This window comes from Methylocystis sp. H4A (assembly GCF_015709545.1).
In the GTDB taxonomy this organism is placed as follows: domain Bacteria; phylum Pseudomonadota; class Alphaproteobacteria; order Rhizobiales; family Beijerinckiaceae; genus Methylocystis; species Methylocystis silviterrae.
The window spans coordinates 57319-114989 of sequence record NZ_JADNQY010000015.1 but is presented as its reverse complement, the minus strand read 5'-3'; the positions used below and the strand labels follow the sequence as shown (position 1 = coordinate 114989).

At 61.0% G+C, this 57671-nt stretch carries 52 protein-coding genes and 3 pseudogenes (2 of these 55 only partly in view); 27 read left to right on the top strand and 28 right to left on the bottom strand.

Annotation, left to right across the window (positions count from 1 at the left end):
* On the bottom strand, positions 1 to 1030 hold the 5' portion of the coding sequence (locus IYW40_RS03075) for an IS5 family transposase (RefSeq protein ID WP_196399318.1). The gene continues 62 nt to the left of window position 1, outside the view; the window shows 1030 of its 1092 coding nt (coding positions 1-1030); it begins with the start codon at positions 1028 to 1030; its stop codon lies beyond the left edge, outside the window.
* A gap of 131 nt (positions 1031 to 1161) precedes the next feature.
* Positions 1162 to 1389 carry a hypothetical protein gene (locus IYW40_RS03070; RefSeq protein WP_196399317.1) on the bottom strand — a complete coding sequence of 76 codons (228 nt, stop codon included), beginning with the start codon at positions 1387 to 1389 and terminating at the stop codon, positions 1162 to 1164.
* Positions 1390 to 1454: 65 nt separating this feature from the next.
* On the opposite strand from IYW40_RS03070, the pseudogene IYW40_RS03065 reads away from it, so the two are divergent.
* Positions 1455 to 1913: pseudogene (locus tag IYW40_RS03065) on the top strand (IS21 family transposase); the annotation flags it as partial.
* A 49-nt stretch (positions 1914 to 1962) separates the two neighbouring features.
* A pseudogene (locus tag IYW40_RS03060) lies at positions 1963 to 2369 on the top strand (ATP-binding protein); the annotation flags it as partial.
* Between the two features lie 290 nt (positions 2370 to 2659).
* On the opposite strand, the gene IYW40_RS03055 reads toward IYW40_RS03060, so the two are convergent.
* The 4 genes from IYW40_RS03055 to IYW40_RS03040 form a co-directional block, all read right to left on the bottom strand.
* Positions 2660 to 3607, bottom strand: coding sequence for a 2Fe-2S iron-sulfur cluster binding domain-containing protein (locus IYW40_RS03055; RefSeq protein ID WP_196399316.1), 948 nt, complete (start codon positions 3605 to 3607; stop codon positions 2660 to 2662).
* A 4-nt stretch (positions 3608 to 3611) separates the two neighbouring features.
* A complete protein-coding gene (locus IYW40_RS03050) occupies positions 3612 to 3977 on the bottom strand; it encodes a group 1 truncated hemoglobin (protein WP_196399315.1) in 366 nt (121 codons plus the stop codon).
* A 217-nt stretch (positions 3978 to 4194) separates the two neighbouring features.
* Positions 4195 to 4440, bottom strand: coding sequence for a hypothetical protein (locus IYW40_RS03045; protein WP_196399314.1), 246 nt, complete (start codon positions 4438 to 4440; stop codon positions 4195 to 4197).
* A 2-nt stretch (positions 4441 to 4442) separates the two neighbouring features.
* Positions 4443 to 5159 carry an RNA polymerase sigma factor gene (locus IYW40_RS03040; RefSeq protein ID WP_246720597.1) on the bottom strand — a complete coding sequence of 239 codons (717 nt, stop codon included), beginning with the start codon at positions 5157 to 5159 and terminating at the stop codon, positions 4443 to 4445.
* A gap of 912 nt (positions 5160 to 6071) precedes the next feature.
* Here IYW40_RS03040 and IYW40_RS03035 point away from each other — a divergent pair.
* From IYW40_RS03035 to IYW40_RS03015, 5 genes are all read left to right on the top strand, one after another.
* Positions 6072 to 6548: a thermonuclease family protein gene (locus tag IYW40_RS03035; RefSeq protein ID WP_196399313.1), complete on the top strand. Its 477-nt coding sequence runs from the start codon at positions 6072 to 6074 to the stop codon at positions 6546 to 6548.
* A 49-nt stretch (positions 6549 to 6597) separates the two neighbouring features.
* The gene (locus IYW40_RS03030; RefSeq protein ID WP_196399312.1) at positions 6598 to 8367 is read left to right on the top strand and encodes a cation:proton antiporter; all 1770 of its coding nucleotides are present in this window, start codon (positions 6598 to 6600) and stop codon (positions 8365 to 8367) included.
* Between the two features lie 149 nt (positions 8368 to 8516).
* Positions 8517 to 9161 carry a DUF1538 domain-containing protein gene (locus IYW40_RS03025; protein WP_246720596.1) on the top strand — a complete coding sequence of 215 codons (645 nt, stop codon included), beginning with the start codon at positions 8517 to 8519 and terminating at the stop codon, positions 9159 to 9161.
* Positions 9158 to 9889, top strand: a complete 732-nt coding sequence (locus IYW40_RS03020; RefSeq protein WP_348644222.1) for a DUF1538 domain-containing protein — start codon at positions 9158 to 9160, stop codon at positions 9887 to 9889. Before IYW40_RS03025 ends, IYW40_RS03020 begins: the two co-directional genes overlap by 4 nt.
* Positions 9890 to 9894: 5 nt before the next feature.
* The gene (locus tag IYW40_RS03015) at positions 9895 to 10227 is read left to right on the top strand and encodes a P-II family nitrogen regulator (RefSeq protein ID WP_196399310.1); all 333 of its coding nucleotides are present in this window, start codon (positions 9895 to 9897) and stop codon (positions 10225 to 10227) included.
* 848 nt (positions 10228 to 11075) lie between these two features.
* Here IYW40_RS03015 and IYW40_RS03010 read toward each other — a convergent pair.
* On the bottom strand, positions 11076 to 11303 hold the full coding sequence (locus IYW40_RS03010) for a hypothetical protein (protein WP_196399309.1): 228 nt from the start codon (positions 11301 to 11303) through the stop codon (positions 11076 to 11078).
* A gap of 674 nt (positions 11304 to 11977) precedes the next feature.
* Here IYW40_RS03010 and IYW40_RS03005 point away from each other — a divergent pair.
* The 8 genes and pseudogenes from IYW40_RS03005 to IYW40_RS02970 form a co-directional block, all read left to right on the top strand.
* Entirely contained in the window at positions 11978 to 12166 is a 189-nt protein-coding gene (locus tag IYW40_RS03005) for a hypothetical protein (RefSeq protein WP_196399308.1), read from the top strand.
* A gap of 26 nt (positions 12167 to 12192) precedes the next feature.
* Entirely contained in the window at positions 12193 to 12351 is a 159-nt protein-coding gene (locus IYW40_RS03000) for a hypothetical protein (protein WP_196399307.1), read from the top strand.
* Positions 12352 to 12379: 28 nt separating this feature from the next.
* Complete coding sequence (locus IYW40_RS22195; RefSeq protein WP_348644221.1) at positions 12380 to 12700, top strand: type IV secretory system conjugative DNA transfer family protein; 321 nt, start codon at positions 12380 to 12382, stop codon at positions 12698 to 12700.
* 217 nt (positions 12701 to 12917) lie between these two features.
* Positions 12918 to 13394, top strand: coding sequence for a hypothetical protein (locus IYW40_RS02990; protein WP_196399328.1), 477 nt, complete (start codon positions 12918 to 12920; stop codon positions 13392 to 13394).
* Positions 13391 to 13603 carry a hypothetical protein gene (locus IYW40_RS02985; protein WP_196399306.1) on the top strand — a complete coding sequence of 71 codons (213 nt, stop codon included), beginning with the start codon at positions 13391 to 13393 and terminating at the stop codon, positions 13601 to 13603. The genes IYW40_RS02990 and IYW40_RS02985 overlap by 4 nt, the downstream gene beginning before the upstream one ends.
* A gap of 255 nt (positions 13604 to 13858) precedes the next feature.
* Entirely contained in the window at positions 13859 to 14149 is a 291-nt protein-coding gene (locus IYW40_RS02980) for a hypothetical protein (protein WP_210327167.1), read from the top strand.
* 299 nt (positions 14150 to 14448) lie between these two features.
* The gene (locus IYW40_RS02975; RefSeq protein WP_196399305.1) at positions 14449 to 14718 is read left to right on the top strand and encodes a hypothetical protein; all 270 of its coding nucleotides are present in this window, start codon (positions 14449 to 14451) and stop codon (positions 14716 to 14718) included.
* A gap of 407 nt (positions 14719 to 15125) precedes the next feature.
* Positions 15126 to 15308, top strand: a pseudogene (locus IYW40_RS02970) (IS21 family transposase); the annotation flags it as partial.
* A 35-nt stretch (positions 15309 to 15343) separates the two neighbouring features.
* Here the strand turns inward: IYW40_RS02970 and IYW40_RS02965 are convergent.
* Both IYW40_RS02965 and IYW40_RS22025 read right to left on the bottom strand, forming a co-directional pair.
* A complete protein-coding gene (locus IYW40_RS02965; RefSeq protein ID WP_196399303.1) occupies positions 15344 to 18319 on the bottom strand; it encodes a Tn3 family transposase in 2976 nt (991 codons plus the stop codon).
* Positions 18320 to 18708: 389 nt separating this feature from the next.
* On the bottom strand, positions 18709 to 18906 hold the full coding sequence (locus tag IYW40_RS22025) for a DUF1403 family protein (protein ID WP_196399325.1): 198 nt from the start codon (positions 18904 to 18906) through the stop codon (positions 18709 to 18711).
* A 381-nt stretch (positions 18907 to 19287) separates the two neighbouring features.
* Here IYW40_RS22025 and IYW40_RS02955 point away from each other — a divergent pair, with 381 nt between their 5' ends.
* Positions 19288 to 19464, top strand: coding sequence for a hypothetical protein (locus IYW40_RS02955; RefSeq protein WP_196399302.1), 177 nt, complete (start codon positions 19288 to 19290; stop codon positions 19462 to 19464).
* 948 nt (positions 19465 to 20412) lie between these two features.
* Here the strand turns inward: IYW40_RS02955 and IYW40_RS02950 are convergent.
* The 5 genes from IYW40_RS02950 to IYW40_RS02930 form a co-directional block, all read right to left on the bottom strand.
* Positions 20413 to 21621 carry a PAS domain S-box protein gene (locus tag IYW40_RS02950; protein ID WP_246720595.1) on the bottom strand — a complete coding sequence of 403 codons (1209 nt, stop codon included), beginning with the start codon at positions 21619 to 21621 and terminating at the stop codon, positions 20413 to 20415.
* 358 nt (positions 21622 to 21979) lie between these two features.
* On the bottom strand, positions 21980 to 23647 hold the full coding sequence (locus IYW40_RS21600) for a response regulator (protein WP_196399300.1): 1668 nt from the start codon (positions 23645 to 23647) through the stop codon (positions 21980 to 21982).
* A gap of 134 nt (positions 23648 to 23781) precedes the next feature.
* Positions 23782 to 25317, bottom strand: a complete 1536-nt coding sequence (locus tag IYW40_RS02940; protein WP_196399299.1) for an ATPase domain-containing protein — start codon at positions 25315 to 25317, stop codon at positions 23782 to 23784.
* A gap of 420 nt (positions 25318 to 25737) precedes the next feature.
* Positions 25738 to 26157 (bottom strand): hypothetical protein, encoded by a 420-nt coding sequence (locus tag IYW40_RS22190; RefSeq protein ID WP_348644220.1) that lies wholly within the window; start codon positions 26155 to 26157, stop codon positions 25738 to 25740.
* A gap of 372 nt (positions 26158 to 26529) precedes the next feature.
* Complete coding sequence (locus IYW40_RS02930) at positions 26530 to 26790, bottom strand: hypothetical protein (protein ID WP_196399298.1); 261 nt, start codon at positions 26788 to 26790, stop codon at positions 26530 to 26532.
* Positions 26791 to 26960: 170 nt separating this feature from the next.
* Between IYW40_RS02930 and IYW40_RS02925 the strand changes: the two genes are divergently transcribed.
* Positions 26961 to 27236: a hypothetical protein gene (locus IYW40_RS02925; protein ID WP_196399297.1), complete on the top strand. Its 276-nt coding sequence runs from the start codon at positions 26961 to 26963 to the stop codon at positions 27234 to 27236.
* A 256-nt stretch (positions 27237 to 27492) separates the two neighbouring features.
* Here the strand turns inward: IYW40_RS02925 and IYW40_RS02920 are convergent, their stop codons facing one another.
* Positions 27493 to 28191, bottom strand: coding sequence for an SMC-Scp complex subunit ScpB (locus tag IYW40_RS02920; RefSeq protein ID WP_196399296.1), 699 nt, complete (start codon positions 28189 to 28191; stop codon positions 27493 to 27495).
* Between the two features lie 123 nt (positions 28192 to 28314).
* Positions 28315 to 29493, bottom strand: coding sequence for a DUF1403 family protein (locus IYW40_RS02915; RefSeq protein ID WP_196399295.1), 1179 nt, complete (start codon positions 29491 to 29493; stop codon positions 28315 to 28317).
* Positions 29494 to 29745: 252 nt separating this feature from the next.
* On the opposite strand from IYW40_RS02915, the gene IYW40_RS21595 reads away from it, so the two are divergent.
* Positions 29746 to 30999 carry an integrase gene (locus tag IYW40_RS21595; RefSeq protein WP_232366159.1) on the top strand — a complete coding sequence of 418 codons (1254 nt, stop codon included), beginning with the start codon at positions 29746 to 29748 and terminating at the stop codon, positions 30997 to 30999.
* A 9-nt stretch (positions 31000 to 31008) separates the two neighbouring features.
* Here IYW40_RS21595 and IYW40_RS02900 read toward each other — a convergent pair whose 3' ends face one another.
* From IYW40_RS02900 to IYW40_RS02880, 5 genes are all read right to left on the bottom strand, one after another.
* Complete coding sequence (locus IYW40_RS02900) at positions 31009 to 31221, bottom strand: hypothetical protein (protein ID WP_175095534.1); 213 nt, start codon at positions 31219 to 31221, stop codon at positions 31009 to 31011.
* Positions 31222 to 31295: 74 nt separating this feature from the next.
* The gene (gene repC / locus IYW40_RS02895; RefSeq protein WP_175095533.1) at positions 31296 to 32663 is read right to left on the bottom strand and encodes a plasmid replication protein RepC; all 1368 of its coding nucleotides are present in this window, start codon (positions 32661 to 32663) and stop codon (positions 31296 to 31298) included.
* Between the two features lie 223 nt (positions 32664 to 32886).
* Positions 32887 to 33885, bottom strand: a complete 999-nt coding sequence (repB, locus tag IYW40_RS02890) for a plasmid partitioning protein RepB (protein WP_175095532.1) — start codon at positions 33883 to 33885, stop codon at positions 32887 to 32889.
* Between the two features lie 2 nt (positions 33886 to 33887).
* On the bottom strand, positions 33888 to 35096 hold the full coding sequence (gene repA, locus IYW40_RS02885; RefSeq protein ID WP_332310777.1) for a plasmid partitioning protein RepA: 1209 nt from the start codon (positions 35094 to 35096) through the stop codon (positions 33888 to 33890).
* Positions 35097 to 35277: 181 nt separating this feature from the next.
* Positions 35278 to 36216: a DUF2493 domain-containing protein gene (locus IYW40_RS02880; protein ID WP_175095531.1), complete on the bottom strand. Its 939-nt coding sequence runs from the start codon at positions 36214 to 36216 to the stop codon at positions 35278 to 35280.
* A gap of 565 nt (positions 36217 to 36781) precedes the next feature.
* On the opposite strand from IYW40_RS02880, the gene IYW40_RS02875 reads away from it, so the two are divergent.
* From IYW40_RS02875 to IYW40_RS02835, 9 genes are all read left to right on the top strand, one after another.
* Positions 36782 to 37837, top strand: a complete 1056-nt coding sequence (locus tag IYW40_RS02875) for a Fic family protein (RefSeq protein WP_175095530.1) — start codon at positions 36782 to 36784, stop codon at positions 37835 to 37837.
* An 85-nt stretch (positions 37838 to 37922) separates the two neighbouring features.
* On the top strand, positions 37923 to 39359 hold the full coding sequence (locus tag IYW40_RS02870; RefSeq protein WP_175095529.1) for a DUF6880 family protein: 1437 nt from the start codon (positions 37923 to 37925) through the stop codon (positions 39357 to 39359).
* Positions 39360 to 39982: 623 nt separating this feature from the next.
* Entirely contained in the window at positions 39983 to 40669 is a 687-nt protein-coding gene (locus tag IYW40_RS02865) for a hypothetical protein (protein WP_175095528.1), read from the top strand.
* Positions 40666 to 41337 carry a hypothetical protein gene (locus IYW40_RS02860; protein ID WP_175095527.1) on the top strand — a complete coding sequence of 224 codons (672 nt, stop codon included), beginning with the start codon at positions 40666 to 40668 and terminating at the stop codon, positions 41335 to 41337. The genes IYW40_RS02865 and IYW40_RS02860 overlap by 4 nt, the downstream gene beginning before the upstream one ends.
* Complete coding sequence (locus IYW40_RS02855) at positions 41334 to 44681, top strand: UvrD-helicase domain-containing protein (RefSeq protein ID WP_175095526.1); 3348 nt, start codon at positions 41334 to 41336, stop codon at positions 44679 to 44681. Before IYW40_RS02860 ends, IYW40_RS02855 begins: the two co-directional genes overlap by 4 nt.
* Positions 44682 to 44781: 100 nt before the next feature.
* Positions 44782 to 45270: a hypothetical protein gene (locus IYW40_RS02850; protein WP_175095525.1), complete on the top strand. Its 489-nt coding sequence runs from the start codon at positions 44782 to 44784 to the stop codon at positions 45268 to 45270.
* A 1-nt stretch (position 45271) separates the two neighbouring features.
* A complete protein-coding gene (locus tag IYW40_RS02845; RefSeq protein ID WP_175095524.1) occupies positions 45272 to 45760 on the top strand; it encodes a hypothetical protein in 489 nt (162 codons plus the stop codon).
* Positions 45753 to 46232 (top strand): Mov34/MPN/PAD-1 family protein, encoded by a 480-nt coding sequence (locus IYW40_RS02840; RefSeq protein ID WP_175095523.1) that lies wholly within the window; start codon positions 45753 to 45755, stop codon positions 46230 to 46232. The genes IYW40_RS02845 and IYW40_RS02840 overlap by 8 nt, the downstream gene beginning before the upstream one ends.
* A complete protein-coding gene (locus IYW40_RS02835) occupies positions 46232 to 47596 on the top strand; it encodes a thiamine biosynthesis protein ThiF (RefSeq protein ID WP_175095522.1) in 1365 nt (454 codons plus the stop codon). Before IYW40_RS02840 ends, IYW40_RS02835 begins: the two co-directional genes overlap by 1 nt.
* A gap of 99 nt (positions 47597 to 47695) precedes the next feature.
* On the opposite strand, the gene IYW40_RS02830 is transcribed toward IYW40_RS02835, so the two are convergent.
* From IYW40_RS02830 to IYW40_RS02800, 7 genes are all read right to left on the bottom strand, one after another.
* The gene (locus IYW40_RS02830) at positions 47696 to 48700 is read right to left on the bottom strand and encodes a toprim domain-containing protein (RefSeq protein ID WP_175095521.1); all 1005 of its coding nucleotides are present in this window, start codon (positions 48698 to 48700) and stop codon (positions 47696 to 47698) included.
* A 14-nt stretch (positions 48701 to 48714) separates the two neighbouring features.
* Positions 48715 to 53169, bottom strand: a complete 4455-nt coding sequence (locus IYW40_RS02825; RefSeq protein WP_175095520.1) for a strawberry notch-like NTP hydrolase domain-containing protein — start codon at positions 53167 to 53169, stop codon at positions 48715 to 48717.
* 143 nt (positions 53170 to 53312) lie between these two features.
* Complete coding sequence (locus IYW40_RS02820) at positions 53313 to 53720, bottom strand: hypothetical protein (protein ID WP_175095519.1); 408 nt, start codon at positions 53718 to 53720, stop codon at positions 53313 to 53315.
* Between the two features lie 179 nt (positions 53721 to 53899).
* A complete protein-coding gene (locus IYW40_RS02815; RefSeq protein ID WP_196399294.1) occupies positions 53900 to 55393 on the bottom strand; it encodes a DNA-binding protein in 1494 nt (497 codons plus the stop codon).
* Between the two features lie 105 nt (positions 55394 to 55498).
* Positions 55499 to 56503, bottom strand: coding sequence for a tyrosine-type recombinase/integrase (locus tag IYW40_RS02810; RefSeq protein ID WP_196399293.1), 1005 nt, complete (start codon positions 56501 to 56503; stop codon positions 55499 to 55501).
* Positions 56500 to 57417 carry a tyrosine-type recombinase/integrase gene (locus IYW40_RS02805; RefSeq protein WP_246720594.1) on the bottom strand — a complete coding sequence of 306 codons (918 nt, stop codon included), beginning with the start codon at positions 57415 to 57417 and terminating at the stop codon, positions 56500 to 56502. Before IYW40_RS02805 ends, IYW40_RS02810 begins: the two co-directional genes overlap by 4 nt.
* On the bottom strand, positions 57414 to 57671 hold the 3' end of the coding sequence (locus IYW40_RS02800; protein ID WP_196399292.1) for a tyrosine-type recombinase/integrase. It continues 312 nt past the right edge of the window; only the last 258 of its 570 coding nucleotides appear in the window; the start codon falls outside the window, past its right edge; it ends in the stop codon at positions 57414 to 57416. The genes IYW40_RS02805 and IYW40_RS02800 overlap by 4 nt, the downstream gene beginning before the upstream one ends.

Below are 57671 nucleotides of genomic sequence, written 5' to 3'. Positions count from 1 at the left end.
TGAAAGCCCATCCGACACGGTCTCTGCCTCTGAACCTGGTCTTCTCCTGTCCGGCGATAGTTTTGATCCAGCCGAAGCCTTCTTCGATCCTTTTGCGTATGCGCTGGCTGATCGCGTAGCCCGCATGTCGCGTCGTGCGCCCATCGATCGCCGAGGTGCGCCCGCTGGTGTTTTGCGCCACATGCGGCGTCACCTTCATCGCGCGCAGCTCATTGACGAAGTCTTCGGCGTCATAGGCCTTGTCGGCGCCCAGCGTGATCGCTCTGGGTTGATCCGCCCGTGGCTCAATCATATGAAGCGCCGCGATGCGTTCGGCGTGTCCATCCGCCGGGGTCAGGCAAGCGTCGACGAAGAGACCGTGCCGGTTCTCCATCAGCGCGTGCCCGATGAAGCAGAGCTTCGCCTCCTTGCCAACACCTTTGCGATAGAGCCGCGCTTCGGGATCGGTCGTCGAAGCATGCGTCTCGTTCGAGCGTTTCTCGCCGTGGAAGTCCGTTTCTTTGTTGCGTCCGCCGCCCTCGGCCGGCGGCTTATCCGCTCCATCCTTCGGCTTGAAGCTCTTCATCGACGCCCAGGCCTCGATCAACGTGCCGTCAACCGAGAAGTGCTCGGCGCTCAAAAGACGCTTCACGCGCGGCTGCGCCAGGACCGCGTTCAGGAACTTCGCGGCGATCTCGCCTTCGAGCAGACGATCGCGGTTCTTCGAGAACACGGAATGGTCCCAGACCGCATCGTCGATCCCAAGTCCCACGAACCAGCGGAACAGAAGGTCGAACTCCAGCCGCTCCATCAACTGGCGCTCCGAGCGGATCGAATAAAAGGCTTGCAGCAGCATTGCTCGCAGCAGCTTCTCCGCCGGGATCGACGGGCGGCCAATTGGCGCATAGAGCGCCGCGAACTCGCTCGCCAGCGCCGCCAAAGCCTCGTTCACAAGCAGCCGGATCGCCCGCAGCGGATGATCTTTCCCAACCCGCGCTTCAAGATCGACATAGCTGAATAGCGAGCCTGTCCGCCGATCTTCGCCCCGCATGATTCATCCTCGTTCAATCGAGGAAAATGAATCACATCGCGATTGACGCGACCAGAGACTTTTTCAACAGCCTGCTAGAAAACATAGTTTTTAACTATGAAATTATTCCCGGCGTCCAATCTCCTCGCGATTCATCCGAGGTCAATATTTCGTTGCTCAAAGCTGCCTTGTTGAAAAGCTACCGCCGACGTTACGGTGACGATATAAACGACTTCGATGAAATTATTTTGGAACTGAATTTCGGCAAATAGTGCTCCGTTATTGAAGAACGCTTCAGTCGAGTACGCTGGACCGCCATTGAGAAGATCGGCCTGTGAAGTTGCGTGGAATAAGAACCCCGCTTTGGGGATGATTTGCATCCAATCGGGCCCCCGGAGCTAAGGGTCCACACTGGCCTCCTGATGCAAGGGAGGCCGAGATTGGAATGCTTGTTGTGGAAACGATTGCGAAGATACGCCGCGCCTATTTTGTCCAGAAGAAGCCAATCAAAGAGATTTGCCGGGACCTGCATGTGTCGCGGAAGGTCGTGCGCAAGGTCATCCGTTCGGATGCGACGGAGTTCCGTTACGAACGCGAGACGCAGCCGCTTCCGAAGATCGGTCCCTGGCGCGAGCGGCTGGATTCTCTTTTGCTGTCAAACGAAGGAAAGGTTCCGCGAGAACAGCTGACGCTTATGAGGCTTTATGAAGAGCTGCGCGGCTTTGGTTATCAAGGCAGTTACGCGGCGGTTCGCCGTTATGCGATCGGCTGGCGCAAGGAGCGCGGCGCCGCGTTGGCGCAGGCCTATGTGCCGCTGAGCTTTGCGCCGGGCGAAGCCTATCAGTTTGACTGGAGCCACGAAGTCGTCGTGCTGAACGGCGCGACGGTGACGGTGAAGGTCGCGGTCCCTTTTGAATGAAAAACTGGGGTTCCGATTCAATGGCGTTTGACACACCTCGGCCGCCGCTCTCGTGCACGAACTCATGGAAGCGCGCGACGAGCGCCGCCTGCGGGCGCTCAAAGGCATCTCAACACCGTCAAATTGCTGATCGTCGATGAGCTGGGCTACGTGCCGTTCACGGCAATTGGTTCCGAACTGCTCTTCGAGGTCTTCAGCCAGCGCTATGAACGTGGCGCCACGCTGGTGACCAGCAATCTGCCATTCGAAGAATGGACGTCGGTGTTCGGTTCGGAACGGCTCACCGGCGCGCTGCTCGATCGGCTCACCCACCCTGTCCACATTCTGGAGATGAACGGCGACAGCTATCGTCTCGCGACAGCCAGGAAGGCGCAACGGCGCAATGCCGACGAGCCCAGCGTAAACCCAAGAACCAAGGGAGAAGCCGACGCAGACATTTAACCGCCGCCGCGCGCATTGCGTTTCGCTAAGCTCCGCGCGCCTCAATGCGCGCGACGATCCAACTCACAAGGGCTTCACGGCCCTTTTCTCTCAACCAGATCGATACACTTTTACGCCGCATCTGGCACAATTTGTCGCCGCCGTTGACAGAATGGCTCGCAGTCTCACATTGAAACCGAAATCGACACCGATGGCGGCACGGATCGAATATCCACTGTGCTAACCTGCGCGGGGTCACGGATACGTCAATCCTGAAGCTGCTGCTTCGCCCCATACCGATCCGCCAAACGTTAGCCCGACAGCGTGAACGCATCCGATCGAATGTTTTTCATGCTAACTCCGCGCATGAAGAAATCACGCTTCAACCGTTTCACCAGATTTTCGCCGCCACATAGAAAAATTGCGCTGTCCTTAACGTCCTGCTCGGCGTGCATCGCTGTCGCCGCAACGTCTCCTCCAGCCGGAGCATTTGGATCAAGTAGGCATGGTCGGTAGTCGACATGCGCCCGCGTCCGGCTCAGCGCTTTCAGCTCTTCATCAAGATAGAGACCATCCCGGCTGCGTGCGCCGTGGTAAAGACGGATTGGACCGAGATGGCCCCGCTTCAGAGCGTCTCGCAGCACGCCGTAGAGTGGCGCGAGACCCGTCCCGGCGCCGATCAGCAGCAGCCGCTGATCCTCGTGGACACCTTCGTAAAAGCATGTCCCGGACGGACCCGCGACATGCAAGCGGTCGCCCGGCTTGAATTCTCCAAGCCGTCGACTCATTCGGCCATTTTCATGCAGTCGGATATGCATCTCGAGAAATGGATCGTCCTCGGGATGGCTCGCGAGCGAGTAATGACGTCTTAAATCGCCATCCGCGACAAGTTCGAGGAACTGACCTGGCCGATACGCAAAATCATCCGCATCGACACGCAGTCGGATCACATCCGGCGCGAGCGGCTCAATCGCTCGAATGACGGCGTCCCGACGCGCGCCGACGTTGTCTGGTCGCGTAATCGTCAGCGGCGACGTCGGCAAACAGACACAGGGCAGAAAAAAGCCGAGCGCCTTCTGACCCTGTGTCAATCCAACTTGAGACTCTGGCGGAGGAACGCCTTCCACCGCGCGATGCAGACACGTCTGACAATTGCCGGACCGGCACGACGAAGGCGCGGCGATGCCGGCGCGCTCCAGCGCTTCAAGCACCGTTTCACCTAGCCTGAGTTCGACCGAACGATCCTCGAACTTCAGCATCGGATCAACGGTTCAAGACGTCATCACGAACGGAATTTGCAATCGCTGCGACTTCTTTAACCTCTTTTTCTGGCACGCCAAGGTCACGGAGCGTGTAGTTCAGATTTTCGATTACCGCGTCGACATGCGAATCATTGAGGCCCTTCGCGACGAGACGCTTATGCGCATTGCGCATGTCGACTCCCGTGTAATTATTTGGACCCCCAAACGCCATGGTCAGGAATGATTTCTGTTTGGCGATTTGCTGATCGATGTCGACGCCATCAAAAAACTGCGCGATGCGACCGTCCGCGAGAACCTTGCGATAAAAAAGCTCAACTGCGGCATTAACGGCGTTCTCGCCCCCGAGGCGCTCGTAGAGATTTGACATGCCTTGCGTTCTCCCTATTGCCGACCTTAGCGAGCCAACTTTTTCGGCTCGGACGTCTCTTAGATGCCGCGGCGTGGAGAATCTTACCTCGACCGGCAAGATTTTTTCGCTCGGAGAAATGCCTCCCGCGAGAAATTCAAATCATATAAGAAAAGCGGGACGAAATTCGTCTGTTGTCGCTGACTCGATCGATAAACCCCGGGACGATCGCGCCCGCTCACCCGCGAGCCGCCGCCTTTTCGGCGCGCACAAGCGCCAGCAATCCGAGATACACCTCTTCGCATTCAGGACATTGATGCATGTGGTGACGAACCTCGGGGAGGGTGGCGGCGGCGTCCAAGCCGGAGGCTTCCAACTCGGCGTAGCGCGGCAGACTATCGAAATAATCCGTACACGACATCTCTTCCCCGCTTTTGGCGGCGAAGATCGTATCGAGCAGGCGGGCAAATTCCTTTTGTTTCATTCCTAGCTTCCGGACTCAATCGTATTTGAGACGCTCTGAGACGGGAAAATCTTACCATCATCACTGAGATAAGTTTTGCGCTGGGATGAGTCGAACGTAGCTATGATATCCTGATGCGTAACGCCTTCGGAAAGTAGCGCGGCCTTGAGGCGTTTTCGTGCATCATGAATAAGCTTATATATGCTATTGCGATTGCCGCCGAGCCACTCGGCGACAAGATCAAGCGGCATGCCCTGAAAAGCGTGAACGACAAGCGCTTTTCGCTGAAGTGGCGTCAAAGAGTTCTCGATGAGGCGGACCAACAAAGTCCATGCTTGTCGCCGTTCCAGACTACGCTCGGGTTCTGGAGCATCAGTCGGCCAGACCGGCATATCTTCGCCAAGACGCACACGATTCACGACCGCCTTCCGCCAGCGCCGTCGTCGAAGCTCCCCAAGAGTGACGCGAACAGCGATCGAATAGGCCCATGTCGTAAATTTGCTCTCGCCACGAAATTGTTCGAGTTTCGACTGAATGAGGATCATGGCCTCCTGGGCGCAGTCCTCCGCCGTTTGATGCAAATCGTGGCCGAGCGATGAACCTCCGGGCGTTTCATTTCGCGAAAGAAATTTGATGATCGCACCGAGCACGAGCTCCCGCAGCTCAGCCAGCGCAATGGCCTGATTCTGGTCGCCTGCCCGTAGGGCCAATAACCACTCGGAGTTTGATCGTTGTCTCATTTCGCGATACGCGTGACAAAGGGGAAAACGGCTTGCGCGCAAAGGTTAGCATCAACATCGAAGCGAAGCTATCCATCGGGCCTCCGATGTTTGGAGGGCCCTCTCCGGTCGGAAGAGATCTGGATCGGTGCGAGACAAACGCGCACAACGGTTGACGTGGTCCAGCACACCGAGCGGATGAGCCCCGTCTGAACTCACGATCAAATCGGCAGGCCTCCCCCGGACCGACCCCGAGGCGCGCGTCAAAAAGCGGTCGGCTGCCGAGCATTCCCTCGTCGCGGCTAAACCCACAGCCGCTATAATCAGAGGGATAGCCACCATAAAATCCGAAGCCGCGTCCATTTCCGCTGTGGAGCTGCTCTTGACCAGTTCCCTGTATCTGATCGGCTGAAACTCCTTCCAGTGGCGCATCGCTTGGCTTTTCCAGCTTTCCAGATTCATGGCTACTCCGCTTTCGGAAATCGCCCACCGAAGAGGACGCACGTGCGTCGATTGTGAGTCAATTGTGCTCCTCTTGATCCCGCCGGGCGCTGGATGCAATCTCCTATCGGGACTGCGATACGCGCAAGGCTGTTATCATCGCGATCATGGGTCATCGCCCATTCTCGCATTCCACGAAGCGGCGGCTTGTAGCGGTTGCGGTTGTCGTGGCGGGCCAGGCTATTGTGCGCGTGACGGGCGCTGCGTTGGCTGGAGCGATGTTGGACGCAAATGCGGAAGTCCGACGACACCCGATGCGCGGCCGAAGGCCCGAATATAGGAGCCGAAGATGCCGCCAAGTTCGGTGTGAAGGCGATCAAAGCCAAATAGCCGAAGGAAAAAGACCGAAGCGAATGTCCTTCCAATCTGCTTTGCCGCGCTTGTCGCCTTGCGGTCGGCAGGCATGAATTCCTCGAAAATTACAAGGTGCGCATGAAGCGGATCATTATCGCCGTCGTAGCTTCGACCTTTTCAGTTGCTGCGTTCGCTGACATTGTGGGTCGCGCTTCCGTGGTCGACGCCGACACGATAGAAATACATGGCCAGCGGATCAGGCTTCACGGAATAGACGCGCCCGAGAAGGGACAGCCCTGCTTTGACGCCTCGGGCAAGTCCTATCGTTGTGGGCAAATCGCTGCGATGGCTCTCGATGAGTTCATTGGCGTGTCGCCTGTCCAATGCCGTGAGCGCGACGTCGACCGATATGGCCGAATGGTCGCGGATTGCAGTGTGAGAGGCGAAGACATCGAGCTTTGGCTTGTGAGAAACGGTCACGCCATGGCATATCGGAGATATTCGAGCGCCTATATAGCGGCGGAACAAGAGGCGAAGAACGCGAAGCGAGGGATTTGGGCAGGGCATACGCAAGCGCCATGGGAGTGGCGCAAAGATCGTCGAAGCGGGTCGTAGGCTAGCGCCGTGATCGAGCGAGCGCAATGAAGCGTGTATCGGAGGTAGTTTGGCTGCGACAATCAATATCCCCGTCTATAGCGATGCTCTTGTCGTTTTGGGGACAGCTGGCGTCGTCGTGCCGCTGGTGCGCTATCTCGGGTTGAATCCGGTGCTTGGTTACTTGGGAGCTGGCGCGTTGCTCGGCCCCCTCGGGCTGGGTTCATTCATCGACAAGCTGCCGTTTCTCTACTGGTTCACCGTCGTCGATGCAAAAAATGTTAGCGGCATCGCCGAACTCGGCGTCGTTTTTCTTTTGTTTCTTATTGGATTGGAGCTTTCCTACGATCGGTTGCTTTCGATGCGGCGGCTCGTTTTCGGGCTGGGCGGATTGCAGGTCGTCCTCACAGCGTCCTTGCTTTCCGTCATCATCGCAGGAACCGGACAAGCGGCGTCGGTCGCCGTCATCCTGGGAGCCTGCCTCGCGCTTTCCTCGACCGCCATCGTTCTTGAGATTCTTGCGGCCCATGGCGAACTGACGACAGGCGCGGGCAGAGCGAGCTTTTCAATCCTGCTGGCGCAGGACCTCGCCGTGATTCCGATACTGATATTCGTTTCGATCCTCGGCTCGAACATTGAAGGTTCGCTTGCGTCGAACATTGGCATAACGCTGGCTCATGCGGCAGCGGCGATCGCGCTCATTGTTGTGGTCGGAAGAATGGTGCTGCGACCCCTTTTCCGTCTTGTTGGATCAATTCACTCTCTTGAATTGCTAACGGCGGCGGTTCTGTTCGTCATCATTGGTACGGGCGTGCTCGCCGCTATCGAGGGCCTGTCCATGGCGCTTGGAGCGTTCGTCGCGGGCCTCCTTCTGGCCGAAACTGAATATCGTAAGGCGGTGGAAGCTATCGTCGAGCCGTTCAAGGGCCTGTTGCTGGGTATCTTCTTTTTCACGGTGGGGATGACCATTGACGTGAGGGAGATCGCACGCGATCCGCTCACCATCTTGTCGCTCGTATCCGGCCTCATCGCCTTCAAGGCGGCCATCATCATTGCGCTGTCGAAGGCATTCGGCCAATCGTGGCGCGTCGCCATCGAAACGGGTTTCCTGCTTGGCCCCGGCGGGGAGTTTGCCTTCGTCGCCATAGGACTGGCGAAAAGTCTGGGGCTTATCGATCCTGTACTGTCCTCATTCGTTCTTGCTGTCACGTCGCTTACGATGGTTCTCATTCCGGCATTGTCCGTTGCTGCACGACACATTAATTTTCGAATGGAACCGCCAAAGAAGATTGATGCGGCGCTGAAAGCGGCTCCCCGCGAACAGCATAAGCACGCAATCGTCGTCGGTCATGGGCGCGTCGGCAAGGTCGTCACGTCATTCCTGACGGAACATAAGGTTCCCTACATCGCCACCGATAGAGATGCAGACTTGGTGACAGAAGGCCGAAAGAACGGGTATGAAGTCTATTTCGGGGATGCGACACATGCTGCGTTTATGATAGCCTGCGGCATAATGGAAGCCGCCGCCGTCATTGTGACCATCGGTTCGGAATCGAGAGTGGACGCGATCGTTCTTGGCGTCCGGAAACTCAGACCTGATGTCCTGATCGTCGCGCGCGCGAGGGATACGGAACACGCCCGGCACCTCTATGCGATCGGCGTAACCGATGCCGTGCCCGAAACAGTCGAAGCGAGCCTTCAAATATCGGAGGCCGCGCTCGTGGGTTTAGGCATTCCAACGGGATTCGTTATCGCCTCGGTCCACGAAAAGCGCGATTTGTTTCGGGCCGAATTGCGCGACGCGGCACAAGGAGTTGTTCGGGAACAGAGCCAAGGGTAGGTCCGTCAACGTAGACATAGGCGGCAGCGCCCACCCGTTGATAGCGATGCCGCGAGAGAGCAAGCGTTGACAAGCGTATCCTGAGCCCTAGCTTTTTAGTCATGCTATTGCTTCTAAGGGAAAAGCTTTCGGAGACACTGCGAGCGGTCATGCCATTGTTCGCCGTCGTTTGTCTGCTTCAGTTTGCCCTCGTCGGCTCCTCGACAACGGCCTTCGTCGATTTCCTCGTGGGCGCGGTCTTCATCGTCGCAGGTATGCTTCTGCTCTTCACTGGCGTCGACTACGGCATCCTGCCGATGGGCAGATATATTGGTGCCGCGCTGCCGGAGAAGGGATCAATCATCCTGGTCGTAGCGGTCGCCTTCGCCTTCGGCTTTGCGACGACGGTCGCTGAACCCGACGTGCTCGTGCTCGCCAATCAGGTTAACCGCGTCATGGACGAGATTTCCCGCCAGACGATTCTATACGCCATTGCTCTCGGGGTGGCGGTTTTTACCGCGATCGCCATGGCGCGCATCGTCTTCGGATTCTCGCTGCGGGGCCTGCTGACGGTCACTTATGGGGCGATGCTCGTTATGTCCTTTTTCGCGACCGATCAGTTCATCCCGCTCGCCTATGACGCGGGCAGCGTGACGACGGGCGTCTTGACGGCGCCGGTCATCATCTCCATCGCCATAGGCTTGAGTTCCGTTCTGGCCGGCCGTTCGGCCATCTCCGACGGCTTCGGACTTTTGGGATTTGCTTCCGTCGGCCCCATCTTCGTCCTGATGGCCGTCGGGATATTGCTGCGGTGAGCGTCGATAGGCTGCTCGACGAATTCGGCGTCGCTGCGGCGAGCGTCGCCGAAGCCGTGTTGCCCTTGGCCGGACTCTTCCTTGTTTTCCAGGCGCTGTTGCTGAAACTGCCCGGCAAGAATGTCGTCGATATCATGATCGGAACGCTCATCGCGGCGGCGGGGCTTTTCCTTTTCCTCGTCGGCGTCGAGATCGGCTTCATGCCCATCGGCCGCGCCATCGGCGAGGCGCTCGGGGCCTTGCCGCATAAATGGCTGCTCGCGCCCATCGGCCTTTTTCTCGGCTTCGTCACCACCTGGAGCGAGCCGGCCGTGCGCATTTTCGCCGAACAGGTGGAAGAAGCCTCGACCGGCTCGATTTCTGCGCCGACCGTTCTCTATACGGTCAGCATCGGCGTCGCTCTATCGGTCGCCATCGGGCTCCTGCGGATCGCTTACGGCGTTCCGCTGCTCTATTTCCTTGCGCCCGGCTATGCGCTCGTCATCGTCATCATGTGGCTCTGCGAAAGGGATTTCGTGGCGATCGCGGTCGATGCTGGCGGGGTCGCGACGGGGCCGATGGCGAATACTTTTCTTCTTGCACTCGCGCTCGGGGCGGCCGCATCGGCCAATGGCCGCGATATGATTGTCGAGGGCTTCGGGCTCGTATCGCTGATCGCGCTCGCGCCCATGGTTTCGGTCATGACATTGGGGCTTCTCGTCCGCTGGACCGAGCGGCGACAGGAGTGACGACGATGTTGTTGAACGCTTCTTTGATAGTGACCATCGTGCGGAAGGGTTGGGGCAACACGGTTCTAGAGGCTTCCGTCAAGGCAGGAGCGCGCGGCGGCACGGTCGTTTACGGACGTGGCATCGGCGTCAACGAGCACGAAAAGATTTTCGGTATCCCGATCGAGCCGGAAAAGGAGATCGTGCTCACCGTCGTCTATACCGACAAAGCCGACGCAATTTTGCAGGAGATTGTCCGCGCCGCCGAACTGACGGAGCCGAACAGAGGCCTCGCTTTCGTGGTGGAGATCGCGAAAGTCGTCGGCGTTCCTCATCTACACAACGAGGAGCGGCGTTAGGAACGGCGGTCTTAGTGAAAGCGCTCCCTTGTCCAAAACGGTGTTGTGCGCGCTCTTGAGTCGAAAGTTTAACTTTTCTCCCCATTCCATGTAAGCTAGGATATTTGCTGGATAATTGTTTCAAGCCAGACGTTGCGTCATATCCCGACAAGGGAGCGTATCATGAGCCCACGTCCAATTTCACGTCCGCCGAATCACGAGGCCGTCGAGCATTTTGAGGACGCGGCGAGAAAGCTCCGGGAACTCTTCAGGTCATCCGTTGCGGAAGCGTTGCCGGGTTTTGCTCGCCGATTGTTCGAACGAGAATGGCAAGAGTCCGCCGATCTAACGAGCATTGAGTCTGTTCCGCCGTTGGCGCTCGCGTATCTAATTAGTTGCGAGCGGTGTGTGCAGGACTTGCTCAGTCGGGATTACGACGGCGTTGCGAGCGCACACTTTGAGAAACGTGTCAGCGAAGCAGCGAATGAAATCAGGACGAAAGTGATCGTCTCATGTAGCTATGAGGGCGACGCCATTAGAATTCCGACGAAACGCACTGCGTAGCGGTGCGGCGAATCGCATCGCGCCACATCGCACGGCAACGCAACTCGACGCAACAAAGGCCCTGTCAGCAATGGTGGGGCCGTTTTCTTTAGAACAGCGATGAGTGCGCCGAGGCGGCGCATCACAAGCCGCAAATCAAAACTCCGCCCAGCTTTCGCCGGACGGAGTCTCGCGCCCAATACTGCCTCGGTTTGTTGAGACAGACTGAGGCCCGCCCGTCGGCCAGGTGAGGCGGCGGTTCGACGGACTCGATCTCAAATTGGAGCCGTGTTCGATTAAGGCAAGCTTCACCCGCCTCGCCGCTCTTAGCCGTAGATCACAAAAAGCCCGCGGGCGCTGCTGAGAGCACCGCGGGCGATATGGCTGAAATGGCAGTCGCTGTCGGACAGTTGAAGAACGACGCTTTCGTCAATTGGCAACGTCGCGGTAACGGGCAAGCGTGGCAGACCACACAGCGACGCTGCATCGCAAGAACGAAAGTCGCGCCCCAAATCGTTAACGCCGCGGGCGTAATTGTCGTTTTGTGTTAACATCCCAATGTTCTTTTTGCGGCGGAGGGTGATGCCGACGCGTATTGTTTTGATCGATAAGAAGAATCACGTTCGCGCGGATACAGCCGCCTTGGCCTTGGACTCGCGAGTGGGCAGATATTGCGGTCAAAGGCCGAAGCAACCGGGTCACATTCGCTATTCGCGCTGCGAAATTGCTTGATGAGCGCCACGGTAGAGCGTGCCGAGCATATGGTTTTACGCCGTTCGCGACGGCGGACACCGACGGATATTTCGTCTTTGATTGCGACACGCCGAGCGCGCCGCCTTTGATCTTTGAGGGGCATAGCGACCCCCGCGCGACCGCCGAGGTTATGACGGCATGTCTTTACGTGGGCTATGTCCGTCGCCACCATTGACTTATAAGCCGTGCGTCATTGCTTTCCATCAAGCTTCCGTTCCAATTTTAGCAATAATGCCTGAAGCTCGGCCGCAAAAAGCGTCAGATGCGATGGTCTCGTCTAGGCGCTCAGTTGATGCTCCATGTCCGGACTGCTCATCTCGATGGAATTCTCGAACGCTACTGCGGTCTGACACAGCCAGTTGAATGGTCATGGCCCAATGACAACGCGCTTCGACGAGCCGCCTGACCCCCAACTTCTTTCCGGGTCAACCTGAATTTATATATGATAATATCCCTTTCATATTTGGAGGCCGATATGCCACTGCCGCACCTCCGTCAAGCTCGGAACGAGACGCAAAAGGCGATCGAGGATCTGGAAAAAGCTGCTGAGGCGTTAGGGCGCTCCAAGGAGGGTGCGGGAAGCACTCCGGTGCGACAACGGCATCTGGACGTGGTTGCGGCTCGTCTCGCCATTGCTCGCACCGAGAAAGCTCGTATTGAGTAACTGATTGAGGAGTTGGAGAGGGACGCGTGAACCAGCTCGTTCCCATAAGCCCCCATATTCCCGCCTTGGTGCGTTCCGGCGGCGAACGCGCTCAGAGGCGCTTCTGGGAATTCTTCGTCAACAACATCTGCAACCCGCATACGCGCCGCGCCTATGGTCGCGCGATAGGCGAATTCCTGGTGTGAGCAGCACGGCCTCGGCTCGATCATCGACGTGCAGCCGCTGCATGTCGCGCGCGATCTATGGCGCCGACAAAGCCAAGAAATTTCTGACCAATCACGCCGTCGAGATCGTCTTTACGCCAAAAGAGCACGACGGCCGTCGAGCTCTCGGAACGCTTCGGAACGCAGACGGTGGAGGCGAAGAGCCGCTCGCGGCCTTGGGGCTTTTTCCAACCGATCCCGCTCCGAGACGATCTCAGATCATCGGCGTCCCCTCCTCTTGCCCCAGGAATTGAAGCTCACGCCTAAAGCCAAGGCCTTTGTGTTGATGGCCGGCGTTCCGCCGATCCTCTCCGACAAACTCGTCTATTAGAAGATCGCCGCTTTACGGACGACTGCTCCCGCCGCCGATCATTGAACCTGCCGGCGCCTGCCAATGAAGCGCTCGCCTCGCAGGTGCTTCAATTGAAACAGGACGTCGCCGAATTGCGCGCCATCATCATTCGCCGCCCATTGACTGAGGCGGAAATCGACAATCCCGCGTCGATCCCCGCCGAGCTATCGAACACGCCGCCTGGGACGCCGCGCCCATGCGTGGTAGGTTCCCTGATGTTATTTTCAATGGCGAGCGCGTCTTCAGCATTCTCCAGCTCGAAACGATGCGTGAACGCAGCATGGGAATGACAGCCGAAGAGATAGACGACACGATTGCGCGCCTCCGCAAAGGCAACGCCATGTTGCGTGCTGAAGCCGCTGGCCTTGAGTCAGAATACCGGAACGCGCGCGCCGTTTTAGAAGCCCACGGGGCATATGCGCAGAATGCCGAGACGAGCGAGGTATTAGATGCGGAGTTGGCCGCACAGAAGGCGCAAGATAATGCGAACGAAGCGCAGCGGGCGATCTTCGAATCCACACCGACGATGCTTGCGGGCGCCTTGCGGCTGCTCCGCCACCTCGCTGACTTCCTCGACGAAGACGACGTGGTCAATGACCTTTACGTCGGCGACGTGGTGGGCGACGCCACCCGCAACGCCGCCTCGGTTCTGGAGCGGGAGGCGCTGTCATGAGCACCGAACAGGTCCACATCAGAGATCTCGAGGAGAATCTCCGAGAAGCTATGGAGCTTTCGCACGCGCTGTGGATGGTCATGGTGGGGCTGACCGGCAACTATCCTTATGCGCTGGAAAAGGTAGATCTGCAGGCGATCGAACAGCTTGCGCAGGAAGTCCGAGATCGAACCAACGCAGCGAGTCGCCAGTGGCATGAGGAACCGTGACAATGACTGACCTTTCCAACGTCAAGGCGCTGCTGCACCGTCTGCCGCTTCGCCCGATTGCGTGAGGACGTCAGCAGCGGGCTGGCGCTCGAACCGTATGGAGCGCTGCGGCGAGTGGACGAAGTCTCTGATCGAGTTATCATGAATGATGCTCGAGCGTCGCGAGCTCACCACGGCCACGGTCTCCAGCCCCGCTGGCGCCAATGCCATCGTCGTCGATCCGGAGCCGCTTTTTGAGATCTCGCCTGGCTCTACATGCAGTTCATGGAACCGCTCGGCGCAACAGACAGTTCGGTCGAAGCCTGTTGGGATTATGACGCCGACGACTGGCGTGAGGACTTCGTCGACGCCGTGTGCGACCTTGCCCCCGGAGCCATCCGCTTCGGCGGTCTCTTCAGCCGTTATTACAAGTGGCGTGAAGGGATCGGCCCGCCGGTCAAGCGACCGCCGATGCGCAATTATGTCTGGGGCGGCTGGGAGACTCGCAAGGACCCATACGATGACCGAAGCAGAGAAGCTAATACGAGGAATAGAATCGCTGCGTGAGACTATCCGGCGCGAGTGGTTCAACATCAGGCTGGATACTCTGACGCATGATGACCGAGTTGCCATTCGAGAGCATATCGAACGCTGCCACGCCGATCTGAAAATCCTGCTGGATCGGCTATGGAATTTGGATGACGGAAATTCAAATTAGCCGCCCTATTGTCGGTTCAATTCGGCTCATAGCGCCTTATTTGACTAGAGGCGATTCCAGCCAGGCTTCCATCCAAGCGAGACATTAGAAAAACGTGGAAGGAGCCGGTTGGGTGTGCAGGCCGTATCATCGGCGAAGAGGTGCATTGATGCCAAACTTCATTTTTGAAATCATTCGCGCGGGTGACGATCCGCAAGTCATTGACGAACTGTCGTTGCCAGACTTCGCAGCGGCTTGGTGCAACGTGGAGATGTTAGCTTTCAAATTGCGAAAGACTGAAACTGAGGCATTTATTCGGGTGAAGGATTCGAAAGGGCGCATTGTTGCCTTCGCGGGTATTTGCACAGCGCTTATCTCTTATGAAAAATGCAATAGAAGGAACTGTCCGCTGAAGCCAGCATCAGACGGCGAGCCATAAGAACAAGGCGCGCGGCGATAGAAAAACATCAAGTCGCCAACTTGGCGACATGCTCGGAACGCTTCATCGTAAGCGCTGTTACCGTCCCACCTTCAAACGAATGATGAAAGCGGCGAGTCTGATCTCCTGATTTGGAGATAAGGCTTGTGTCTAGACTTGATCCTTCGCTTGATCCGAACGGCTCCGGATTACGGCGCATCGAGGTGATCACTGGAGCTGGTGGTCGGCGCCCTTATTTGGCGAGCGCGTCAGCTAGCAAGCGTGGCCCCTGCGGACATCCTATAAATCGCGGGCGCAAAGTGTACCGCTGAACCGGCGTTAGTCGCTCGCTGTTACGGCGGCGCAAAAGTGTACCGGTCCTGCTAGGCCGTCTCGATGTCATCGACTGGCATGGAGAGGCCGAAAGGATGTTCACAGTGGAACTCTATGCCGGAATACGACGCGCGGTGATGGTTGAGGGGCTGAGCCGGCGGGAGGCGGCTAAGCGCTTTGGCGTTCATCGCAACACGATCACCAAGATGCTCCAATATTCTGTTCCGCCGGGCTATCGGCGGCGCGAGCGACCGGTATCGAAGAAGCTTGGGCCGTATATGGGGTCATCGCAGAATCTTCCCAAAATCCTACGCTAAGCGGCGTCGAGTAGCTCGGACCGTGGGTTTCGGAGGGGGCGGAAGGCGTTTTGGAGTGGCTCGGTCGGCCAGACATAGTCCCCGTTGAAGGTGATGTGCTCCCATCCGAGCGGCGCGATATGGGCAAGCAGATCGTCACGGACCCGTTCGCCGTTGGCGCACAGTTCGGCAACGGCGTGGCTGAGGTAGACCGTATTCCAAAGGATGACGGCGGAGACGACGAGATTGAGGCCAGAAGCCCGGTAGCGCTGATTTTCGAAGGTGCGGTCGCGGATCTCGCCGAGGCGATGAAAGAACACCGCCCTGGCGAGCGCGTTGCGCGCCTCTCCCTTGTTGAGCCCGGCGTTTGTTCGCCGTCTTAGAGCGGGGTCGCTGATCCAATCGAGGGTGAAGAGCGTACGTTCAAGGCGTCCTATTTCTCGAAGGGTCTTTGCCAGCGTATTCTGTTTGGGGTAAGCGGCGAGCCGACGCATCAGAATCGACGGCGCAATCGTCCCAGCGTTAATTGATGCGGCGAGGCGCAGTGTCTCATCCCAGTTTTCGGCGATGACACGAAAATCGATAGCGCCGCCGATCATCGGATCGAGAGATGCGTAGGTCGCGCGAGGATCCGCGACATAGAGGCGGCGATCGGCAAGATCGCGAATGCGCGGCGCAAATCGAAAGCCCGTGAGATGACAGAGACCGAACACGTGATCGACGGCGCCCGCCGTGTCCGTATAGTGCTCTCGGATATCCAGCGAGCATTCGTGGTGAAGCAACCCGTCCAGAATATGCGCGGCCTCGCTGGCGTTGGCGGCGATCACCTTGGTGTGAAACGGCGCATAGCGATCGGAGATGTGCGTGTAGAATTTTACGCCTGGCTCCGAGCCATATTTGACGTTGTAGTCGGCGCGCGCCTCACCATGGCCGCCTGCCTTGAAAAATTGTCCGTCCGACGATGACGCGCCGCCATCGCCCCAGACCCTTGTGAAGGGCTGCGCGTGGATCGCTTCGGTCAGGCATGCCAGCGCCGCCTGATATGTTTCGTCGCGAACATGCCATTCTGCGATCCAGAGCAATTTTGAATGGCTGAAAATTTTGGCGCTTCGCGCCATTCGGGCGAGGCCGAGATTGGTCGCGTCGGCGAGCAACGCCGTCATCAGCCCGATATTTTCGTCTGGCGGCGCGCCGGTGCGAAGATGACCGAAGCGCTCGGCGAATCCCGCCCAGCCATTGACTTCGGCGAGAAGCTCGGTGATGCGCAGGCGCGGCAGCATGCCGTAGAGCCGCCGGGCGACATCGTCTACTTCGTCATTCTCCTCCCTGCGAATAGGGCTGATCGACAACCCCTCTGCAGTGATTGCCGCTTCGACAAGCTTGCCTGATGACGCGAGAGCGTCGATTTCATCGAGACGCGCTTCGAGCAAAGCGGTTCTCTCCGTTCGCCAGTCCACGAAGCGGTCCGCGACAGCAAGTCCCAATTCACCTTCCTGTCGCCTCGTGGCAAAAGCTTCTGGCGGCAAAAGAAAATCGCCAAACGCGCGGAACGCGCGGCTGCCTTCGACCCAGATATCTCCGGACCGCAGACTGTCGCGTAGCGTCATCATGACAGCGACCTCATAAGCCCGACGATTAAATGTAGGGCCTCGTCCAACGAGCTTGCGCCATGTCGCTTTCAGAAACGCCATCGGTGGACGATGCGGGAATTGCTTCGGCCGCGCCGCATAAATTCCGCGCAACAGATCGAGCGCATCAAGCAACGAGTCGTTTGGCTTCCATGAGTGGAATACAAATGCATTGAGCAGGACCGGGATTATCCGGCGCACCGTTGGATATCTTTCAACGATTTCGGTCAGATTATCTTCGCGCGTGTTGGTGACGACGATTTCAGTTTCCGCGACGAGCGCCTTCAGGCGCTCCCAGCCGAGCGAGCGTTCAACAGCCGCGTCTTGGTCTTCTCCCGATTCCTTCGCGGCCAACATGGCTTTGGCCATATGAAGCAGAGCGCGCGCCGACGCATCGAGCGCTCTCGCTCGATGAACAACATTTTCTCTGTAGGCGCGTTCGGCGCGACGATAGACGCCGCCAAGCATTTTGTCGAACATGACGAGCGCTGCGTCCGTGAGGATCGCTTCCATCTCACGGGCGAACACGACCAGAGTCGCCAGTCGGCGCGGTGTATCGAACCGCGAAAGATGCTGGGCGCTGAGAATAGCCGTTTCCTTGGCAATCGCTCTATAACGCGCGCGATGAATCCGTTGCTCGCGATCTGGCTCAACGCCCAGGCTTCGAACTAATTGCAAGCGCTCGACGAGTCCCGCCAGATTCTTCTGCGTCGGCGCTTCCGGCCAATCACGCAACCAGGCGAGCCGCGTGCGATCACTGTCGTCGCTGACCGCGATCAACGCCTCCAATTCCATAATAGTCCGCTGTTCCAATCCCTCAATAAGATTCTTATGCGCCTGCTTTCGAGCACGAGCACGCGCCGCCAGACCGATGCGCTCCAAAATTGTCGGCGCAGGCAACAAGATGCCGCGAGTTCGGAGCGCTTCGATCATGGCCGCAACGATGACGTCACCACGATCCGTGCCAATCGCTTCGGTCGTCGCAATTTTTGCCACAGACCGATAATCGGCGCGACTGAAAGGACGAACGCGCAGATACGACTGTATGTCGCCCAGATGCTCCCAGCGCGTTTCCTCTCGACGGGCATACTCGTGAAAAATCCCGGGCTCGATGCCGAGTTGACCGGCAATGAATGATAGAACGTCGTCGGGTGGAACTTCGTCAATGCCGAGCACTCGACCCGGAAAGCGCTGGTAGGCGAGATGCACCGCAAAACCGAGCCGATTGGCGTCGCGCCGCCGTCGACGGATCAGCGCCAGATCGTCGGGCGAAAGCGTGTAGTGCCGGATGATTGCCGCCGGATCGTTGAGCGGATTGAACAACGCCGCACGGGCCTGCGGCGAGAGGATTTCATGCTTCTTCATCGCCGGCTCTCCTGGTGCGCAATCCGTCGTTCGCGCAGCAGTCCGGCTTTTCACTATTTTTCAATGCCTTGGTATCTGCGCAACGCCATCGCCAAGATACCAGCGAACCTCCATCAGTGCCTTAGCGTAGGATTTTGGGAAGATTCTGCGATGACCCCGAACCGCAAAGAGACCCTTGACCAAGGGGCGCCGTCCAGACATGACCCCAAAATCACCGCTTCGACTCGCCCCATCCATTCCCGCCAGCGCGCGGCTTCCGCAGGTCCATAAGAACGGGACCGAAAGCGTCGTGAAATGCGCGCTCTTTTGGACGACCCATGACCGCGCCTCGACCTCTTTTCTTGACGCGTTTTCTTCACGCAAACCGGTTCCCGCTTCGCTCGAAAACGCTATAGCCCATAAAGCCGGAAGCTCGATCTTCCCGACAACTCGCGCACCACGCCAAGTTCCGTCAGCCGATCGAACAAACGCCGTGCGCTGCGGTTGGAGAGCTTGGCTATTTCGCGGCGCGCGCCAGCAGCATCTCGATCACCCGCGCCGCCTTTGCGGTAATTGGCGAAAAGCTGATTCAGCGCCTCCGCCACCATGTCGTCGACGTGACGACCTTGCTCCAGCGCTTTGAGTTGGTGGCGAACTCCTGTTTCGCAGTGAGAATCCTCGCCGCGGCAAGATCCACTCAAGCTACTGTCCGAAGGCAGCCCTGACCTCCCGCCCAAGATTTGCGAAGCGCCCCAGGTGGGGAACGCCGTCGAGCGGCCTCCAGGCGAACGAGATTCTTTGATCGCCGCCGGGATTTGGGGATGCTTGGGGCGCGCAGTGCGATTCGGAAACGGTTTAGGCGCGAGCCGCTGCAATCGCAGTCGCGGAAATACGGGAAGTTTCGCCGCTTCGTCTATTCAGCGTCAGATCGCGCGAGCGAAGGGGAACAAAACCCCCGCCGAAGGGTTAGCACCTTAGGCGGGGGTATCATGGTAGAACTCAGAACAAGCGAATGGCGACGCGCTCACGATTTCCGAGAGGAGTTCGTCGCTACCGCAGAAAAAATTGGGCAGCAACTTCAAGTCAAGCTCGCAAAAATTGTCGCCGAGCCCTTGCCCGCCGAGATTCACGATCTACTGCGAGAAATAGATATAACGCTCAGCTGATGACCGCCCTTCACCTCATGACGATATCTAATCCACCTTAACGCCTCTCGCCCGTTGCTGAGCAAGAGGCCGCTTGGGGTAATAGAAAATAGTCGCAGATAGATCCGTTCACGCGCCGAGGGGGCTCATCGTCAGCCGCGGGCCCATCGTCAATGGTGCGACGGACATAGCCCACGTAAAAACATGCCATCATGACTTCAGCGGTTGCACGTGGGTCGCTATGTCCCTCAAAGATCAAAGGCGGCGCGCTCGGCGTGTCGCAATCAAAGACAAAATAACCGTCGGAGTCTGCTGCCGCGAACGGCGTAAAACCATATGCGCGGCATGCTCTACCGTGGCGCTCGTCCAACAATTTCGCAGCGTGAATAGCGAATGTGACCCGGTTGCTTTGGCCTTTGGCGGCAATCTCTGCCCACTCTCGCGAGTCCAAGGCCAAGGCGGCCGTATCCGCTCGAACGTGATCTTTGTTATCGATCAGAACAATACGCATCCGCGCAGAAAGGGAAAAATGTTACCCCGGAATGGGGATCGTGCCCACGACGTTAACGTTTGGAACGCGACTTTCGTTCCTTCGATGCGGCGCACCGCTAACACGCACACAAGGGGAAGCCCATTTACGCGGCGGCATTATCCACAATCAGACAACGCGCGACGACTCGCCGAACCACTGCGCCTCGCGCTCCTCGGGAATCTTATGACATCGCCCTCATAGCTCCATGAGGCGATTACCTTTGAAAAACGGCCTCCCGCAAAAAGGCAGGAGGCCGCCGGCTCGGCGCTCGCCGCAATCGGGATTGCGTATCCGCGGCCGTCTTGAAGCGAGCTTTAAGAGTGTTGCGCTGCGATGGTCGGGTCGTCAATCCTTTCGCCGCGCGGGGCGGCCGAACATTGTCTTCGTCATTCCTGATCGCGGCCTTGGTCGGGAAACTTCAGCGCGGCGGTATAACCTCACGCCCGCGTCACCGGTAGCGCGAAGCTGAAAACCGTACCTCCGCCGGGGTTTTCCTCGGCCCACAACTTCCCGTGATGCTCCTCGATGATCGAGCGGGAAACCGACAGGCCTACTCCGAGCCCATGCGGCTTGGTGGTCGTGAAGGGTTCAAACAGTCTTTGTTTCACGATGTCTGGCAGACCGGGGCCTGTGTCGGTGACGTCGACGCGGATCATGTCGCCTTCGGCAAGCCTGGTGGAGACGGTTAATTGGCGATTTTCGCAGCCCTGCATCGCTTCAATGGCGTTGCGCTTCAAATTCACGACTACCTGCTGAATCTGGACTTTATTAATCGTCACCTGGTCTTCATTCGCGTCGAGATGCACTGCCGTCGTAACCCCCGCTTCTTTGGACATCGCGTCGGTGAATTCGCAGGCGGTTCGCACGACTTCGTTTAAATGGTGGGCCGTTCTGTCTGTTGTCCCGCGCGCCATAAACTGGCGCAAATTGTCCATAATCTCGGAGACCCGGAACACTTCTTTGGTGGTCTTGTCCAAAGCGTCTTCGGCTTTTTCCGCAGAAAAATGCTGATCTTTCAAAAGCCTGCGTACGATATTGAGATACGCGTTGATCGCGGTCAAGGGCTGTTTGAGCTCATGCGCCAGTCCCACGGCCATATGCTCGATCAGCTCGAGACGACCGGCGTGAAGTTCCTGCATTCGCGCTTCAAATTTTCGGCGTTCGCTCAAGTCGTGAATAATGCCCACAAAGATATGGCGTCCATCCTGTTCGACCTCAGTGACTCCCAGCTCCATGGGAAAGATCGAGCCGTCCCTACGTTGTCCCTCGACTTGTCGACCAATACCGATGATCTTGGCTTGTCCGGTTTCCCGATAATTTCGCAAATAAGTGTCATGCTCGCGTCGGTACGGCTCAGGCATAAGCATGCGCACGTTCCGCCCAATAACTTCATCTTGGCCATATCCGAATAACGCGGTCGCGGCCCGGTTGAAGGAAAGAATCGACCCCGTCTCGTCGATTGCGACGATGCCGTCCAAGGCCCCATCGACAATCGCCGCGAGATAGTCCCTGTACTGACCAGGTTTTGATGGCATGGCGAGTCTCATGCGCGGCGCTGGTAAGGAGATCAATCTGCGATATTCGGGAAACCAATCCTCTTGGCAAGGTGCGACGAACACAAACGTAAATTGCCCCGAATAGAGCATTCTAGCTTGACGCTAAGTCAGGAGGGCACGCGCTTTGCTTCGGTACGGCGGAAAGAGAGTCTATTTTCCGCGACGGCAGGCGACCCTGCGAGCTCCTTCACCCCTCTTTCTCCATTTCCTCAATCAATTACTTGATTTCGTCCCTTTCAGCGACCGCGCCAGCGAAGCATTTGGCAATAGTCTCAAGGTGCCGTTGTCGCATCGAGTTATCACCGACGCTTTTATCCCTCTCCATGGACGTTCGGATGGCTTCGCTCGCCTTTTCTAGCCCCACGATTGCCTTTGCCGTCTCTTCCAAGGCCTGATGGAGGTGGGGCAGTGATCGGGGGAACTGGGGCGAGGAGGGATGGCAGGGCTGCTAGTCGCCCTGTGACCCATCTCGGTCCTCCGCGCGCTCGCGCGTCTCCCCAGAAGAGCTGGCCCCGGTTGTTTGGACAGCTCCCCGCGCCGCCAGTAATGACTGAACCGCGTCCAAGACATCAGCGAAGCTGGCTGGTTTGCGCAGCAATGAAAAGGCGCCAGGAACTGCTCCGCTCACCGCGGCCGTGTCTTCCTTGGCGAAGCCTGTAAGCAACACGGCTGGCAGCCCGGGGCGGAGTGCCTGGGCGGCGCGTATGAGAGCGATGCCGTCCATGCCTGGCATGGAAAGGTCGGTGACGATGGCATCCACTTCATCCCCCGCAGCGAGCAGAGACAACGCATCGGTCGCGTTCGCGGCGGTGACCACGCAGATGCCTTCGGATTCCAAATTCTCGGCGAGCGTCTCCCGCACCAAATCCTCGTCGTCCACCACCAGCACCCGGGCGCTTTTCGTAGCGGGATGGGGTATCGATTCTGCGTTCTCCGCATTCTGCGATGGCGCCGGTGCGGTAGCCCCGTCAAAGTCAGCCGCGGGCAACCACAACGTCACTGTTGTGCCCTTGCTTGGAGTGCTTTCTACGCTCAACGTCCCGCCGGACTGCGAGGCGAAGCCTACCGCCATGGTGAGACCAAGTCCGGTTCCCGCGCCCTGTGGCTTGGTGGTAAAAAAGGGGTCGCATGCATGGGCGAGCGTGGCCGTATCCATGCCCTTGCCGTTATCGGCGACCGTAAACCTTACATAGCGCCCTGGGGCAACTCCGTGAACCTGCGCCTGACTTTGCGAGGACAAGACCTCGGATCCGGCCGAAAACAAGAGTTGGCCGCCCTCCGTCATCGCGTCGCGAGCGTTGGTGGCAAGATTGACCAGAACCGTTTCAAGTTGCGCTTTGTCGGCACGAAATAGCAAATTGCGTTCTACCTTGAAATTGACTTCGATGTCGGCTCCTAGGGTGAGCGTTAGGATCTCTCGAAGGCCGCCTAATAAGCTGTCGGCATCCAGCGTTTCAGTGCGCAAGTCGCTGCGGCGGCCGAACGCGAGCAGACGGCCGGTGATGGCCGCGCCTCGCTCGACCACGTTGAGCGCGAGACCTGCGAGGCGACGAACGCTCACTGCATCGTCCGCTCGGCGGTCAATCACGGAGAGCGCCCCCCCGACCGCCTGAAGGATGTTGTTGAAGTCATGGGCAATGCCGCCCGCAAGCTTGCCGAGCGCCTCCATTCGCTGCGCTTGCATAAGCAGGATTTGGGTCTTCTCGCGCTCACGCACTTCTTCCGCAAGGCGGAAGTAAGCGGCGCGCAGAGCATCTGTGCGTTCTGCGATTTTGGTCTCCAGCGAGGCGTTCGCCTCAGCCAAATGCGCAGCGGCCTGCTCCCGCTCCCTGAGATAGTCCCGCACCAAATATTGTCTTTGGCGATCACGTAGTGCGGCATGAACCGCGCTCCCCAATGCGGCCGCGCCAAGGGGCCGTTCGAGCAGCACGGCGTTGCCGATCCTGTCAGACCATTCAGGCACCCGTGACCCCTGCGCGAGGTCACCTCGTGGCGTTGCCAGCACGACGAAGGGAAAATTGGCCCAGGGCGGCTGCGTTCCAAGCCAGCGTAGCAGCACGCCGACGTCGTCATCGTCCAGGGATTCTTCGGTCACCAGGGCGGCTTCGGCGCCCACGACCGCCTCCCGCACCAGCTCCGCAACGTCGGCGCAGACATGGCAGGACACTTGGTCTCTGGCGAGTATCCGGACCGCGAGTTCAGCATCGCGGCCGCGAGACGCCAAAATGAGGACACGGCCATCCACTGCCGTTACACCGGAGTGTCAGTGTCGGAACCCGGCGGCGTGTCCATCAGGGTGTTGGCAGCTCCACGAAACACGGGCGCGCCGGCCAGGACATTCTCGAAATCGTGCAGGACGGGACCGATCGTCAGGCAGTCAGGCGGACCTAAGGTGAATTCGCGAATGGTGGACTCATGCTTTGCGGTGCGGGTCTTCACAATGGACAGGCACCGGCGCACTTGCCCTGCGGCCTCGAAATAGCGCGTAAGGAGCAGGGTGTCGCAAAGATAGCTGAGGTCGATCTGACTATGCACCGCACCGGTCAGGCCATGCTGGCCAAGGACGAGCAGCGTCACCACGCCAGAGCGGCTCAGGAAACCGAGCAGGTCGTGCAACTGCAGCATCAAATACTGCTCGTTGGGCATGGCGTGATAATACCCGTTAAGGCTGTCGATCAAGATCATCCGCGCGCCGTCGACGTCGACCGCGCGGCGAATATCGTGGGAGAACTTGCCGGGGGACAGCTCGCTCGCATCGAATTCGTGCAGTCGCAGCCGCCCGGACTCCAAATATGGCGATAGGTCCATGCCCAGCCTGGCGGAGCGCGCTCGCAACGCGCTGCGCTGTTCATCGAAAATGAACGCCGCAGCCGACTCGCCGCGCTCTAGCGCCGTGAGCACGCAGCGGGTGGCAGTGGAAGTCTTGCCCGTTCCAGTCGGCCCCATGATCAGCGTGCTGGCTCCAGTAACCAGACCGCCTCCCAGCAACGAATCCAGTTCGGCAACCCCGGTGCTGACGGTGATGGATTCGGTCTTGAGAATGTTCTGGAAGATGGTGACACGCGGATAGACGACGAGGCCACCCGTAAGGATCGCGTAATCGTGGGCGCCGCGGTGAAACGCGATGCCGCGCATTTTCACCACATTCAGGACAAGTCGCTCTGCCCCGTAGGTATTCAAGCTGCCCCGCTCTAGCGAGATCACGCCGTGCACGAGCGTTTGTATTTGCAGATCGTCCGGACGAGCCGTCTTGTCGTCAAGCAACAATACGACGCAGCCCAGGCTGGTGAAGAGCCGGCGCAGTGCGAAGAACTGCCAACGGTAGCGCAGCGGCGTCTGGGCGAGCATGCGCACCTCGGAGAGGTTATCGATGACGATCCGATCGGGCTTCTCCTGTTTGATCCTTTCCAAGATCCGCCCGGTGGTCCTCCCAAGTTCGAATTCGGCGGGGTGGAGCAGAGTCTGCTCTTCTTCCTCGCCACGGAAGGTGCTCAACTCGACCACTGAGATGGCGTCGAGCGACCAACCGTGGGAGGCAGCCGAGGCGCGCAACTCGTCTTCAGTCTCCGAAAGCGTGACAAACATGCAGCGCTCACCCCGGCGCTGCCCCTCGAGCAAGAATTGCAACCCGAGGGTAGTTTTACCGCTTCCGGGGAGACCCTCGACAAGGTAGAGCCGACGGCGGGTCAAGCCGCCGACGAGAATATCATCGAGGCCCGGGATGCCAGTTGACGCTCGGTCACCGCTGTCCCGATCCCTTCGGGGCGTGTCGGGGCTATCGGTCAAATGCGACACTCCATAATAGAACGGGCGCAAGCGTAGCGCCCCTGGAAAATCAACCGCCAGGATGCGTTCAAGGTTCCCGCGGCCGGATCATAATCGCATTCCTATCAACGCCCATCCCCCGCGTATGCTCCAACGGAGCAAAATGTCCTTGGATTCCCCTCTGTCAATTTCGGTTCCAATGTGAGACCGGCACTTTGTGATTATCCAAGGAGTATTCATCGCTCAGTGTCATTGCGGTTTCGGCTTCATTTGAGACCGGAGTTCAATTTTTTCGGTTTCAATTGAGATTCCTCGACTGGGCGATCGACCAACCTCCATCGCAGCAGACGTCTGACTGATGATCAACAAATTCAACGCGGCAGCACATCTGATGGTCAATGAGGTCTCGCGAGCTATTCGGTTTCATCTGACACTCGAGTCTCAATTCAAACCGAATAAAAAAGCGGAATGGCTCGCAGTCTCACGTTGAAACCGAAATCGACAGCCGGTCCCGATCGACACCGCGCGGTCGCGGCTGCTCTTCCGCGAGGTCGCCCAGGCGTTCCTGACATACGCCGTGCGGGCGAGTCGGGATCGCGCGGTTAAGGGGTTTCCCGCGCGATCCCGGAGGACTTTGCCGAAGTGAGGAGAACGCGGTGCTGACGTTGAGTGGCGATTCCATGTGTCGTCGAACGCCTCGATTTGCGCCTGCGACTGCTCGCCGGACGGTGCCTTAAACAGCACGTTATACGAGGCGTTCGAATTAAACGGCGGATCGAGATAGATCAGGTCAACGCTCTCGTCGGGGATGCTGTCGCGCAGCACCGAGAGGTTGTCGCCGTAATAAAGTCTGTTGGTCATTTGTCAGTCGCGCCCATCGGTCTAAGCTGCGCCTATGCTACAGATAAAATCCCGCGCGTCAGCGTTTATTGCGAAGCTCGATACGGCGGCCAGTCGGGCATCAGATGCACGGCGCGCGAGCCGCATCGCGAACAAACGAATCGGCGCGACTGCGCCAATGTGATGAACCGCGTCTCGGGAGGCTCGCGCATCGCGTCGAAGGCGATTCTGCCATGATGCGCGCAACCGAGCCCGACACACCAAACCCATGCGCCAGCGATGCCCTCAGCGCAAAGATCGGCGATTGTAGCGCGGCCAAGGCGTCGCTTAGGCGCATCTCGACGACCGAATGACGTCGCTATCGAACTAACGTCTTAGCCCGCTCGACGCGGCTTAGCCGCCATCCCGTTTCTGAGCGCGCAGCCGGCGTTGCAACTCGGTCAGCAAGGCTGACATTTTGTCAGGCAACGGTTCTTCGTCGATTTTGGCGCGCTCGGCGCGCAGCCGCTTGCCGATCTTTTCGAAGGCTGCGGCGGATTGCCGCTCGGCTTCTCGGGCGACCGCGCTGCGCCAGTCGTCCGGCGTTTCATCGTCCGGCATGACGGATATCCCCTCTCGGAAGGGGAGAACGGCGTCGGCTCCGATCGGTTCCATGTAAAATCCAATCATTGGAGCGCTTAATGCCACGACGCAGCCTGTTACCCCGTCGAGCATTGGTTCGATCAGCGCCGCATCGTCGTCACCGACGCCGGCGCGATTCTCACGGCTATCGTCGACGCTCTTGAGGCCCGTTCGTGCTATCTTCGGGCAAAGCAGGAATGGACATGCGGCTCGCCGTTATTTTGATTTTGGCCTATCTCACCGCGGCGATTTTTTACGTCTGGCGCGATCTCGCCGAGCGCAACGTTGCGCGTGTGAAGCCATATGTCGTGAGCTATCGAAAAACCGGCGATTGGGTCACTTTGTTACTGTTCGGAATTGGTTGGGTCATCGGCGCGAGCGCTAACGTTTATTATCGAAGACGGATCGCAGGCCGCGAGATCGCGCCGTTCACGGTCTTTTTCGCAGCGGCGGGATTATTTTGGATTATTTCGATGTGAGGCGCGCCGCTCGTCCGCGCCCGACTTTGCTCCAATGCCGACGAAATGCTCAACTTCGCGACCGATACGGCGGCCAGTCCGGCATCAGATGCACGGCGCGCGAGCCGCAAGCCGAACAGACGAATCGGCGCGATTTCGCCAGAGCGATGAACGGCGTCTCAGGCGGCGCGCGCATAGTCTCGAACGCGATCCTGCCATGATTGACGCCCTGTTTTCGCCGTGAAAGGGCGAGTAGTCGCGAGAGTTCTGTCGTCGATCATTCCCAATGCTCCCCGGCGTCGCTCTCCGCATCGAACCCCTCCTCTCCTGCGAAAAGAACGGCGTCGAGATCGGCCCCAGTTTGCGGTCGCTCCAAAAGCCCTTCGTCTTCGAGCCGTTCGATGTCGGGAAGCTCGCGCAACGTCGCGAGCCCGAAGACCTCCAGGAATTTCTTGGTCGTCACATAGGCGAAAGGCGCGCCGGGTTGCGGCGCGCGCAAGGCGCCGTCGATCAGCCCATGGCGCTTGAGCGCGCCGATGACGTCGCGGCTGATCTCTTTGCCGGCGAGTCGCGAGAGTTCGGCGCGGGTGGTGGGTTGCAGATAGGCGATCGCGGTCACCGCCAAAATCTCGGTCGGCGTCAATTCGGGCGCGCCCGCATGGCGCAGATCGCCGCCGGCCGCGGCGCGGATCGCCGGCGCGAAGCGCGGCTTGGTGCGCAGTTGATAGCCGCCAGCGACATAAACGAGGTCGTATGGCCTCGCGCGTAGATCGTCGCGGATGTCGGCGATCAGGTCGTCAAGATTGCAACTCGAGCCAACCAGCCTGGCGAGCGCCTCGCGCGACACTGGGGTCCGCGCGGCGAAAATCACCGCTTCGACGCGCCCCATCCACTCGCGCCAACGCACGGCTTCCGGCAACTCCATGAGCACGGGATCGAACGAGTCGTGCAGCTCGCTTGTTTTTGGGCGGCCCATGTTTGCGCCTCACCTTGCTTCTTACCGCGTTTGCTTCATCAAACCGCTTCCACCTTCCGAAAAGCGCTTCTTTAAAGCGCGTTTCCCGCGTCGAACCGGCGTCCACTTCGGTTCGAAAAGGCTTCAGAGCCCATAGAGCCGGAAGCTGGTTCGCCCGGAGAGTTCTCGCACGGCGCCAAGTTCCGTGAGCCGATCGAACAGGCGCCGCGCGCCGCGCTCGGAGAGCTTAGCCGTTTTCGCCGCGCGCGCCGGCGCAATGCAATCATCGGCGAGCAGCATCTCGATGACCCGCGCCGCGCTCTTGGCCCGCAATTTCGGCGCGGCGTCGAGAAGTTTTCTCGTTTGGCGCGACAAGGCGCCAGCGACATCGATTCCCTCCCTCGCCGCAAGCGCGTAGGCGCTCGCCAGCACGGTCGACCAGTCGCGATCCGTGGGACGCGGTCGGCGGCCGTTTGCGGCGCGTCGCAATGCGGGGTGAGCGATCACTGTGGCGAGCAGCGGAACCGGCGCCTTCCAGCCGAGTTTTTGCGCCAGGGCGAGGTCGGCGAGCCAGAGCGCGAAGATCTCCGCGTCGATCGCGGGGACAGCCGCGAGATCAGGCGCGGCGGCTGCGCTCACGCCCGCCGCTGCGGCGAGCGGATTGTCGGCGCTGGCGACAGCTTCGCGCAACGCGGCGGCAAGCCCTTGGAAGTCCAGCGCGCTCGGCGCCCCCATATATTCGGCGGCGGCGGACAACGTCGCCGCATCAAATTTTACGGGCCGCGACGCAAAAAGCCGAAACAGCCGATGCAGGCGTCCGGCCGGGCTGGTGTCGACGCCGACGCCGGCAAGATGCTCGGCATCGCGGAGCGCCGCTTCGTCCTCGCGCAGCCGCGCGAGCCGCGCGCAGGTTGCGGCGGCTTTGAGCGCCAGACGCTGGCGCAGCGCGCCGGAAAAAACCGGTTCGACGCCGAAGATTTTGCCGGCGCTCGAAAAATCGACGGAGTCGCTGCTGGCGCTCGATATGTCGGCGTCAGTCCCTAAGCCGGCGCGCGAAAAATCGACGGAGTCTCTGCCGGCGCTCGAAACATCGCCGGAACGCAAAATCTGATCGAGATGGGCGACGCCGGCGCCGGCGAAAAACATCGCGTTCGTGTCGCCGCCAGCGCCGCCGTTGAGCCTCGCCCAACGCGGAAGCGGCTGGATTTCCGGAAGATTTGGGGGGAGCGACGGGTCTAGAGGACGCCTTCGCACGACGCGATGCGGCCGCCCCATCGCCACGGGTTCAAGGCTCGACGGGTCGGGCGAATCACGTTCCAGCATGCGCGGGATCGTAGCCCCGGAACCAATCCGGCGGCAAGGATGGCGGCGCTTGATGCTTAAATTTCGCGCCTAATCCGCCGCACTTGTCGTCTCGCTCTCATGTCCGATAATGTGCGCTTATCGGACGTGATTCGGAACCTGCGGACTTCCGGGCGAAAATGGCCGAAATCGACCTCAGAGAGCCTTCCGAGGCGTCGGAATTTTTGCGCTCGAAACGACGCAGGACCCAAGCCGGACCGAAAAGAGGACGAGATGGCGGACATCGACGACGACTTCGAAGGCGACCTCGCGCCCCTCACGGCGCGGCCCCCCTCCCCGCATCTCACTGCGCTCTCCGAAAAGGCCCGCGATTACGCCCGCAACGCCCGCGCGGACAACACCCAGCGCGCCTATGAGTCGGATTGGCGGCAGTTCGCCGCCTGGCTGCGCCGCTCTGGGCTCGATCCCCTGCCCCCGGACCCGCCAACCGTCGGCCTCTATCTCGCCGCCTGCATGCAAGACGGAGTCTCTGCCGGCGCACGTAACATCGGCGGAGTCCATGCCGGCGCACGAAATATCGGCGGAGTCCATGCCGGCGCACGAAATATCGGCGCCGGAGGCCGGCCGGCGCTCAGCGTCGCGTCGCTGGAGCGGCGGCTTTCAGGGATTTGCTGGCGTTACCGCCAGCTCGGGGCGCCGCTCGATACGAGCGATCGGCATATTTCCACCGTGCTCGCCGGCATTCGCCGCGCCCATGGCCGCCCCCCGCTCCAAAAGCAAGCGATCTTCGCCGATGAGCTCATCGCTATGCTGGCGACGCTCGAGATGGATCTGCGTGGCATCCGCGACCGCGCCATTTTGGCGATCGGCTTCGCCGGCGGTCTGCGCCGCTCCGAGATCGTCGGCCTCGATTGCGGCCCCGATCAGAGCGAGGACGGGACCGGCTGGATCGAGATTTTTCCTCCTGGCGCCGATGTTCCGAGCGCCAGAAAGGACTTCGCGGATATATCCAGCGCCAGCAGAGACTCCGCCGATGTTTCGAGCGCCGGCACGACTGGCGCGGATCTATCCAGCGCCAGCAACAACGACGGCGGCGCGGTGCTGCAGATTTCCGGTAAGACCGGCTGGCGCGAAGTCGAAATCGGCCGCGGCTCGCGTCCCGAGACCTGTCCCGTCGCGCTGCTCGAGACCTGGTTGCGGCTCGGCCGAATAAGCCAGGGCCCCCTCTTCCGCCCGATCGCGCGCAAGAATGGCGGCGTTTCCGCCAGCCGTCTGACGGACAAGCATGTCGCCAGACTGGTGCAGAAAACCGCCCTCGCCGCCGGCATTCGCGGCGATCTGACCGAAGGCGAACGACGGCTTGCTTTCGGCGGCCATTCGCTGCGGGCCGGGCTTGCCTCGTCGGCGCAGATCGAAGAGGCGCATGTGCAAAAACATCTCGGTCACGCCTCCGCCGAGATGACGCGTCGCTACCAACGAAAACGCGACCGGTTCAAGGTCAATCTCACCAAGGCGGCGGGGTTGTAACGACGCCGTTCACGAGCCGTTTTCTTCTGCTGATGGAGAATCCGCGAATGGCGGCAGCGTCCCGTAGGTGGCGGCGGCCGTCAGCGCCCGCGCAGCAATGTCCCCTGCCCGGCTCAGGAGATCGGTCGGCGAAGCTTTCCCAGAATCCGCCAACGGACCAAGTTCGATGATCTTGACCAGCGCGTCGGAAAGGATGGCGAGTTGGGTCGTCGTATCGGTCATGGCGTCCGCGCTCCCTCGATGGTCAACGATAATTGCCAAATCCACGGCAGCGAAACCCCTCGTCGGAAGTCCAATCATCCCGCCATCTTTCGTCCACGCGCGGCCTTTGCCGCCTTGCCGCGCAGCAGCGCCATCAGCACGGGGCCGAGCGAAAACTCCCCTTCCCGCGCCTTTTTGGTCAGCACCCGCAAATAGCCGCCGGCGGATTTGATTTCCTCGCCCCGCTGCAGGATTGCGGCAATGACGATCGAGCTGTCATGCTCGCCCAAAACGTCGAACGCCTGTTTCCAGGCGTCGGGCGAGACGCCGAGCGCGGAGCGCACGATCGCCGCAGCGTCGATGAGATCGCGCCAGCAGGCAATCTCGCCGTTTTTGCCGAAATCGACGATGTCGGGACAGGCTTGCAGCACCATGCCGAGCGGATAGGTTCGTGTCGAACTCCCCTGTCGCTCGCCCGTTCCGGTACGGGACGCCTCGGTCGTTGACGCCCCTGCCCTCTCGGCTTCGGGATCTTCTGGCATTGACCCGGGCGGTTCGGCCCTGCCTTTTGGAAGGCAAGGTTCAAGATCAGGAATGTTTGTGATTTGATTCTGTATATGGCGCTCAGTCTGGGACTCATTGGCGCTTCTTTTTTGCTGTTTTACGTGAGTTTCCAATAGATTCTGGATTTCGGCCGCGAAGCCCGCCAGTTCGCCCGCCAAGGCCTCCAGCCCGGTTCTCCCCAGGCTGCGCGAATAGCGCGCCGAGAGGGCCTGGCAGCGCCCGTAAAGGCCTTCCCAGTCGCTGACGTCCTGCCCGTCAATCGATATCGGCGCGAAACAAACGCCCTCCTCCATCCCAGTCTCGATCATTTTGACGATGTCGCGCCGCGCCAGCGTGATCCTTTCCCGCAGGAGAGCGATGGCGCGGTTCTCGACGCGCACCTCTTCGGCGAGGTTTTCGATCTCGGCCGCGCGCGCAATCAGCGGCGCCAGATCGAAGCCGAAGGCTTCCGCGATCTCGCCCCCCTGCCCCCGCCGCGCGAAACGTTTGCCGTTCGGCGAGTCCCGCCGGATGATCAGCCCCGCCTCGACAAGCGAAGCGAGATGCCGGCGCAGCGTCGCCGGCGCCATGCCATGCGCGCGGATCGAGAGCTCCCGGTTCGACGGAAACACCACGATGCCGGGCGAATCACTCTCCCCGCCTTCCCTGCCTTCTGCCTCTGGCAACGTCAGCGCAGTTTCCTGGTGGAAGCTCAGCAAGGCGTGCAGGACGGACAGCGCCCGGTCGGTGACGCCGAGCGGGCCTTTGGCTTCAGTAGCTGCGCGAAACAGTCGCCATTTATGGACGACCGTCTCGGACGCGTCGGGTTTTGCCGCGAAATCTCGCGTCGCCGCCTGCGCCGCCACCATGGCAAGCGTCAACGGCCGCCGCCCAAAGGGCGTCGTTGAATATGTTCTCATGAGCTTTTGCCTCGTTCAGGCAAAAGAAATCCGCTCGCCGAAACGGCGCCAACTCTTGACAGCGATTCGCGGAAGTGTGATTCTCTAGGTGCGAACTATGAGAAGGGCTTCCGTGCGATGTTTCGGGGGCCTTTTTCTTTTGTCGTAACCTCAATCTTTGTTGACGAAACGCCTAACTCGTTACTCGACGAGCGTGCGCGTGCGCGCTTTGCTCGCAACAAAACTAATCGTCGCGCTGAGCCACCTGAAACGCCTTAAGCAAGGCCGGCAGTTGGGCCACGACGTATGCGCCGAACTCGGCGTCCACCGACTTGTCGACGTTGATGCGCAGCCATCCCGAATCTTCGTCGACCCGCGCGATCTTTCGTCCCTCATGGTCGATCCACGAGGTAATTTTCGCCGGCGCGTTCTTGGTGGCAAGCGCCGAGAAGACGGCAGCGAACCTCGAATCTGAGTCGAGCTGCGCAAATTCCGCTTCGCTACAAATGCGCGCCCACAACTTGCTCGCCCGCGGCGCCTTGAGATGCTCTGCAAGGTCCATCCAACGGCGCCGGCCCGCTTTGGGAGCCGCCCCGATTGCTTTCACGAGTTCGTCCGGCAATGCCTTGCGACAGGAAATCAGCCGCGACAATTCCGTCTTGTCGACGGCTAGAGCGGCCATGATTGTTTCGCGGCCAAATCCGCGATCTTCAAGCGACACCGCGAAGGAGGCGCGTTCGATAAAGGAGAGATCGCGACGAGCACTGTTCTCTTGCCCTTGTGCGATGACGAGTTCGTCATCGCTCAGACTGCGAACGACCGCCCTTACGCGCTGCCCCAATTCTCGCAGAGCGCGCAAGCGCCGATGGCCGTAGGCGATCTGGTAGCGCCCTGAGACCTCCGGGTGAGGTCGAACCAGTATCGGAACCTGCTGCCCGTGAGTGCGAATGGACGAGAGCAACGACGCGCAGTCCGCTTCGCTTTCATCGAGACGATCCGTGACGAATGAGGCGTCGACAAGCGATGCATCGATTTCGACGACGTTCGCGCCGGAAAGTAGCCGTTGTTCGAGGGCCTTCGCCGCGTCGATATCCGCAGAAATCCGCTCCAAAGAGCGACCCATAGCGCCGACCGCCCCCCTGGTTCCGAGTGTCGGCGGCGGGCGGCGGGCGGGCCCATTCTCGGAGTTGACCGCGGTCAACTCCTCGTCGTCCAAGCCCAGCAAGAGGTTTTTGCGCGCCATCCCTACCTCCCCCAAGCCGTTCGGATTAGCCCCTCGATTTCTCCGTTCACCGCGCCCAGCGCTTCAATCGCACGGTCATATGTGGCGCGCGTGAACTGCTCTCGCGATACTTCGTAGAGCGTTTGTTTCGTGATGCCTGCATCGGAAATTGCAGTGCTCTTCACCATCGACGACGTCAGCACCCGCTCGCCAAAAATCGAGCGCATGAACGCGACCATTTGGGTCTGCGGTCCGTCGGTGGGCTCAAATCGAGTCACCAGGTAACGCATCCAGTCATACTCCATGTTGCCGCCGGCCTTGGCCACAACAGACAGAAGGTCCGAGGTCATGATCAAAAACTGACACATCGACATGAGGTCGAGCATCTGCGGATGTACGGTGATCAGGACGGCTGTCGCCGCGCAAAGCGCGGATAGGGTGAGAAATCCAAGTTGCGGAGGGCAATCCAGAACGACCACATCATAGTCGTCCGCCACAGTTCCAAGCGCTTGCGCGACGCGCGCGAAGAAGAGGGCGTCCCCCTGTTTCTTTTCCGCTAGGGCCTTCGGGCTCTCATGCTCGAACTCCATGAGTTCGATGTTGCCGGGGATAATGTCGAGCCCCGGGAAATAGGTCCGCCGGATAATTTCCTTAAGCTCACGGCGCGCGCCATCATAGCGGATCGCGCCGTACAATGTTTCGTTCTCGCCAATATCAAACTCAGGCTGATAGCCATGCAGGGCAGACAAGCTCGCTTGCGGGTCGAGGTCGATCGCCAGAACGCGATAGCCCTGCAGCGCGAGGTATTGCGCCAGATGCGCCGCCGTCGTGGTCTTGCCTGAACCACCCTTGAAATTGGCGACCGATATTACCTGAAGGTGCTCGTTCTTTCCTCGGCGCGGCAAATACCGCCGTCCCGCCTTGCCCCCTTCGTCAAGAAAGACGCGTAGCGCCTGAATATCTTCGAACGAATAGGAACGCCGGCCGGTCGGGCTGGTCTCGGGCTGCGGCCCCTTGCCATCCAACGAGAGTTGTCGAAGATAGCCATCGTTGATGCCGATCAGCTTGGCCGCTTCCCCGGAAGAGAATCGACGCAGGGTCTTGCGCGCTTCCGGCGGAAACAGCTTCTTCCGGTGCGCGAGCAGTTTTGCCGATAATTGTTGCGCATCGCCCGCGATCACCTCGTGAATCTCGGAAAGCGGGGGCGGCTGGATGGCGGGTTGAGATGCCACGGATCAGGCTCGTAGTTACGGTTTAAGATCAAACCTACGGGTGATTTGCGTGGCAAGTAGGCCCGATTCTCCGACTGTCTGCAAGAAAAATTGGGTTAACGAATGATTAACGCGCGCTGCCGGCCATCGGAGATAGCGCAGGGTGTCATGTTGACCGCGGTCAACATGAGTCGACGGCGACTCATTTGAACCGCCACACCGGAATTCCCATCTTGCGCGCCTTGTCCGCAAGGTTCTCGACGATCCCAGAGCCGGGGAAGACGATCACGCCGATCGGTAATGTTTCGAGCATCAGATCATTGCGCTTGAAGGGCGCGGCATTCTTGTGATGGCTCCAGTCCGGTTTGAAGGCGACTTGCGGAACCTTGCGATGATCCGCCCAGCAGGACGCGATCCGTTCGGCGCCTTTTGCGCCGCCGCCATGGAGAAGAACCATGTCGGGATGCTTCGCATGGACCTTGTCGAGCGCCTCCCAAATGCGCCGATGATCGTTGCAATCGACGCCACCAGCGAAGGCGATCCGAGGGCCAGGCGGCAAGAGCACTTGCGTCTCGGCTAGCTTCTTGGCGTTCAGGAAATCTCGGCTGTCGATCAGCGCCGCGGTCAGCGCACGGTGATTGACCTTCGAGCCCGACCGCGGTCGCCAGGCGGAACCGGTCTCCGTCGCATAGAGTTCGGCGAGATGGTCGCGAAAGAATTCGAAGGCGTTGCGACGTTCGGTCAGCGTCAGTCCTTGCGCGATCAACCGTTCCAGTTCAACCGAACGGATTTCCGAGCCGTCCTGCTCGACCTGCGCGCGCCGTTGCGCGGTTTCATTGTCGTCGAGATCGCGGTCGATACGATCCGCCTTGCGATGAAAGACGTTGACGAAGGACCAGAGAAGGTCCGGCAGATCAGCCTCGAGCCGGGTATCGAGAAAGAGCCCCGAAAGAGCTTCGACGGCGGCTTCGAGCGCGAGCGACGCGACGTCAGAAGAGGGCAGGGGACGCGGATCCGGTTCGTCGTCGAGCGGGCGATAGCCGTGCAAGGCGAGTTCATCGAGAAGGTGCGAGGAGGGCGACTGGGCGTCGTGAACCGGCGCGTGTGTGTCGCAGGGTAGGGACGTGAATTCATCGTTCATCGCTTGGCGCTTTCGCTTGAGGCCGCGCCGATCGCGGCCTGACAGCGATCCCGCGCCACGGGCGGCTCGCGTCGCACCCGCGGGCCGCAGCAAAGCGGAGGACGTTCCCCGCCGACTTCTTTGATCCGCGCGGAATGCCCGAAGCGCCAGCGTAGGGCAGGGGAAAGAAGTCGGCGGGGAGCGTTGCGGCAAGCGTGACGCTTGTGGCGACATCGCTGCTCTCTCAGGCCGGCGCGCGGCCCTCTCAGCGAAAACGACGAAGAAGAGATGAAGCAACGTCCTCCCACACCGAACCGCACGGCGAAGCGGGGCCTATCGGAACGCTCGCGCCCGGATGGCGGCTGAGCCAAGCCTCTCGTTAAGAACCCTAGGCTTTGTAACCTTAAGCGAACCAATCGCCGACGATAGAAGAGTGCGACCGCGAACTATCTACGCCGACAGCGTGCCGATCTCATCAGAATACCGACTGCCGCTTCTTTCGGGCTCAGGGGGCTTAAAAAATCGCGTAGGAAATCGGGCCTAATCGGGTATTATCGGGTATGGAATCGGATATGAGAGCGTGCAAATGAGGGAGCCGAAGCTTGCATTCGGCCCTGACCTCGTAAAGCTCATCGCGGAAATCGATGAGTTCAAAGGCCGATGGGAGGCGCTCAAAACGCTCTCGCCGGACCGCCTCAGCGCGCTCCGCAAGGTCGCGACGATCGAAAGCGTCGGCTCTTCGACGCGCATTGAGGGGGCGGACTTATCGGACGCCGAAGTCGAGGATCTGCTCTCGCGCGCCATTTCCATCACGGCGTTCAGCACACGAGACGAGCAGGAAGTCGCCGGATATGCCGAGGCGATGGATCTGGTGTTCGAGGCGCACGCCGATATGCGCCTCACCGAGAACCATATCCGCCAACTGCATCAGGCCTTGCTGCGTCACAGCGACAAGGATGCGCGCCATCGCGGCTCCTATAAGAACCTGTCGAACAATGTCGTCGCGTTCGATGCCAATGGACAGCAAATCGGCGTTGTGTTCGAGACGACCGCGCCGTTCGACACCCCACGAGAAATGGAGGCGCTCGTCGCCTGGACGCGCAAAGCGCTGGATGAAGAAGCGCTGCATCCGCTTATTGTAATCGCCGTCTTCGTCGTGACGTTCCTCGCGATCCATCCCTTTCAGGACGGAAACGGGCGGCTCTCGCGCGTACTCACCACGCTGCTCTTACTGCGAGCGGGCTACGCCTATGTTCCCTATGCCTCGCTCGAGCGCGTGATCGAGGAAAACAAGGACCTGTACTATAAGGCGCTCCGTCGCACGCAAACGACGCTCACGAGCGAAACGCCGGATTGGGAGCCGTGGGTCGGATTCTTTCTGCGCTGCCTCAAGCGGCAGAAGGACAGCCTTGCGGCAAGGCTGGACCAGGAACGGATTTCCCAGGGCGCCGACGCCAATCTGCCGGCGCTATCGCTCGATGTCCTCAGAGCGCTCCGGACCCACGAGCGCCTGACCATCGCGCAGCTTGCATCCCTCACCGGCGCAAATCGGAATACGCTAAAAGTGCGTTTGCGCGAACTGGTCGCGGACGGACGCGTAAGACGGCGCGGCAAAGCGCGCGCCACCTGGTATTCGTTGTGAACCCCCGGTAATCGATCAACGACAGTGCCGACTTCTCACGCATCGTTTTCTCGCGGGTTCACTGTCACCCGAGCTTCGATCCGACATGGCGCCGAAAAACACCCTCAACGCCCAGAACTTGGAAGCGCTCGGCGCGAAGCGACTGGCCGAACTGCTGATCGACATCAGCAGCGGCGACGCCGCCGCAAAACGACGCTTGCGCCTTGCCATTGCGGGGGCGCAAAGCCCCGCCGACGCAGCGCGCGAAATCCGCAAGCGCCTCACCGCCATTTCTCGCTCTCGAAGCTTCGTCGACTGGCAGAACCGCCGTGCACTCGTCGAGGACCTTGAGACGCAGCGACGCGCGATTGTCGAACATGTCGGAAAGTCCGATCCGAAAGAAGCGCTTGATCTGATATGGAATTTTCTCGCGCTGGCGTCCTCGGTGTTCGCGCGTTGCGATGACAGCAGCGGAACGGTGATCGGAATCTTCCACGACGGCGTCAGCGATCTCAGGCGGCTGGCCGAAGCCGCCGAAGGCGATGCGAAAGAATTGGCCGATCGAGCATTTGAGGCCTTGATCGGCAATAACTATGGAGAATTCGACGGTCTGATCGCTACTCTGCGTCCTGCGCTCGGTGATCCAGGTCTCCAACATTTGAAGCAGCGCTTCGTCGCCCTGTCCAAGGAGCCGGTGAAAAAACTGGCCGAGCATGAGCGCCGAAAAATCGGTTGGGCGATGAGCAGTCCGATCTACGAAAACGAAATCGCCGATCGTCACCGCCCTCGCGTCATCGAGATGGCGTTGAGAGACATTGCCGACACGCAGGGCGACGTCGACGCCTTCATCGCGCAATATGATCCAGAAACGCGAAAGGTCCCACGCATCCCCGCCGAAATTGCCGGGCGGCTCCTTGCAGCCGGCCGCGCGGCGGAAGCGCTGACGGCGATCGAAGCGGCGGAACAGAGGTGCGCCGGCTGGCCAGAATTCGAGTGGGAAGACGCGCGCATCGCCGCGCCAGACGCACTCGAACGCCGCGATGACGCGCAGGCGGCGCGCTGGTCATGCTTCGAACGATTTCTGTCGGCGCGACACTTGCGCGATCATCTGAAACGACTGCCCGACTTTGACGACGTCGAGGCGGAAAGCCGCGCACTCGATTTCGCAGAGAATTTCGAGCCCTTCAGTGCGGCGCTCTCGTTCCTCGCCGCCTGGCCAGCGCCGGATCGCGTAGGGAAACTCGTACTCACGCGCGCCGATAAATTGGATGGCGATCGTTATGAGGTCCTGACGCCTGTCGCGGACGCGCTGGCAGGCAAGCATCCCTTGGCTGCGACGCTGGCGCTCCGCGCCATGATTGAATTCTCGCTCGATAGCGGTAGGTCCAGCCGATACAAGCATGCTGCGCGTCACTTTCAGGAATGCGCCAGTCTCGCTTTGGCGATCGCGGATTTCGGGCAATTTGAACCGCACAAGCCGTTCGTGGCGCGCATGCGTGGCAAGCACGGGAAAAAAACTCGTTCTAGAAATCTTGTGCCCTGAAAGTTCCCGCGCAGCATCGAACCTCAAAACAGAGGTCTGGAATCAGGAGGCAAACCGGTCATTGCGTGACCCGACTGCTTATGGGAACGATGCGCCATTGGCCGACATTGGCTTCCGGCCAGTTTCCGGTCGACTAGTGCGGGCGGGCAGAAGTGACTGTTGCTCTTATTGCCTTAGGCTGATCCCCGATGCCTGCCCATCCTCCTCAAGTTTCGCCGGTGATCGACAACACATCCCTCCAGCCGGACTTGAACACTTCTGCCCGAGTCCGGCATGGCCCGATTCAGACTCTCAGACGATGGCCACAGACTGTCACCGGAACCTGCTGTTGCGCTCGAACGCAAATCTTCTCTTTATTTTGCTTCAGCGGCCGGAGAAAGTGATCCATCGGCGGGGCGTTCACTCGGGTCCCGCGGTAGCGGGCGAAGTGGCTCTCAGAGTTGACACGAAAATCGAGCCCAAAAAAATTTCGCGGCCGGACTTCCGGTCGCGCTTGAACCTCTCTTGAGCATGACATGAGCCAATCGTCGCCGGATCAACAGCGCCAGGAGACCGCCCCAATGCGGGCGGCACCTCTCACGTGTTGTCGGAAGAGCGGCGAGCCCTACACACGTCACGAGGGTGTGGAGGCCGAAATCGCCCACGCCCTTGGCATGTCGCATACCGTCTGGTGTGATCAAGTCTGGCGTATCGAGACCCTAGTTCATCTCATCCGCCTTCGCCGGCGTGACAACGATCCGCATGTTCTAGGTATGCTTACATATCAATTCTTCGAACGGGTGAAGCCCATTGTTGACCGTTGGTCACGGGGCTACGGCACGGCCGATAGGGAAGAGATCCAGATCGCGGTCGCGAATGAACTCGGCGATCTGCTCAACGAATCCCCACCGTCACGTACGGCCGAATATCTTGAGGTCGACGCGGCAACCGTCGTCAAACAGGCGACGCTCCGCGCAATCGGGCCAGATCGTCCCAAGGCACGGGAATTTCAATCGGCGGATCGCGATGAAGACGGGCAGTACACGCAGTCCGTCGACCGTCTCGCGTCAGAGGCCCTCAACCCTGTAGAGCAATTGCTCGCAAAGGCAGAGGAAGAGGCTGGAGGCGCACTGAGGTATCTTAACGCGGTGACGGATCCACGGCACCGGGAAGCCTTCATCCTCCGGCACATTTACAACTGGCCGCTCAAGGATGGCCCACATGGCGCGCCGACCCTCTGCGCGAGGTTCAATAAGAGCGACCGACAAATTCGAACTTGGATAAATACAGCAATCGAGCAGATGCGCGCAGCGCATGGAGCAGAGTCATGAGCCGTTTGGATCAGCCAACGGCGGACGACGTCATCCGCGACCTCCTAGTCGACGGCGTCGAGCCGACCCACGAGAATCTCTTGGTGGCGATTGCCGCCTATCCCCAGCATCGCGACGCGTTGGTGGAGTTCTTCGCTTCCCTCGCAGTTCAAACGGCTTTGAAGGAAGACATGACGCCTTTTGGCTGCAGCGTGGAACAATTTGCGAACATCGGCGTAAGCCGGGTCCTTTCCCATCGCCACGATGCAGCGGGCCAAGCGGGACCGGACGACGTTAGCAATGGCAGCGAGCGGGAGGACGACTCACCGCCGGCGCGTCTGTCGCAATTAGTCCGCGCGAGAGGTCTAACGGAGGACCAGGTCGCCGCCCGTGTCGGCCTGGACTCGGGATTGATGATGAAACTTGACCGTCGACGCATCGTCGGCCGGCGTCCTCTGGAGATGTTCCGTCGCATAGCCGACGAGCTTCACATCCCGCCGGCGCATGTCATCGCCTCGACCACCGGCCCGCCGATAGCCTCCTCCAGAGGTAATCTGCGGAAGGCGAAAGGGCCGGTAAAAATTGAAACCGAGACGTTTGAAGCGGCGATCCGCGCCTCAACGCTCACGGACGACCTCAAGGCTTTTTGGTTGCAGCGACTAGCTGACGTGGATGAGCCAACGGCATGAGCGCTTGGTCCGAACTGCGCGCCCAGGCTGCGGCTTGGCACGAAGAGCTGAACCCTCAGACTGGTCTGTTGCGGGCCATCGACCTTCTCACCGCGGCGGAGCAGGCCAGCGGCGTCAAGGTCATGGTGCTGCCCGAGGGCGACGCGCTGCTGGACAACACCGAGGCCTCCTATGATCCCGATGGCCCGAGGATTCTCGTCTCGGCAGGGCTTAGCGCTGAGGACCGCGCCTTCCACGTTGCCCACGAATTTGGGCATCACCGTTTGCACCACCCGAAGGACGACTGCCACGATGGCGACGTCGATCCGTACGCGGTGGCCGAGCCACAGAGCTCGGCGGTCGGCGAGAGCGACGCCTACAGCCCGAAGCAGCGCCGGGAAGCCCAGGCGAATGTTTATGGCCGGGAGTTGTTGCTGCCTCGTCGACGCGTCAGGGCGGCCTGCCTGGCGCAAAAGCTCACCGCGGATTCTGTCGCTGCCGAGCTGGGTCTTCCGTTGAACCTAGTCCAGCAGCAGATGGCCGATGCCCTCTTGCTGCCGGAAGATCGACAACCTGCCGCCGGCGGAGAAAGCCCGTCGCTGGATGACAGCCAACGCCACGCGGCGGAAGCGGGTCCAGGTCCTGTGCAGGTGCGAGCCGGGCCCGGTACCGGCAAAACGCGCACCCTCGTGGCCCGGACGGCGTGGCTTATCCGTGAGAAGCACGCCGATCCGGCTTGCATCCTCGCTTTGACCTATTCCAACGCCTCTGCCGATGATCTTTCCCGCCGGCTGCGACTCGAACTTGGGGCCGAAGCGACCGCAGTTTGGTGCAGCACGTTTCATGCCTTCGGCCAGGAATTGCTCCGGCTCTACGGAGATCGACTAGGCCTGCCCAGCGCGCCAAAGCTCTTGGACCGGGCGGACTCGCTGTTCCTCCTGGAATCCGAACTCCATCAACTCCAGCTCGACCATTACTTCGACCTCCAGGAACCGTTGCGCGGTCTCAAATCGGTGTTGAACGCCATTTCGCGCGCCAAGGACGAATTGTGCGATCCGCCGACCTACCAATCGCGCGCGGACGCCATGCCGTCGGGCGAGACTAAGGATAAGGCCCTCGAAGCCGCCCACATCTATGCCGTCTATCAGAAAGCGTTGGAAACCCGCAGCTGGGTGGACTTCGGCGATCTCATCGCGCGAAGCGTGGAGCTTCTGAAGAACCACGCCGACGTCGCCGCAGAAGTCCGCCAGACCTACCGGCACATTCTGGTCGACGAATACCAGGACATGAACACAGCCAGCGCCGTCCTACTCAAGCAGATCGCCGACCCAACTGCCGGCCCTTGGGTTGTGGGAGACGTCCGGCAATCGATTTATCGGTTCCGCGGCGCGTCTCCGCTCAACATGAGCCGCTTCGCCGACGCTTTCCCCGGCGCTCGGTTCCAAGATCTGGAGGTGAATTATCGCTCGGGCGGACGGATCGTCCGGCTGTTCGAGGACTATGGGGGTGCTATGGCGGCGGCCCCCTTCGCGTCGAAGGATAGGCTCTCACCGAACCGCGGCAAGGACACCGGCGAGGTCGCGTATCGCGTCGCCAGCGATCGGGAAGCCGAAGCCGAAGGCCTGGCCCAGGAAATCCTGGCCCGCCGTGCCCAGTCAGGCGCGTTCAGCCAATACGCCGTCTTGGCGCGGACCCATGGCGTGCTCAGCACGCTTGCGGCGCATTTCGAACGCGCTGGCGTGCCGGCGCTCTATTTCGGTGACTTCTTCGAGCGTCCCGAAGTGCGCGATCTGCTGTCGCTGGTCTCCGTCGTTGGTGAGCGTGACGGTGTGGGCCTGCTACGTGTGGCTCAGTTTCCGCGCTACGCCACACCTGTGCCGGACATTCTGGAGATGTTCCGGTTCAGGCAGGCGGCGGACATCACCATGCTGGCCGCGTTGAAACGCACAAGCGAGGCGTCCTTGTCGGTGGAAGGGCGCGCTGGCCTGCAAAGGCTCGCGGCCGACCTCGCGGGCGTCGACTTCAAAACCTCGCCGCACGCCTTGATGTCTGCCTTCCTTTTCGGCCCGGCGGGCGCAGTCTACGGCGCGCCTTTCGCGGGCGACGACGTGGCAGCCCAGCAACGCCAGCTTGCCGTCTACCAGCTTCTCACGCTGGCCTTCGGCCACCGACCGCCGGGGAATCGCGACCCGAAGCGCGATTTTCTCGAGCACATCCGCCGCCTTGAGGTCCTGGACGAGGAGAAGGAGCTTCGCTGCCTTCCTGCCGCGGCCGCAGCTATAGACGCTGTCCAGCTGATGACGGTGCACGCCGCCAAGGGCCTGGAGTTTCCACACGTCTACGTTCCATCGGTGAGTCCGTCCTATTTCCCGCCCAACGCTCGGCCAGATCTCTGTCCCTTGCCGCCCGGCGTCGCCGCGGACGATGCGCTGATGACCACCGACGCCGAAGAAGAGAGCCTGATGTTTGTGGCCCTGTCCCGCGCTCGGGATCGGCTGACTGTGTCGCGGGCCAACCGCTACGGCGGAGCCTCTCGGCCCAATCCATCGAAGCTGCTCAAACCGCTCTCGACGACTTTAGCGCCGGGAGGCGAGCCCGCTCCGCACTGGACGACTACTGGTCCAACCGATCCCAGACCCGCGCCACAAATAGCGCCTGACGGGCTAGGGCCGGAACTGACTGTCAGCGCCCTCGAGGACTACTTGGCCTGCCCGCGCCGCTACTACTATGGCGAGGCCCTGGGATTGTCTCGACGGCTCGCGGACACGCCCTATCTGCGGTTTCATAGTGTCATCCGCGCGGGGCTTGATTGGCTGCGGGGACAGCCGGCTCGCTCAGCTGCCGACGTCGCTGGCCACTTGGACACCAGCTGGTCGACGCGCGGCCCCGCCGACCACCCTGCGGCGACACACTACAGAGGCGCCGCGCAGAGAATGCTGGTCATCGCCGGCGCGGCCATGAGCGGCCAGGTTTTGGCAGCTCAACGGAGCCTCACGATCGAGGGTGTCACGATCACCGCCCGCGCCGACCACATCCAGACGGCGGGCGGCGGTGTGGTCATCCAGCGGTTGAAGGCCGGGCGACTTGCCAAGAGCGGCGAAACGCCGAAAGCTCGCTATGCGCTCCTGCAAGCCATGGTGAAGCGCGACGAAGGGGTCGCCGCCCGCTTCCTGCACATCTCGCTCCTCGACGGCAGCCAGCGGGACGCCACTGTCGCCGCCGGCAAACTGAACGAGGCGGTGGACGAAGCGGCGGAGGCGTTGAGCGCCATCGCCGCGGGTCGGTTCGACCCACAGCGCAACAGCCGGTACTGCCCGACCTGCCCCTTCTTCTTCATCTGTCCGACCGACGGGCTGCGCCTCTAGCCGGAAATCGGCGCGACTGATTTCCGGTCTCGCTCCCAGCGCTCTTGAACTTCTTGCGGCGGTGAAAACCGCTTCACCCCCGGCAAGAGGTTTCCTCCCAATGACGCAACTGAAATTGTTCCTGCAGATCGAGGGCCGTCGGTCCATCGAGCTGATCGAGGTCTCCGAGGACGCGGGGCCCGACGCGGTCCTCGCGGCTGCGGCCACCTTCGGCTTGGCCATCGAAAAGGCCATGGTATTCGCCGGCGAGGACGAGCACCCGCTGCACGCCGAGAGGCCGCTCCACCGCCAGGGCGTGAAGGACAAGCACCGGGTCCACGTGCACCGCTGCAAGAAGATCAACGTCGCCCTGCACTACGCCGACACGCGGGAAGTGCACCACGAATTCGCGCCCACGGCAACGGTGAACCACGTCAAGCGCTGGTACGTGAACGAGCTGAAAATGTCGCCGGTCGACGCCAGCGAGCACGTCCTGCAGATCACGGGGACCACCGACCGGCCGGACCCGGACGTGCAGATCGGCGCCCTGGTGTCTGGCGGCTGCGAGCTGGCGTTCAGCCTTGTGCCGGTCAAGCGGGTCGAGGGCTAGCATGAATACGCTGCTCCCCCACCCGGACGAGCAGGCCTTCCTGGACGAGGTGGCGGAGGGCGGCTTTCAGCTCGCCGTCCACCTCGGCCGCTGGCGCATCGTCCGCATCGCCTGGCCAATCGTCGAAGTCGAGGTTTCCGCGGTGCCCCGGGCAGGTGCCCCCGAGGCCTTCTGCTTCCGGTTCGACTGCACCGGCTATCCGCAAAGCGCGCCGACCGCGCGCCCATGGGTCCCCGCGACTAACGCGCCGCTGTCCTTTGGCCAGTGGCCAACCGGCGCTCGGCGGGTCGCGGCGGTGTTCCGCCCGGATTGGCAAAATGGGACCTGTCTGTACGCGCCGTGCGATTGCATGAGCATCGCCGGCCATGCGAACTGGCGTCAGGAGCACCCTGCATACATCTGGCGCCCCGAAAAGGGCCTGCAGCTTTACCTCGAATTCCTACACGAACTGCTGAACAGCTCCGACTACACGGGAGTGCGCGGTGGCTGACGAACTCTTCATCCCGCGCGGCCAGTGGCTGGCCCTCATGGCCGAGCTGCGCCGGCGCGGCGGCGGCAAGACCGAAAGCGGCGCCTTTTTGCTCGGCAAGCGCCAGAGCGACCGGCGCTTTTTCGAGAGGTGCGTTTTCTACGATGACCTCGATGCGAACGCCTACAGCACCGGGGTGTGCGTTCTTTACGCGGATGCCTTCGAGAAGCTTTGGGGGCTCTGCCGGTCCTCCGGCCTGCAAGTGCTGGCCGACGTCCACACCCACGGGGGCGACGCGGGGCAGAGCGAGGCGGATCGGTGCAATCCGATGATCGCGAGGCCCGGTCACCTCGCCCTAATTGTCGAACGCTTCGCCAGCAACCCGGTGTGGCGTCACCGCATGGGCCTCTATCGCTATGAGGGCTCACACGCCTGGACCGATTTCAGCGGATGGCGCAGCCGCCGCGTCCTCAAAACGGGAACCTTCGCCTGATGAACCAGATGATCACCGACACGCGACCCGACACCTTGCATCGGGGGGTCAAGATGGCCTTGGATAACGGCGAGGCTGACAGCGTCGAAGCCGCCTACGCCATGTTCGCCAGCTACCGCATGGCCATCGGCCTGGGCGCCGGAGCTGGGCACTCCGCAGCCGTCCAAGCCGCTTTGCTGACCATGGTCAACTGCGGGCGACGAGCCTTGTTAGGTGGGATCGAAGTCCTTGGCGACGTCCAAGTCCCCTTGCTGGTCGATCTTCCCGGTCTCGGCGAAACCTTAAGAGACGCAGTTGTAGCGCTCGGCGGCACGCTGCGGGCCGAGCCCTCGCCACAGACTCCGCTCGCCTGGCTGGGCGACGGGGCGCCTGCCGCAGCGCTGCAGGTCACATTCGGCGACTGGCGCGGAGGCGTGTTCGTCGCCAGCGAGGGCGAGCGCCTGCCTGAAGGTGCGAGTGACATTCCCGCGGCGGTCTTGGCTGGGGCCCTGGCCGTCGCTGAAGTGTTTCAGCGCCTGCGCGGCAATCCGATGGCGGGTGACCGAGACGTGGGTCTGTCCCTGTGGGATCCGAGCGCACCCTGGCGCAGCGGCTCGGGGCCCGCAGCCTGGGTGGCGCCGAGCAAGCTTTGGGTTCTCGGCCTTGGCCACTTGGGCCAGGCATTCCTGTGGACCTTGGGCCTCCTCCAGTTCGAACGCCCGGCAGAAGTAGAACTAACCCTTCAAGATTTCGATCGGCTCGCGGTCGCGAACGACAGCACCTCAGTCCTCACCTGCGCGGAGATGGTCGGCCGCCTAAAGACGCGTGAGATGGCAACCTGGGCGGAGGCGCGGGGATTCCGGACGCGGCTCGTCGAACGTCGCTTTGCCGGCGACATCGCCTTGGCGGAGGACGACCCGCGCATCTTATTCTGCGGAGTTGACAACGCCGAGGCGCGGGCGACGCTGGAGAACCCGCACTTCGATTTGGTTATTGATGCCGGGCTGGGCGCCGGTCCGCGGGAGTATCTGGCCATGCGGCTTCATGCATTCCCGGGTAAGGTCACAGCTCGGACACGGTGGGGCGAAGCCTCCAGCACCCGGACGGCAGACGCGAAGGCGGTGGCGACGGCGGCCGCTTATCAAGATCTCGCGGACCGTGGACTAGATGATTGCGGTCTGCTGGAGATCGCGTCCAGGACCGTCGGCGTGCCCTTTGTTGGAGTGATCGCCGCCACCCTGGCGCTGATGGAGATCGTGCGACGCCTAAACCACGGCCCCAGCCTGGATGTACTCGACCTTACGCTACGAGACGTTGGCGTGCGGCAGGGTGTCGAAGGCAGAGTGTTGAAGCGGTTCAACCCAGGTTACACAAACCTACGCTGATGGCGGGGGAAGCGCCGGAAAGCGGACGTCCCCAGGTTCGGCTAACGGTCAAACCAAGTCCTTGCCGACACGCATCAGGAGCGTCCACTTTCTTCGAACTCAGACATTGGCCGTGATTTTCAACAACCGGAGTCGAAGGCATTTCAGATCAATATGCCGTATATCGTCGTTGAAATCCTTTCCTTGCGAGACAATTGTTTCAGCTTCGACGCCAGCGGCCTCAGCGCGTTCCGCAAGCTTGCGCGCGGCGCGTCGTCCGGCTCCATCATTGTCAGCGGCGATGATCAAGCGACGCAACCCGGCTGGAACCTCCCACGCCACAAGATGCGCTGCCGAGAGCGCCGCGACCATTGGGAGATGCGGCATGTCGCTCTTGAGCGACAGCACGGTTTCGATCCCTTCGCCGATGATGGCGAATTCGTCGATGGGGCCAAAGCGCACGCCGTTGCCACGAATGGCGCCGAGCGAACGCCGCGGCGACTCGACGTTCGCTTTGACGTTGCGCGCCGGATCAAAAAACGTCCGATGAATGCCTGTGATCTCGTCGTTATTGTCAGTGACGGCGGCGACCAGCGCCGGCAATCTGCGTGAGAGCCCGTCCCGACTTTCACGATAGATCAGCGCCGGGTGATAGCGCAGCGGCGCGTGACTCAAATCAGCGGTGATTTTTCGCGAACGCAAATACGCCTCGGCCTTTGTGCCGACAATCGGCTGCGACGCCGCCCAGATTTTGCGGGCGAGCGCCACCGTGTCGCATTTCCCTGAATTCCGCACGCGTCTCTCGGTCGTCGTCTCGCGCGGCGCCCGCAAGAAGCGCCGCGCCTCGTCGAGCGTGTCTCGAAAGGATGTAAGCCCTTCTCGTTCCCGGATGAGATCGAGAAGGTCGCCATGTTGATCCGTCGCGCCATCCCTCCACTTCCCACGCGCGCCCTTGCCGGAGAGCGGACCTTTGAGCCGCACATAGAGACTGCGGCCCACATTGTTGTTGACGTCGCCGACGATCCAGTAATTGCCGCATCGACAACCATTCGACAGATAATGTTTGCAAACAGCCTCGACATGTTCAGCGAGGCTGCAGGACAGAGTCCGGGCGGGGCTTTCCATGATCGCCTCCCGCATTACGAATTGACGCGGGTCGCGGGCGCGACGCGCAGCAGGGGATAGAGGGTGAGAAGCTTCTCGACGATTTTCGCAGCCTCATCACCGAGCGGCACGAAGAGACGCAGCTTCCAGGCGATGATCTCGGAAACGAGACCCTGCGCTTTCAGCCGGTCGACCGTCGTATCGAAGAAACCGGTGAGCTCGAGCCGATGCCGATTCATCACCAGCGACCGCTTAAGTACGAGCCCCTCTGCCAGAACGAGTCCCGCGCCGTCCTGCATGACCGCGGCGATGGCGGCTGCCGGCGCGAGGGCAGGGGCGCCGGCGCCGGTCGTCTCAAGGAGCGCAGCGGCGCTTGCCAGCGAGACGAGCCGGCCGATGACGCGTTCGCCCTGATCGGTCTGCAGGCGATAGACCCGCGCGGCCTCAATGGGGAGCCGGTTCCAGACCGGGAGCAACAAGCCGGTCACGATATGAAACGTGCCTTCGGTCAGGTCGGGGAGGGAGGCGACCTCGCTCTCCCACGCCCGCTGAAATTCTTGCCGGTTCGCATCGCGCCAATGCGAGCGCTCCATGGTTTCGAGCGTGATCACATCGGCATGTGCGGGCCGCAGCAGCCGAACGCGCGGCTGAACCGAGCCGTCGTCCTGCATCAACGCTGTCGCCGGCAATTTGACCGCCGCGCGCCCCGACTGGTCGTTGACCATCAGTCGCGATTTTTGCGAAGTCGTCGCATGGTCGAACGCCGCGTCAAGCGTTGTGATCCGCGTCTTGTCCTTGCGCAGGATGGTCAGCAGCTGTGTCTCCGCCCCGCTCCTGCCATGCACGGCGATGGTCTGGCGATTGGTGACGACGAGGCTCTCAGCCATCAGCGTCTCGACGCCGACATCGAAGACGCCGGCCTGAATCGCCGCCTCGACCTGCGCCGCCATTAACCCCTCGAACACGTCGAAGAGGAGATTTTGCAGAGCGATCGGCAGCGCGAGGATGCGATTGAGGAAAGTCGAGATCAGCGGCAGCTCCTCCTTGAGGCTCCCGTCCCGGTCGGTGAGATCGAGGCCTGTCGCCTCCATAAAGCGCGTCAATGAGCAACCTTCGACCTTGCCGCCAAAGACAAGCTGATACAGCCGGCGCAGCGCCGCGCGCCCATAGGGCGATTCGAGATTATCCTCCGGCCGGAACAGGCCCTGGCCGCCGGTCTGGCGCTGGCCCCGCGTGATGGCGCCGAGCGTGTCGAGCCGCCGGGCGATCGTCGAGAGAAAGCGCTTTTCTCCCTTCACGTCGGTCGCGACCGGGCGGAACAAGGGCGGCTGCGCCTGATTGCTGCGGTTGGTGCGCCCGAGGCCTTGGATCGCGTTATCCGCCTTCCAGCCGGGCTCGAGCAGATAGTGGACGCGCAGCCGTTGGTTCTTCGCGCTGCGCTCGGCGTGATAGGAGCGCCCAGTGCCGCCGGCGTCGGAGAAGACGAGGATGCGCTTCTCGTCGTCCATGAAAGCCTGCGTCTCGCCCAAATTGGCGGAAGCCGGCCGGTTCTCGACGCAAAGCCGGTCGGAGCCATCGGCGTTGGTCTTGCGCACGATCCGCCGCGTGCGGCCGGTGACCTCGGCCACTATCTCGGTCCCGAAGCGCTGCACGATCTGATCGAGCGCGCCCTGCACGGCCGGCAGCGCTGCGAGATGCTCGATCAGACGATCCCGACGCTCCATCGCCTCGCGCGATCGAACCGGATTGCCATTCTCATCGACAACGGGCCGCGAGTGAAGATCGCCATTCTCGTCGGAATAGACCTCGAAGAGCTGCGTCGGGAAGGAGTGTGCGAGATAGTCGAGAACATATTCGCGTGGGGTGATGTCGCAGGAGAGATCGCCCCATTCCGACGAGGGGATTTCCGCAAGGCGGCGCTCCATCAGGGCTTCGCTGGTCGAGACGATCTGGATGACGGCGGCGCGACCCGCCTCCAAATCACGCTCGATTGCAGCGATGAGGCTCGGAACCTTCATCGCCGTGATCAGATGGTTGAAGAAGCGCTGCTTGTTCGATTCGAAAGCCGAGCGCGCGGCGCTCTTGGCGTTGCGGTTATAGGCCCGGCCGCCTTCGCCGGTGATATTCGCCGCCTCCAGCGCCGCGGCGAGATTATTGTGAATGATTTCAAAAGCGCCGGCATAGGAATTATAGATGCGGATTTGTTCGGCCGAGAGCTGATGCTCCAGCATCTCGACCTCAACGCCGGCATAGGAGAGCGCGCGAGACGCATAGAGGCCGAGGGCCTTGAGATCGCGCGCCAGCACTTCCATCGCCGCAATGCCGCCCGCCTCCATCGCCGCGACAAAATCGAGCCGCGTCACGAAGGGCATGTCGGACGAACCCCACAACCCCAAGCGCGTCGCATAAGCGAGATTGGCGACGGTCGTCGCGCCGGTCGCCGAGACATAGAGGACGCGCGCGTTCGGCAGGGCGTTCTGCAATCTTAATCCGGCTCGGCCCTGCTGCGAGGCGGTCTTCTCGCCGCGCTCGCCCTTGTCGCCAGCCGCGTTGGCGAGCGCATGCGCCTCGTCGAAAACGATGACGCCCTCGAAATCGGCTCCGAGCCAGTCGATAATCTGCGACAGGCGCGAAGCCTTCACAGCGCCGTCGCGGCCCTGCCGCTTATCCGAGCGCAAGGTCGCATAGGTCGTGAAGAGAATGCCCTCCGACAGTTTGATCGGCGCGCCCTGCTTGAAGCGGGACTGAGGGACGATTTGCAGCTTCTCCTGCCCGAGCGCCGACCAGTCGCGGTGCGCGTCTTCGAGAAGCTTGTCGGATTTGGAGATCCAGAGCGCCTTGCGGCGGCCTTTCAGCCAATTGTCGAGAATGACGCCAGCAACCTGACGCCCCTTACCGGCGCCTGTGCCATCCCCAAGGTAATAGCCGCAGCGAAAGCGCACCGCATTTTCCGCGTCATCCGGCGCGGCGGAAACCGCTTCGAAGCTTTCATTGACGAGGAAGGAGCCAGCGAGAAGCCCGCGATGGGCTTCACCGGCGTAGATGACGCTCTCGAGCTGCGCGTCGGACAGGAGCCCGGACTCGACACTCTTGGGAAGGTGCGGTCGATAGCCTGGCTTTGGCGGCGCGACCGACGCCATGGCGGCGGATTGGACGAGCGTCGTCGGATGCCGCTTCGCTCCCTCGATTGCGATTGACTGCACCGCATAGGGCTCATAGAGCCCGGCGCTGAGCGCGCCGCCCTGGGGCGCTTTCCAGTCGCGAAGCGCGTAGGCGACTTCGACGATCTCTGAAGACACGCGCGGAGCAGGGGTCGGAATGGCACCCGCGTTGCGCTGTGCAGAATCGATAAATGCGGGATGTGGCGCAGCGGGGCGTGTTGCGACGATCAGCGCAAACGGCTTCGCGGTCGAACCGACGCCGCCCTGGATTGGAGCATCGCCATTGCCCGGCGCGAGCGCAAGAGACGCGCGCGGCGGGATATCGCGCTGCACCAGCGCGAGCAACTCTGAAACGTCGGCGACCGGACCAAGTCCAGCGACAAATTCATTCGGGTTCTCAGCCGGCGTTTTATCGAAGACCGTCAGCCGGCTTTCGACGCTCGTCCCGTGCCGCGCGAAAAATCCGCGCGCGAGCGACGCCGTGAATACGAGCCGTCCCTGTTCCTGCAGGCGCTCGAAACTTCCGCGCCAGCTGTTCGCGGTCGGGGAGAAACTTTCGCCCGTGATGGCGACAAGCCGTCCGCCGGGGCGAAGGCGAGAGAGAGACGCGCGAATATGTTCGAAGGTCGCGGCGGCATGTCGTCCCTCGATCAAGGGCGAGGCGGAGAAGGGCGGGTTCATCAGCACGACGGTTGGAACAAGATCGGCGGCGAGGCGATCGTGAAGCTGCGCGCCGTCGACGCGGCTGAGCCGCGCTTGGGGAAATAGACCTTTCAGAAGATCGGCGCGCGTCTCGCCCCATTCATTGAGGACGAGTTTCGCGCCGGCGAGCTCGGCATGGATCGCCAGCATCCCCGTACCCGCGGAGGGTTCAAGCACGACGTCGTCGGCTCTAATCCCTGCCGCAAGGCTCGCGACATAGGCGAATTCCAGCGGCGTCGAGAATTGCTGCAGCGCCTGGCTTTCTTCCGAGCGGCGCGTTTCGCTCGGAAGTAGCGCGCCGACTTTCTTGAGCATGGCGAGAAGGCGCGCCGGATCATTCGCCGCGCGCGCAGCCATTGCCGGCCCATAGCGACGCAGGAACAAAACTTGCGCCGCCTCGACCGCCTCATAGGCGTCCTTCCAGCTCCAGGCCCCTTGCGAGTCGCTTGCGCCAAAAGCGGCTTCCATCGCCACGCGCACGGCTGGGGCGTCGATGACGCGTCCCTTCGCAAGATGCGCGACGAGCGTTTGCGCCGCCATGATCAGCGCATGCGGCTTGTCCGTCGCAACGAAGGAAAGTTCGGATTGTTCGCGGGGCGTTTCAGCAACGGCGAGGATCGGGCTCATCGATTGTCTCCGGGATTGTGACGGCCCGGGACGCTCTCTCTTTGCTCCTCCCGGGCTCGCCCTCACGGCCAAGCCCTTTTCCTCTTCTCTCCCCCCGCCGTCGCGCCGACGATCAGCGCCGTGACGCCGCCGCCGCCAATCCGTCAGAACGACGACGCCGATTTTTGTGATGACTTACTGCGCCGCGCAACGGCGTTCTCGCGACAGCGGGCGCGCCAGGCGATTGCGTAAGGCCGATCCGTCGGCGTCAACAGATCCAGAATGTCCTCGGGGCAGTCGCTCGCGCAGGGCCCCATAGCTTCGGTCATATCTTTGTAGCCGAAGATGAATCCTTCCGGATCACGCGGATTGTAGTAGGTGAGGCAGACGAGCGCGAAGACCGCGCGCGCCCCGCCGCTGTGCTGCTCGATGGCGGCGTAATAGGTGTCGCCAAGAAGGATGGAGCGCAGGACCTTCGATCGGCCTTCCGCATTCTCGAAGGTAAACTGCGCGTCGAGATAGTCACGCGGTCCTGCATGACCGCCGAGTGATTGCATATAGAGCCAGCCCATGGCGGCGCCTTTCAAAATCGAGGGAGGATGCGCGCGCGTGTCGCCGCGCGCGACGGTGTCGGGAAACGGAGATTGATGGGGCGACGAGCGCGCGTCTTGAGCGGACGCGACGAAACGTCAGCGTCGAAGCGCCAGGCGCGGAGGAAGGCGGGACGGCGCGCGCCATCCCGCCCGGAACATCATTCCGCGGCCGTGGCGTGCGGCTCCCCTTCCTCGGCGTCGAGCAAAGCCGCGTCGTCGTCATCGCCCAGGAAATCCGGCAAGGCGTCGCTTTCTTGCTTTTGGAGGATTGCCGCGTCAGCATCATCCGTTGTCGAGCCGCGAAGCGGCTCGGGCAACCAGCCTGTTCCCTGGAGCAGACGCTGGGCCTCGACCGCCATGTCGGATTTTTTCAGATGATCGATCATCTGCGCGGTCGCTTCGCCCTTGGCCTCGCGCACCGCCGCCAGAATCCGCGCCTTGGTCACCTTGCCGAAATAGCTCTCAACAGTCGGCGTCCAATGCGCGCTCATATCGAGCCCGACATGTTCGGCCATTCGATCGGCATGATCCAGCGCCTTTGAGCGGCGTTCGTGCGAAAGCTGCAGCGCGTTGACGCTCTGGCCGACGCAGAACGCGAAAAGCCCGGCTGTCGATTCGCGATCCGCTTTCACCAGCCAGTCCCAAAGATCGTCCGATTTCTTCGGCAGTCGCAACTGCCAATGGCCCTGCGCTTCATCATTCGCCCGCGCCGTAGCGCTATCGGCGAGGCCGGAAGCATAGCCGCCGAGCGGTGCGGATTTGGCGTCGACCTCGATGCAGCCGTCGAAGCGGCCGGAAGAGTAAAAACTCTTCAACGCCAGCGCGTGGGTCGCGGCAAGAAATGCCGCCTCCGGATCATTGGCGAGCGCAACGCGCAGCGCGAGCGTTCGGTGGGCGGTGAGATCGCTCATCAATCGGTCCGATAGTTTTGACGAGACTTCCGTCTCGTCCTGGTCGGCCGCGTCTCCATCGGGACTGCCGACCGCACCGTCGCCAGCGCGTTTTGGAGCGGCCACCGATCCCGTGGGCTCGCCGGCGGCCGGCGCGCCTGGGGGCTCCTCATCCTCGGGCCGGACAAAGCCGCGCTCGACCTTCTGAGCGCCATCATGGTCGATGCAGACAAATATTCCGGCGCGCGAGATTTCGGTCGGATCGTAGATTGCCGGTCGCTCGTCAACCGCCGCCATCTCCTTTTCGAGTTCCGCGAGCCGACGGTCGACCTCTTCTGGAAGATCTTCCGCGCCCTCATGTTCGTCCGACAACGCGTCATATTCGGCGAGCGCAACGTCGTAACGCGCCTGCTGTTCCTCCGAGACCGGCGCGTAGCTCGCCGGCAGCCGCCGCAGCCCATTCGTATGGCCATAGGGAAAATCGATCGCGATCTCCGACCATTTCCAGCCTTCGGCGCGAAGCGCGTCGGCCGCTTCCGCGAGTTTTTCCCGCGCAAGACGATCAAGCAGCGCCATATCCTGCAGCCAGCCACCATGATCCTGCTGAAAGAGATCACGAAGGATGACCCCGCCCGCCGCTTCATACCCCGCAACGCCGACGAAGACGGCGCGCTTGTCGCCTGCCTTCACAGCGCCCTCGGTCAGCATGCGCCGGATCGTATAAGGCTCCTTATTGTAGGACCGTTTGAGAGTCTCCCACACTTCTTATGTCGAGCAGGAGATTATGCCGAGCAGAGCCCAAAACGGCCGTCCCACATCGGAGAAACACGTGGACTCGCTCGGCATAATTGCTCTCTCTTCAGTTCATCATGTTCCGTTCCGCGCCTCGGCGAGCATGGTCATGAGCTTGTCCGATGGCGGCTTGAAGCGGCCAGGCTTGACTGGTGGAGGCGCGTGCGCGGCTAGAACCGCCAGCTTTTCTGCCGGATCGACGCGCAGGTAGGTCTCCGTGCTGCGGATGCTCGCATGACCAAGCCAAAGGGCCACCTTGCGGATGTCGCCCGTCGCAGCGAGCGTGTGCATCGCGCAGCTGTGACGAAGGACATGCGGCGTTACTCGCTTCTGCAGGAGCGACGGCTGTTTCTGCGCGGCGACAGCGACGTGCTGAGCAAGACGATGCGCGAAGCCATCCCGGCTCATCGGCTCGCCATTTCGGTTGAGGAACAACTCGGGTGTCTCGGCTTGCGGGCGAATCGCCAACCAGGCGCGAAGCATAGCTTGGGTTTCACGCCACAAGGGCAGCACGCGCTCGCGGCGCCCTTTTCCTTTGATCCGAACCGTCGTGAGCGAGCGATCTGGGAAGTCTTCCAGGCGAAGCGATAAGAGCTCGGCAGCGCGCAAGCCCGCAGCGTAGGTCAGATGCAACATCGCACGATCGCGTGCGCCGCTCACTGTACGCGGGTCTGGAGCAGATAATAACGCCTCGATCTCCTCACGCGTGAGGTAATCAATCAGCGCCGTGTCCGTCCGCTTCTTCGGCAACGCCCGGATACGCAAAGCCTGATCCAAACAGGCCGGCACTTTGTACTCGACGTAACGGAAGAAGGTCCGGATTGCGATAAGCCGCGCGTTGCGCGTGCGAGCACAGTTGCCGCGATCGGTCTCAATCTCGTCGAGGAAACTGAGCACCAGATCCGGACCGAGATCCTCGATCCTAAGGTCACTGGGCCGGCTGTCGAGTTGCTTGGTTGCGAACCGGACTAACAGCGCGAAACAATGGGCGTAAGTCGCCACCGTGTGTGGGCTGGCGTTGCGATCTCGGGGCAAATGCTCGCACAAGAAGGCGGTGAGGTGCGGAGCGAGAGCCGTCATGCCTCCCTCCCTTGGAAAAGCTGCTCGCCGGCTTCGGCTATGCTGCGCAGCAGAACTGGCGTTGCTTCGAGATACCAATAGGTGTGCTCCAGTTCGGAGTGGCCGAGATAAGTGCTGAGAGCGAGCATATGGGCGGTGACCTCGCAACGATCGTGCGCGCATGCTTCCAGTGATCGCACGGCGAACATATGCCGCAGGTCATGCACGCGAGGGCCCGACGCGCTGCCCAGGTCGCGGATTCGTAAATGATGAGCGAGCCGACGGAAAACTTGATACACGGTCGACTTTCGCGGAGCCTGGCCGGTCGTCACGACGAACAGGTCGCTTCCGCCCGCATTCAGGTCCTCTCGGAGAGCCAGATAGCGATTCAGCGCCTGTCGGGTGGTCGAGTGGATCGGCAGGAGCCGGCTCTTGTCGAACTTTCCCTTGCGAACGATGAGACCGTCATCGGTGAAATCGCCGCGTTTGAGCGCCAGCGCTTCCGAAATGCGCATGCCAGTCGCGGCGAGGAGTCCGAACAGGTGATGGTAGGTATGCGGGCTGATCGACCCTTTTGGCCCAAGCTTGAGTGCAGCCGTCATGAGGTCTCGCAGCTGATGATGGCCCAGCAGGTGCGGCGCCGGGCGCGGGCAACGCCCACGTCCAAACGCACCAGCAGGCGGGATCTCGTGGTGTGGGTCCTCCGCATGAATGAAAATGCAAAAGCGCCTGATGGCGGCGTAAAATGTCCTTGCTCGTGTTGGCGAGGAGGCCGAGCGGCACCAGGCAAATATCCGCTCGGTGCGCATGTACTGATCGTCGTTCGCTTCGGCATATGTCACGAAACACCGCAAGATCTGGTCCTCATTGTTGAATTTTAGCCCGAGGCTACGATGCAGGGCGACGTAGCGCGTCACGTCATCGCTCAGCATCATGCGTCTCCGGGCCATGGCTGGGCGACGCGCGCCAGCATCACGACATCCACCTTGGCGTAGATGGCCGTCGTTGCAGGCGACTGATGCCGAAGGAGAGCTCCGATCGACTCCAGACTGGAGCCGGTCCTGACCATTGCGGTGGCCAGCGAATGGCGAAACACATGCGCTCCGGATGGACCTCCTTTGACGCCCGCGCGGTCGCGCGCCTTTGCAACGATGCGGGCGATCTCTGCTGAGGAAGCCAAAGGCCTGAA

Bases quoted from the DNA above. Each gene is read 5' to 3' on its own strand.
- IYW40_RS03070 (WP_196399317.1), bottom strand. From the start codon at position 1,389: ATGCAAATCATCCCCAAAGCGGGGTTCTTATTCCACGCAACTTCACAG.
- IYW40_RS03055 (WP_196399316.1), bottom strand. From the start codon at position 3,607: ATGCTGAAGTTCGAGGATCGTTCGGTCGAACTCAGGCTAGGTGAAACG.
- IYW40_RS03050 (WP_196399315.1), bottom strand. From the start codon at position 3,977: ATGTCAAATCTCTACGAGCGCCTCGGGGGCGAGAACGCCGTTAATGCC.
- IYW40_RS03045 (WP_196399314.1), bottom strand. From the start codon at position 4,440: ATGAAACAAAAGGAATTTGCCCGCCTGCTCGATACGATCTTCGCCGCC.
- IYW40_RS03040 (WP_246720597.1), bottom strand. From the start codon at position 5,159: ATGAGACAACGATCAAACTCCGAGTGGTTATTGGCCCTACGGGCAGGC.
- IYW40_RS03035 (WP_196399313.1), top strand. From the start codon at position 6,072: ATGAAGCGGATCATTATCGCCGTCGTAGCTTCGACCTTTTCAGTTGCT.
- IYW40_RS03025 (WP_246720596.1), top strand. From the start codon at position 8,517: ATGCCATTGTTCGCCGTCGTTTGTCTGCTTCAGTTTGCCCTCGTCGGC.
- IYW40_RS03015 (WP_196399310.1), top strand. From the start codon at position 9,895: ATGTTGTTGAACGCTTCTTTGATAGTGACCATCGTGCGGAAGGGTTGG.
- IYW40_RS03010 (WP_196399309.1), bottom strand. From the start codon at position 11,303: ATGTTAACACAAAACGACAATTACGCCCGCGGCGTTAACGATTTGGGG.
- IYW40_RS03005 (WP_196399308.1), top strand. From the start codon at position 11,978: ATGCCACTGCCGCACCTCCGTCAAGCTCGGAACGAGACGCAAAAGGCG.
- IYW40_RS02990 (WP_196399328.1), top strand. From the start codon at position 12,918: ATGCGTGGTAGGTTCCCTGATGTTATTTTCAATGGCGAGCGCGTCTTC.
- IYW40_RS02985 (WP_196399306.1), top strand. From the start codon at position 13,391: ATGAGCACCGAACAGGTCCACATCAGAGATCTCGAGGAGAATCTCCGA.
- IYW40_RS02980 (WP_210327167.1), top strand. From the start codon at position 13,859: ATGCAGTTCATGGAACCGCTCGGCGCAACAGACAGTTCGGTCGAAGCC.
- IYW40_RS02975 (WP_196399305.1), top strand. From the start codon at position 14,449: ATGCCAAACTTCATTTTTGAAATCATTCGCGCGGGTGACGATCCGCAA.
- IYW40_RS02965 (WP_196399303.1), bottom strand. From the start codon at position 18,319: ATGAAGAAGCATGAAATCCTCTCGCCGCAGGCCCGTGCGGCGTTGTTC.
- IYW40_RS22025 (WP_196399325.1), bottom strand. From the start codon at position 18,906: ATGGTGGCGGAGGCGCTGAATCAGCTTTTCGCCAATTACCGCAAAGGC.
- IYW40_RS02955 (WP_196399302.1), top strand. From the start codon at position 19,288: ATGGTAGAACTCAGAACAAGCGAATGGCGACGCGCTCACGATTTCCGA.
- IYW40_RS02950 (WP_246720595.1), bottom strand. From the start codon at position 21,621: ATGCTCTATTCGGGGCAATTTACGTTTGTGTTCGTCGCACCTTGCCAA.
- IYW40_RS22190 (WP_348644220.1), bottom strand. From the start codon at position 26,157: ATGACCAACAGACTTTATTACGGCGACAACCTCTCGGTGCTGCGCGAC.
- IYW40_RS02930 (WP_196399298.1), bottom strand. From the start codon at position 26,790: ATGGAACCGATCGGAGCCGACGCCGTTCTCCCCTTCCGAGAGGGGATA.
- IYW40_RS02925 (WP_196399297.1), top strand. From the start codon at position 26,961: ATGCGGCTCGCCGTTATTTTGATTTTGGCCTATCTCACCGCGGCGATT.
- IYW40_RS02920 (WP_196399296.1), bottom strand. From the start codon at position 28,191: ATGGGCCGCCCAAAAACAAGCGAGCTGCACGACTCGTTCGATCCCGTG.
- IYW40_RS02915 (WP_196399295.1), bottom strand. From the start codon at position 29,493: ATGCTGGAACGTGATTCGCCCGACCCGTCGAGCCTTGAACCCGTGGCG.
- IYW40_RS21595 (WP_232366159.1), top strand. From the start codon at position 29,746: ATGGCGGACATCGACGACGACTTCGAAGGCGACCTCGCGCCCCTCACG.
- IYW40_RS02900 (WP_175095534.1), bottom strand. From the start codon at position 31,221: ATGACCGATACGACGACCCAACTCGCCATCCTTTCCGACGCGCTGGTC.
- repC (WP_175095533.1), bottom strand. From the start codon at position 32,663: ATGAGAACATATTCAACGACGCCCTTTGGGCGGCGGCCGTTGACGCTT.
- repB (WP_175095532.1), bottom strand. From the start codon at position 33,885: ATGGCGCGCAAAAACCTCTTGCTGGGCTTGGACGACGAGGAGTTGACC.
- IYW40_RS02880 (WP_175095531.1), bottom strand. From the start codon at position 36,216: ATGAACGATGAATTCACGTCCCTACCCTGCGACACACACGCGCCGGTT.
- IYW40_RS02875 (WP_175095530.1), top strand. From the start codon at position 36,782: ATGAGGGAGCCGAAGCTTGCATTCGGCCCTGACCTCGTAAAGCTCATC.
- IYW40_RS02870 (WP_175095529.1), top strand. From the start codon at position 37,923: ATGGCGCCGAAAAACACCCTCAACGCCCAGAACTTGGAAGCGCTCGGC.
- IYW40_RS02860 (WP_175095527.1), top strand. From the start codon at position 40,666: ATGAGCCGTTTGGATCAGCCAACGGCGGACGACGTCATCCGCGACCTC.
- IYW40_RS02855 (WP_175095526.1), top strand. From the start codon at position 41,334: ATGAGCGCTTGGTCCGAACTGCGCGCCCAGGCTGCGGCTTGGCACGAA.
- IYW40_RS02850 (WP_175095525.1), top strand. From the start codon at position 44,782: ATGACGCAACTGAAATTGTTCCTGCAGATCGAGGGCCGTCGGTCCATC.
- IYW40_RS02845 (WP_175095524.1), top strand. From the start codon at position 45,272: ATGAATACGCTGCTCCCCCACCCGGACGAGCAGGCCTTCCTGGACGAG.
- IYW40_RS02835 (WP_175095522.1), top strand. From the start codon at position 46,232: ATGAACCAGATGATCACCGACACGCGACCCGACACCTTGCATCGGGGG.
- IYW40_RS02830 (WP_175095521.1), bottom strand. From the start codon at position 48,700: ATGGAAAGCCCCGCCCGGACTCTGTCCTGCAGCCTCGCTGAACATGTC.
- IYW40_RS02825 (WP_175095520.1), bottom strand. From the start codon at position 53,169: ATGAGCCCGATCCTCGCCGTTGCTGAAACGCCCCGCGAACAATCCGAA.
- IYW40_RS02820 (WP_175095519.1), bottom strand. From the start codon at position 53,720: ATGGGCTGGCTCTATATGCAATCACTCGGCGGTCATGCAGGACCGCGT.
- IYW40_RS02810 (WP_196399293.1), bottom strand. From the start codon at position 56,503: ATGACGGCTCTCGCTCCGCACCTCACCGCCTTCTTGTGCGAGCATTTG.
- IYW40_RS02805 (WP_246720594.1), bottom strand. From the start codon at position 57,417: ATGATGCTGAGCGATGACGTGACGCGCTACGTCGCCCTGCATCGTAGC.